We start from the raw sequence: 55,683 nt of genomic DNA on the forward strand, positions 1-55,683 counted from the left end.
GCCCGCCGTCATCACGTCGATGTAGGCGCGGTTGATCAGGTCCATCTCGGCCTGCAGCTCGCCGTACATGAAGGGCTGCGCCTCGCCGGCGATGACGGGCACCTGCTCGGCGAGGTCGGCCGGGCAGCTCCAGTCGAACGTCAGGTTGGTGAACGGCGTCTGCGTGCCCCAGCGCGACGGCACGTTGAGGTTGTAGATCAGCTCCTGCAGGCACTGGCGCACCTGCTCGTAGCTCAACGCGTCCTTGCGCACATACGGCGCCAGGTAGGTGTCGAAGCTGGAGAAGGCCTGCGCGCCGGCCCACTCGTTCTGCAGCGTGCCGAGGAAGTTGACGATCTGCCCGACCGCGCTGGACAAATGCTTCGGGGGCCCCGCCTCCACCTTGCCGGGCACGCCGTTCAAACCCTCATGCAGCAGCGTGCGCAAGCTCCAGCCCGCGCAGTAGCCGCTGAGCATGTCGAGATCGTGGATGTGGAGGTCCGCCTCGCGGTGGGCGCGGCCCACCTCGGGCGGGTAGACATGGTCCAGCCAGTAGTTGGCGACGACCTTGCCCGACACGTTGAGGATCAAGCCACCCAGGCTCCAGCCCTGGTTGGCATTGGCCTGGATGCGCCAGTCCCGCTGCTGCAGGTACTCGTCCATCGTGGCCTGCACGTCCACCAGCGTCTGGCGCGCATCGCGCAGGCGACGGTGCTGCTCGCGGTAGACGATGAAGGCGCGCAGCGTGCGCCGCCAGCCGGCGCCGAACAGCGTGGCCTCGACGGCGTCCTGGATCTGCTCGATGCCGGGCAGCGTGCGCGCCATCAGCTCCGGCATCACGCCGTTCTGGGTCAGCCAGCGCGCTTCGTCGTCGCCGAACTCGCCGCTGGCTCGCCCGGCGGCGGCCAGGGCCTGCGTGATCTTGCTCGCATCGAAGGCCTGCAGCCGGCCGTCGCGTTTCACCACCTGCTGGGGATAGAGGTTCATTGCGCTACCTATGGTGTTCGTAGCGCCTTTCAAGCACTACATCTAGTGGGAGCGCAGTGTGGCCAGCCCTCAGTGAGGCGTCCTTGAAGCAGATCAAACTGGGCAGCGAAACGCTGGGGCGTCGCCACGCGCCGTGGCTCGGACGGGTCAGACCAGCGCAGCGTGGTTCAGTGCGGCCTTCTGCGCGGCGGCGAGCAGCAGTCGCCGTTGCATCACGGACGGCCCGTGGCGACGTTCCACAGCGGTCCGATCGCGTCCAGCGTGTTCTTCAGGATGAGGCCGTACTCGGTGTCGCCCTCCATGACGAGGGCGCCGTCGAAGAACAGCCGGTCGGCGTCGTCCTGCCCACGCAGCAGCCGCCACAGCGCGTCGGCCCGTGCGCGCAGGCGCAGGTGGGGCACGCCGCCCTCGCCTGCGGCGCGGAAGCCGCGCTCGCCAAGGCGCAGGCGCACCCGGGCACCGAGTTCCTGCAGCTCGATCTCCACCGTCTGGCCTTGCAGGGACTGGCGCTGGCTTGCGTCCAGGCGCGGCAGCAGCAGGCGGTCCAGCGCCAGTGCCAGCACCGTGGACGGCGGCCGGCTGGGCAGGCGGGCCACGCGTTGACGCCAATGCGTTGGCAGGCTGGGCAGCATGCTCATGCGGCCTCCGCGAGGCCGGGCTGGCGGCGCGCGAAGCCGTCCACCAAGCGGCCCGGCAACGGCAGCGCCCGCAGCTCGGCCAGCGCGTCCTGCGCACAGCCGCCCTGCGCAAATACCGCGTCGAACAGCTCGACGACCCGCAGGAAATGCCCGCCGCACGGCGACAACCGCAGCAGGCTCACGCCGGCCTCCTGCAGCGCGGCGCCATGGCCGATCAGGCATTGCAGCGCGGCGCTCTGCGTCTGGATGCCATTGAGCGCGAGGAAGTCCTCCCCCTCCCCCGTCTTCAACAGCAGGCCATCGGCATCGTCGCGGCAACGGAACTGGCAGTCGTCCTTCTGCAGCCGGTGGTGGCGGGCGGTGAAGCAGCGCGCCGAGAAGGCCAGCGGCAGGCGGCCGAAACCCCAGACCTCGGTCGCTATCGACGACGGCTGCGGGTTGATGCGGCCCACCGCATCCAGCGACAGTTCCACCGGCGCCACCCAGCGGTCGGCACCGAGCGCGGCGTGCTCGCCCAGGGCGGCGAAGTTGTAGATGTTGAGGTGCGGCCCCAGCGTCAGCGGCCGGCGGCGCGCGCGGGACAAGACCTGCAGCGCCGCGGCGTCACCGGCCTCGACGGGGAACTCGTCCTGTTCGCACACGCGGCGCAGCGTGCGCAGCTCGGCCTCGCTCATGACCAGCGCCATGGTCGCCAGGCGCACTTCCTTGCCGGCGGCGCGCAGCTCGCGCGCGATGGCCAGCCAGTCGTCGAACTTGATCTCGTTGCGGCGTGAGCACACCAGCTCGCCCAGCACGATGCTGCGCACCGGCGCATCGGCCAGGTCGGCATAGAAGTTCAGCAGCGCCTCGCGCGGCCACCAGTACAGCAGCGGGCCAATGGAAAGCTCCACCATCGCGTTCATCTCCAGGGTCGGTCGTAGGCGCCGAGCGTGTGTTGCTGGCCCTCGGCCCAGCGGGCGAGCTGGCCGTCCCATGCAGGCTGCACGCTGTAGCGGCCGCGGCCCTCGTGAGCGGCCCAGGCCGTGTCGATGGCGGCGCGCCAGACCTTGGTGACCTCGGCCACGTAGGCGGGGCTGCGCTGCCGGCCTTCGATTTTGATGGCGGCCACGCCGGAAGCGATCAGCTGCGGCAGCAGGGCGAGCGTGTTGAGGCTGGTGGGCTCCTCCAGCGCATAGTCGTGCGCTGAACCGCCCACCTCGAAGCGGCCCTTGCACAGCGTCGGGTAGCCACGCGGCTCGCCGGGGCGGTAGTGGTCGATCAGCACACCACCCAGGCGCGCGCGCACGCCGTCCGCGGCCTCGTCCCACCGCACGGCCGACGGCGGCGAGCACACGCCGGCCGTGTTGGGCGACTGGCCGGTCGCATAGCTGGACAGCGCGCAGCGGCCCTCCACCATCACGCACAGGCTGCCAAAGCCAAAGACCTCGACAGGCACGCTGCAATGCTTCAGCAACTGCTGCACCTGCTGCAGCGTCAGCACGCGGGGCAGCACGGCACGCTCGATGCCATAGCGCTGGCGGTAGAACTCGATAGCCTCCCAGTTCGTCGCCGAAGCCTGCACCGACAGATGCAGGCGCAGCTGCGGATGACGGCGCCGCGCATCGGCGAGCACGGCGCTGTCGGCCACGATGAGGGCGTCGGCCCCCAGCTCGGCGGCGTGGTCGACGGCGTGCTGCCATGGACCGGTGTCGCGCGCGTCGGCAAAGGTGTTCAGTGCCATCAACACCTGGCGGCCCAAACGGTGCGCCAGCGCGACGCCCTCGCGCACCTGCGCGGCGTCGAAATTCAGCCCGGCGAAGTTGCGCGCGTTGGTCGCGTCCTTCAGGCCCAGGTAGACCGCGTCGGCACCGGCTTCAAAGGCCAGCTGCAGGGCCCGCAGGGAACCGGCGGGGCAGACGAGCTGGGGCTTGCGAGGTTGCGGGGAGAGTGCGACGGACATCGCCCGGCACTCAGCGCCGGCCACTGCAGCTGCAACTGCACGAACAGTCACCGGCATCGGCTGCGGCCACGGCAGCGCTGCTGACGAGGCGCCCGATGCGGATGCGCCAGAGGCCCGGTTCCGCCTGCACCACCTGCCAGCTGAAGGCCTGCGGATGATGGGCGCCGAACTGCATCAGCAGGCCGCGCGGCTCGTGGTCGTTGATCAGCTCGAAGGCTTCGCCCGGCGCCAGCGCGTCGAAGCATTGGAAGGCCAGCCCGTGGCGCTGCGCCGGAGCGAGTGGGCGAAGGTCATGAAGTGCGGTGGATGTCGCCATGGCTCGCAGACTACGGGCCCGCGCGGCGCGGCGCCTTGAACTGGGTCAAGCTGGCCCGGGTACCGAACAGGTCACCCACAAAGGAAAACGGGCCAGACGCTTGCGCATCTGGCCCGTGGTTTCTCTTCTTATTTTTGGTGCGGCTGGCAGGATTCGAACCCACGACCCCTTGGTTCGTAGCCAAGTACTCTATCCAACTGAGCTACAGCCGCTGAAGCCTCACAGTATAGCCAGTTTTTTTGGCCCTCGGCAAGACTCGCCCAACTTTTTGAAGAAATCTTCGCGAGCGGCTCCTTGGCGCTCACGGCAGCCGGGCCGCAGCCTCGAAGCAACGGCCGCGGCGGGCTTCATCACCCTCCTGCTCGGCCAGCGCTGCCAAGGCCAGCCAGCTGCGGCGCCGTGCCGGGGCAGGCATGCCGGCGTCCTCGGCCACGGCTTCGAGCATCAGCCGCGCCTTGCCCCAGAGCTTGCGTTCGGCCAAGGCATGGCCCAGCGCATAGGCCAGTGCGCGCTCGCGAGGGAAGCGCGCTTGTGCCGATTCGAGGCGCTGCAGCCAGTCATGCCCGCAACCTGCGAGCACCGGCACGAGGGCATGAGCCAACGCGGCGCGGTCGTCGGGCTGCAGGTCGCCCAGGTCGTCGAAGAAAGGTCGCAGCCAGCCGCGGCCATCATCCGGCGCGCCGAGTTGGCCGGCGCAATGCGCGGCGCGGGACGCGACAAGGGGATCTCGGCGGTCGGCGGGGTCCAGTTGCTGCCAGACGGTGCGCAGCTGGTCGACGTCGCGCGCGCCGTCCAGCGCCTCGAAGGCCAGCGAGCGCAGCAGGCTCTGCGCCGCGACCTTGGAGAAGGCCTGGTGCTTGGCGAGCAGGCGCGCGGTGCGCAGCGCGTCCAGTGGCTGCCGCGCAAGCCGCGAGGCCTGCAGGCGCAGGCGCAAGGCCTGGGTGCGGCGGGCGACACCGGGGGCGAGTTCGCCCAGTTGGCTCAGCGCACGCGCGGCATCGCGGTCGTCCAGCGCCCATTCGGCGGCCAGCAGGCGCGCACCGTCCTCCTGCGCGCGCGCGCCGCCGGCACGGTGCGCCAGTTCCAGCGCGCGGTTCAACTGCTCGTCGCGATGGCGGCGGTCCTGCAGGCGGTGTGCGCTGGCGGCAGCCAGCAGGTGGGCCAGCGCCATGAAGGACTGGTCGGCCGCCAGCTCCGGCGTGGCGGACTGAATGTTGAGCGCCTTCTGCGCCGCCTTCTGCGCGCGGCTGAAGCGGGCGCCGAAGAGTTCCACGAGGGCTTCGCGCAAGGCCAGCTGGGCGCTGCGTTCGCGCTGCGCCAGCCGCCACTCGCGGGCGCGCTTGGGCAGCGTCGTCAGCGCCTCGATGGCCTGGATAGCCGTGACGAGCGCGAAGCAGCTCGCGACCAGCAGCAGCAGGAAGAGGTTGAGCGAGATGTCGAGGCGCCAGCCGCGCCAGTAAAAGCTGGCGAGGCCGTCGTTGGAGCCGAGGGTCAGCGCCGCGACGACCGCGACGGCGAACAGCAGGACGAGCCAGATCACCAGCCGCATGGTCAGCGCCCCGCTGCGGCAGCGGTCAGCGCGGCCAGCGTGTCGTCCGGCCGCGGCACGCTGACCTGGCGGGCCTGGCCGGCCACCTGGCGCAGCAGCTCCGACACGCCCGCGACCTTGCGCGAGCGCATGTCGAAGTAGCGGGCCAGCATCTCCTGGCAGTCGCGCAGGTCGGATTGCGCCGTGTCGAACTGGCGGCTCAACAGCGCCAGGCGCGCGTTGAGCAGGCGCAGCTTGAGGTTCTCACGCAGGAAGAAGCTCTGGTCCGGCGAGACCAGCGCCGCCTCGGGATGATCGATCCGCGTCACGCGCAGCAGCGTGCGCGCCTCGCCCCAGACGATCCCGGTCCAGCTCGACAACTGTTCGCGCGCCTGCCACCACCACAGCGACAGCTTGCCGTCCGCGGCAGCCGCGGCTTGTTCGCGCTGCAGCTTGAGCGCGCGCTCACGGTCCCGGGCGGCATCGCCGCCGCGATCGTCACGCGGGCGCACCGCCGCCTCGCCGCCGGACATCAGCGGCAGTTCGTCGGCCATGCGCACGACCTCGTCGAGCTTGATGGTCAAGGTGGAGACGTCGACCACCGAGACGGCCTTGACGCGGTCCAGGTCGCGGGCGACGGCACGGCGAACGCCTTCCATGCGCGGCTGCTTGTAGCGCAGCAGGCGCTCGTCGGCCTGCTTGAGCGTCGCCACGAGGGGTTCGGCACTGCCGGTGATCTGGGTCTGCTGCAAGGCCACCCGGATGGCGGCCTCGATGTCGCCGACGACGTTCTCGTCGCGCGAGCGGGACATGGACTGGATCAGCTCCTCCAGCTGGCCGCGCTGCAGCGCGACCTCGGCCAGGCGGGCTTCCAGCAGCGAGACCTTGGCGGCGGTGTCGCGCACCAGCTCGCCGGACTGCTTGGCCGCCAACCGCGCCTCGGTGGCCTGCGCCTGGCTGGCTTCCTGCCGGCGCACCAGCTCCTGCTCCAGCGACTGCTGGCGCGACAGGCTCTGCCAGGCCAGCGCCACGCACAGCAGCACGGCGGCGCCCAGCACGGCCAGCAGCCACGGCAACCAGGCCGGCAAGGCGGCGCTGGATGGGGGTGGCACCACCGCAGGGGACGGCGCCGGCAGCATTTCGACAGGGGAAATCGGCTCACTCACGGTACGGGAGATTCTGTCAGAGGCATTTCAGGGCCCGAGTCACCGCTTCAGGGTCCGGTCGCGCCAAAACCACAGGCTCGAAACCCGCGGTTCGGGCGGCCTGGGCAATGCGTGGATGGGTGGTGATGGCGCGTTGGCCGGTCAGCGCCTGGCCGCTCAGGTGGCCGACGGCCTCGGCGCTGCTGAACAGCCACACGTAGGCCTGCGGGTCGGCCCGGACGGCGTTCAGCAAGGCCTGCTCGGCGGCGTCGAAGCGCGGCCTGGCACGGTGGTAGACGGTGACGGCCTCGACCTGTGCGCCGGCGTCCACGAGGCGTTCGGCCAGCCATTCGCGCCCGCCGTCCCCGCGCAGCAGCAACACGCGGGCGCCGGCCCAGTCGCGACATGGCGCCAGCTGCTGCCACAGGTGCTCGGAGTCCAGGCTGGCCGCATCGGCAGCGGGCTGGACGATGCGGCCCGGCGGCACGCCCCGGTCGGCCAGCGCCTGTGCGCTGCCGGGGCCGACGCAGGCGGCCAGCGCCTGCACGGGCCAGGCAGCGCCCTCGGCATGGGCGAAAAACTGTTCGACGGCGTTCGGGCTGACGAACACGGCCAGGTCCACCGCGGCGAGCGCCGCCCAGGCGGCGCGGACGGGGCCGGGGTCGCGGGCGGGCAGGATCTCGATCAGCGGCAGGGCCGCCGCCGGCGCACCCAGCTCCGCCAGGCGGGCCAGCCAGGCCGCGCATTGCGGCCGCGGGCGCGTGACCAGCAGCGTCGGGGAGGTCATCCGGGCAGGTAGGAGCCGGCGCCGAGATCGCGCAGCCGTGCGGCGGCCTGCTGGCCCAGGGCGCGCGCAGATTCGACATCGATCACCTCGGCCGCGACGCTGGAGCGCAGCAGCGGCGAGGTGTGCGCTTCCGCATGGCCGAGCGCGGCGTCCAGGCAGAGCGTGCTGCCCTGCCAGCGGGCATGGGCTGCCAACGGCAGGCTGCAGCTGCCGCCGAGGGCGCGCGACACGGCGCGCTCGGCCTCGCAGGCCAGCTGCGTCGGCGGATGGGCCAGCTTGGCGACCGCCTCGGCCAGCGCGCTGTCGTCGGCGCGGATCTCCAGCCCCAGCGCGCCCTGCCCTGCACAAGGCAGCATCTGGTCGATCTCGAACAGCGCCCGCACCCGTGCCGCGAGGCCGAGCCGCTTGAGCCCCGCAGCCGCCAGCACGATGGCGTGATAGCCGCCCTCGTCGAGCTTGCGCAGCCGGGTGTCGAGGTTGCCGCGCAGCGGCTCGACGCGCAGGTCCGGGCGAAGGCTGAGCAGTTGCGTGACACGTCGCAGGCTGGAGCTGCCGACGACGGCACCTTGAGGCAGCTCGGCCAGCGAGGCGAAGTCGTTGGAGACGAAGGCGTCGCGTGGGTCCTCGCGCTGCAGCACGGCGGCGAGCGTGAAACCCTCGGGCAGCTCCATCGGCACGTCCTTGAGCGAATGCACGGCCAGTTGTGCGCGGCCGTCGGCCAGGGCCGCTTCGAGCTCCTTCACGAACAGGCCTTTGCCGCCGACCTTGGACAGCGTGCGGTCGAGGATCTGGTCGCCGCGCGTCGTCATGCCGAGCAGCGTGGCGGTCAGGCCCAGTTCGGTGGCCAGGCGGGCTTGCACATGCTCGGCCTGCCACAGCGCCAGGCGGCTCTCGCGCGTGGCGATGGTGATGGGGTTGGGGGCGGTCATATGGCCTCGATTATCGAGGTCATGCATCCCGGGGCTCAGGGCAGCCGGCTCTTGAAGAAGGCGTTGATGGTCAAACGGCCCAGGCCGGCCTGGTAGCCCGCCTTGTGGGCCGCCCACTGGATGTCGCCGGAATGGAAGATGCCGCCGTCGTAGAAGATGGCGCGGTTCCACCTGGCCGGCACGCGGCCGATGACTTCGAAGTAGCGGTTGCTTTCGGTCATGTAGCCCGGCGGGATGCCGTACTTGTCGCCAAAGGCGCTGGCGTCCATCGTGTTGGCGTCGCGGCGGAACTGCTGTGTGTCGGCGTCGGACATCAGCGAGCGGAAGAAGACCGTGCCGCCCAGAGACGCGTCCTTGAACAGGTAGTGGACGGAGGCAGAGATCATCTCGCCCGGCTGCAGGGCCGAGTCGTCGCGGTGGCAGATGCGCTGGCGCGCGTCGAGCGTCGATGCGTCCTGCGCGACACGTGAGAAGCGGCCATACATGCCCAGCGGCGCGCCGAGCCGCAGCGGCTCGCGCAGGTGCTGACGGAAGAAGGCGTCCAACTCGGCAGAAACGCTGCCCGGCAGATCCAGCTGCGGCCCCGGGTAGGGGTGGCCGGCGATCGCACCGAACTGACCCGCCGCGGACTGAGCCAGCGCCACGAGGGCCTCCGGATCCTGCACGAAGTCGTCGACCACGTGGACCTTGGCACCACCGACCAGTTCCACGGCATGCAGTCGCGCATCGGGGTTGATGCGCAGCGTCGGGCCGGCCAGCACGCGCTTGGCTGCGCTCACCTCGACCTTCGGCGCCGGGCAGAAGCCCTGGATGAACTGCTGGTGCTTGGGCAGCTTCATCATCGTGCGCGCGACGTCCTTGCGGATGTCGTTCAGGAAGTCCGCCAGGTTGCGGTCGTCCATGTTGCGCGTGATCGGGTGATGGCTGGCCGGAACGATGCCCTGCCCCATCATGACCTGCACCCAGGAGTTCTCGGCGAACAGCTCGCCCTGGCGCAGCATGATGCGTGCGGTGTCGCGGAAATGCTGGATGCGGTGCTTGAGCAGCGGCGGCACGTCCATGTCGCGGCACTGGCGCCAGAAGGCGGAGTCCGTGCGGTGGGTGACGTGGTAGTGCAGGATGATGAAGTCGCGGATGACCTCGATCTGCTCGCGGGCCTGCTGGTTGTATTCGTCGATGTCCGACTGGCGGATGCCGTCGGTCGGGAACAGCTCGACGAGGCGGGTCATGCCCTTTTGGATGAGGTGGATGCTGGTCGATTCCAGCGGCTCCAGGAAACCGCTGGACAGGCCGATGGCGACGACGTTCTTCTTCCAGACGACTTCTCGCTGGCCCGGCGTGAACTTGATGACGCGCGGCGGGCGCAACACCTCGCCTTCGACATTGGCCAGCAGCACGGCCTTGGCCTCGTCATCGCTGATGTGCTGGCTGCTGAACACCAGGCCGTTGCCGACGCGATGCTGCAGCGGGATGCGCCACTGCCAGCCCCAGGGGTGGGCGATCGAGCGGGTGTAGGGCACGGGCTCGCCGACCAGCGTGGTCTGCACGGCGAGCGCGCTGTCGCAGGGCAGCCAGTGGGACCAGCTTTCGTAAGGCACGCCCAGCGTCTCACCGAGGAGCAGCGCGCGCATGCCGGTGCAGTCGATGAAGAAGTCGCCCTCGATGAGCGCGCCGCCATCGAGTTGCAGGCCGGTGACGTCGCCGCTGGCGGCATCGGTATGGACCTTGGCGATCTTGCCTTCGATGCGCTGCACGCCGATATCCTCAGCGAAGCGGCGCAGGTACTGGCCGTACAGCGTCGCATCGAAGTGGTAAGCGTAGTTGATGCCGTTGTCGGGCAGCAGGGCGAAGCGATTGTCCAGGCCGGCACGCAGCTCCAGGCAGTAGTCGCCGTAGTCGCTGGCCAGGCCGCGCTTGCGGCCTTCCAGCCAGAAATGGTGGAAGCCGGCCGTCCAGTGCCCCTTGCCGGTCTTGCCGAACGAGTGGAAGTAGTTCTCGCCGACGTTGCGCCAGTTCTCGAAGCTGATGCCCAGCTTGAAGGTGGCCTGCGTGGCCTGGATGAACTCGCGCTCGTCCAGGTCGAGGATCTCATGCATCAGGTGCAGCGTCGGGATGGTGGCCTCGCCGACACCGACGGTGCCGATCTCCTCGGACTCCACCAGGCGGATGTCGTAGTGCTTGCCCAGGCATTTGGACAAGCCTGCGGCGACCATCCAGCCGGCGGTGCCACCACCGGCGATCACGACGCGACGAACGGGTTTGGGTGCGGTGGTCATGGTCTTGGACGAGCCTATCGGTTCAATCGGTTCAGCAACACGCCGCGCAACATGCGGGCGCTGTTGTCGTTCATCGGCGCGAGGACGCCCCGTGCGGCGGGCGGGATGTGAGCCGCCGTCTGTTCGTCGGCGTCGAAGATGTAGTGGTCGAACAGCGCACGCCATGCGTCACGTTGCGCGGCGGGCAGGTCACGCAGCGACAACAGCGCCAGCATCAGCGTGTTGAGCGGCGTGTCCATGAACGCGGGCGACTGCCGCCACCAGAAGTTGACGAGCGCGCTGACGGCGTCGAGCGCTTGCACGCCGTGCCACCACTGGCTGGGGATGAAGAGCGCGTCGCCCGGATTCAGATCGAACACCAGGGCGCTCTCCAGCGCCTGCGCATACCGCGGGAAGCGCCCGAGATCAGGCCGCGCAATGTCGACCAGGCTGATCGGCTGGCCCGCAGGGGTCAGGTCCAACGGCCCGACGTAGAGGTTGGCGACTTGACCGGGTGGGAACAGCGTGAAACGACGCCGCCCTGCGACGACGCAGGCGATGTTGTCGGGCAGGTCGAAATGCGGCGCCACCTGGGTGCGATTGCCCAGCCAAAGACTGACCAGGGGGTCGTTGGGGACACGGAGGGGGAGATCGTTGCCCTGGCGCAGCCCAGGGAAGGCGGTGTCAATCTCGGTCGAACCGAGATAGAGCGCGTCGTGCGTGCCGGCAAGAAGCTCGTCGAGCAACGCGCCGAAGGTGCCGATCGCATGGCGGTAGTTGAAACCCGAGAAGTCGTCGTTGTAGAAGAAGCGGCCGCCGATTTCCGGCCCGCCGCGCCACAAGGCCAAACGCGTCTCGGCACCGAAGCCGCGCAGGTAGTTGCAGAAATCCGCGTCCGAACGCCGTGCCGCTTGCACCAGCGGCCAGTGCTGCACCAGCCCGCGCATCAGCACGGGCTGAGTGGACTGCAGCACCTCGGCGGGAATGGCCTCGGCGCTCACGTCGCTGCGCTCGAACATGGCGGCGTCAACCGCCTCGTGCGAGGTGTCGCTTGATGAGCGGCGGGAAGTTCGAGAGCGAGGCGATGGCCATGTAGATCGGCTGCAGGTAGTCGGCCTGGTGCAGCAGGCCGATGGTGCCGGCGTCCAGCCCGGCGAGGCGCTCCTCGTGGATCATGTAGAACCCGAGCAACTGGCCGCGCGAGCCGTCTGGCCGCTCCACGTCGAGCGTGAACGGCTCCAGCAGGTCGTGTGCCACGAGGGTCTGGATGAAATCGGGCGTGGCTTCGAAGCCTTCGTGCAGCGTGCGCAACACCGAATTCGCGTGCTCGGTCAGGTCGGTCGTACCACCGTGAGGCAGGAACACCGCCTCGCCCTCGGCGCCATGGCTGATGCGCTTGCTCGACATGTCCACCATCATGCGCAGTTCGTCTTCCGCCACACCGATGGAAAACGGGATGCGCTGCACCGACAGCGGCAGATAGTCGGCATCCCAGCCGTCCTCGCCATCCTCCCGCAGGAAAAGGTTCTCGCCTTCCCGCAGGCCGAACAGCACGACCGGCAGGAAGCTGCCGTTGCCGTCCGGCTGGAACACGATGGGATAGTGCGCCTGAAGCTTGCGGAACTCGACCGGCGTCGCGGGAGCGGACATGAAGTCGTCGCCCCACCTCGCGCCGCGCCGGGTGACGATGCGCAGGTCTTTGTGCTGGATGTTGTTGAGCAGTTGCAGCATGGATATCGGTCGGAAAGTCACGCGGCGGCGATGCCGTGTGCATGGATGTGTTGGATGAGATCACGATGGCGGGGCAACCCGCCCAGCAGGCGCCGCGTCATTGTCGCCACCTCCTTGATGCAGCCCTCGGCCTTGGCCAGTTGCTGCGCGCGCAAGGCGCGCAGCGCCGGCTTGAACTGCATGCCGTAGAGCACGTACTGGTAGCTCGCTGCAGGGAAGACTTCCTCCACGCGATAGAAGTCGTTGTGCGACGGCACGCGGTGCTGCCAGAGCTGCAACAGGTCGCGCAGCGACTCGGGCTGGGTGGCCGCCTTGCGGTGGTCATGCCAGTAGTCGGCATCGTCGCGGCGGCTCAGCACATAGTGCAGTTTCAGGAAGTCGATGATGCGCGACCAGCGGTAGGCGAAGGCGTCGTTGAAGCGCTTGGCGACGAGGTCCATGTCCGCACGGTGGGCGGGGATCTCATCGCGGATGAAGGCCGCCGAGAGCTCGACCAGGGCCAGCGCCGAGGCTTCCAGCGGCTCGATGAAGCCGGCGGCGAGCCCGACAGCGACGCAGTTGCGGTGCCAGAACTGCTCGCGGTAGCCCGGGCTGAAGCGCAAGCGGCGCAGTGACACGTCGGCGTGATCCAGGCCACTGCGCTTCAGATAACCCAGCAGAGCGCGCTCGGCGGCGGCTTCATCCGTGTGGCCGCTGGAGTACACGAGGCCGATGCCGCGCCGCGTCGGCAAGCCGATGTCCCAGGTCCAACCTTCGGCATGTGCCGTGGCAACGGTGGCGGAGGCCAGCGGCGCACGGGCATCGGCATGCGGCACCTGCACGGCCAGCGCGCTGTCGTTGAACAGCACGCCTTTTTCGGAACGGAAGGGAACGCCGAAATGCTTGCCGAGCAGCAAGCTGGCGAGTCCCGAGCAGTCGATGAACAGGTCGCCCTCGATGTCGCCGTGCTCGCGGGTCGCAAGGGCCGCGATGTCGCCGTTCTCGTGCGCGCGTACGGCGGTGAAATGGTCGACGACATGGCGCACCCCGAGCACGGTGGTCGCATGCCGCCGCAGCAGATGGCCGAGCTTGACCGCGTCGAAGTGATAGCCGTAGTTCACGACGCCGCCGAAGTCGGGTGTCGTGGTCTGCTTGGGTGCCAGGTGGGCGTTGCAGAGGTGCGGCTGCGGTCCCGTGCTTTCGGCAAAGGCCTGATCGCAACCGCCTTGCAGCCAAGCGCCGGCGAGTTCAGCATCACCGTAGCCATGGGGCAACGTGAATGGATGGTAGTAGCGGTCGCCCTGGCCGCCGTGCAGCCAGCCGTCGAAGCGCGAGCCCTGCTTGAAGGCGGCATCGCATTCGCGCACCAAGTCGACTTCGCTCAAGCCGATGCGGCGCAGCGTGGCACGCATGGTCGGCCAGGTGCCTTCGCCCACGCCGATGGAAGGCACGTCGGGCGATTCGATCAGCGTGACTTGCAACGCGTCGGGCGCGTCGCCGCCCAGCTCGGCCGCCAGCGTGGCGGCGGTCAGCCAGCCGGCCGAGCCGCCTCCCAACACCACGATTCGTCGAACAGCTGTCGTCAACTGGGCGTTCATTCCGGATAAGTATGGCCGTGCGGCCGATGGTCATGCCGCACGAGCCAGTGAATTCTGCAAAGAAACTGGCCGAGGCGGTCGCATATGCCCACCTCGGCCAATGAGCCACCCGGCGTCGCCCCGAGAGGGCGGTCACCGGGCAGCAGGGCTCACCCCTCAGAAGCGATAGCGAGCGCCGATCAGGTAGCGGCGACCGGTCTGGATGGCCGAGACCAGCATCTCGTCCGTGCGGCCATGCTGACGGATGTAGCCGTCGTTCAGGTTGAGCAGGTCGAGTTGCAGGGTCAGGTTCTTGCCGAGCTTGAAGCCGATGGACGCATCCACCTGGCCGTAGGGCTCGGTGTAGACCGGGTTGTTGCCGTTGCCGTCGCCGATCGCCGCCAGGAACTCGCCGCGCCAGTTGTAGGCCGCACGGACGGACCAGGTCTGGTTTTCAAAGAAGCCGACCAGGTTGGCCGAGTCGCTGACGCCGAGCAACGCCGCCTGTTGGTCCGTGCGGAGGTTGTCGAACTTCAGGCCCGTCTTCACCTTCGTGAAATTGCCTGACACGCCAAAGCCGCTGTTGCCGAACATGTGCTGGAAGTTCAACTCCAGGCCCTTGATGGTGTCTCCAGGTCCGTTCTTGAAGGTGTTGACCTTGAAGCCGATCGGCGTGGCGCCTGGGACGGCGCTGGTGATGACACCCTTGACCTCCGCGTCGGTCAACGGGCCGGACACCGTCACGCCAGGCTGGCCGCCGTAGTTCCGGAAGATGTAATTGCGAATGCACAGCGGCTGCGTGTTGCCACCACAAGCCGCCAACGCAGCGTTGTAGTAGGTACCGCTGGCCGGGTTGAGGATGCCAGGCAACGTCATGTCGACGGACGAGGTCGTGACGAAGTTGTTGACCTTCTTGTAGAACAGACCCAGGGCCGCGTAGCTCGACTTGGCGTAGTAGTACTCGGCCGACAGGTCCAGGTTCTTGGACTTCAGCGGCTTCAGCGCCGGGTCGCCGGTGGAGCCGGTGCCGCCGCCGTTCGGGTTGGCCGGGCTGTTCAGGCTCAGGCCGCCCTGCATCTGGTTCCAGCCAGGGCGGCCGATGTTCTCACCGTAGCTGGCGCGCACCTTCAAGTTGTCCGCCAGGTCGGCATCCCAGTCGATGCTGGGCAGCCAGTACGAGTACTTGCCGGACTTGGTGCCGAAAGTCGTGCCACCCGAGGTCAGGTCGATCTCGTTCTGCGACTTCCAGTTCGTCGTGCCGTTGCGGTCGACCACTTGCGACGACGCGTCCACCTTCGTGCTCTCGTAGCGCAGGCCCACCGAGATGTTCATCGGCATGGCCGTGTCGAAGGAGTGGTCCCACTGGCCATAGACGGAGGAGGACTTTTCCGTCGCGCGCCAGTCGTCGCCGCGGGTGTAGTCCGGTGCGGCAGCGAAGTAGGCCTCGGCCTGTGCCTGCGTCATCCCCGGCGTGTTGGCCATCTTGACCTTGATGGCGCGGTCACGAAGGCTTGCGAAGTCCGCCATGTAGAACGACGAGAACAAGCGCGAGTCGTCATGCCCCGGGATGCGGTTGAAGAAGCCGCCGAGGCTGTAGGTACCCGTACTGATACCAGCGAACTGACCCAGCGTGGGGGCGACACCGCTCCAGTCGTTGTTCTGGTTGTTGTAGCTGGCGGAGCGGTTCTTGGTCTTCGTGAAGCCGAGGCCGGCCAGCAGCTTGTTGTCGGCGTCGATGCGGTAGGTGCCGCGCGCCTGCGCCTGGTCGATGGTCTGATCGCTCAGGTTGTTGCGGAACTGCGTGCCCGTGACGTTCAACTTCGTGTCGTCGAAGGTCTGACCGGGCAAGCCCAGGATCGGGAAATCCCGGTCGTAATAGGCCGTGGCGTTGCCTTGGTTGAACATCGCCAGGTCCATGGCGTTGTACGTACCGAAGGGACTGTCGGGGCTGGTCTTGGCCTTGGAGTGGTGCGCGTCGATGTCGATGCGCAGCGCGTCGCTGACCTTCCAATCGACGTTGAAGCCGGTGGAGTTCAATTTCGACTTCTGGGCGTACTGGCCGGTGTTGATGGCCAGGTCGTGCGTGCCGTCCCAAATCGCCGTCTGGACGATGGGCGCAGCGATAGGACCGGTCGTGAACTTGGTGGGCGGGTTGGTCTTCAGATCGCCGGAGAACGAGTTGTTGAACCAGCTCGACATTTCGGCGTTCTTGGAACTGAGCGTGTTGACCGCCATCGTGTGGTCGACGGTGAACTTCAGCTCCTTGGTCGGGGCGAACTGCAACGTCACCTGGCCGTTCAGGCGTTCACGCTCCATGCCGGTGAGCGAGTAGCGCAATTCACGCGACGTCGCATACAGGCCAGTCGGCTGATTGATGATGTTGGTGGTCGGGCTGGCGGACTTGACCGCCGGGTCGTTGGTGCCCCAGCCGTTCTGGGTGTAAGCCTTGTTGGAGCCCGAATCGCGCTTGGAGTAGCTGCCGCTGATGGCAATGCCCAGCGTGCGGTTGCCGAAGGTGTCGCTGTAGATGCCGGAGATTTCGGGCGTCGCCTTGTCGCCTTGCAGCGGGCCGGGCAGCCGACCGACGGAAGCGTCGTAGTTCGCCTTCACGCCGATGCTGGCGATGCGCTCGCGCACGTCCAGCGGGCGGGCCGTCTTGACGTTGATGGTGGCGCCGATGCCACCGGTGGGCGACTCGGCACGTGCCGTCTTGTAGACCTCTAGCGCGGAGATGGAGTCGGAGGACAGGTTGGCGAAGTCGAATGCACGGGAGCCATTGGCCCCCGCGCCTTCCCAGCCGATCAGGGCAGTCGGCATCTGGCGGCCGTTCAGCAACACCAGGTTGAAGTCGGGGCCCACACCACGGACGGTGACTTTGGAACCTTCGCCGCTGGCCGAGCGGTCGATGGACACGCCGGCAATACGCTGCATCGACTCGGCGAGGTTGGTGTCGGGGAATTTGCCGATGTCCTCGGCCACGATGCCATCGACCAAGCCACGTGACTCGCGCTTGAGGGTGACAGCGCTGTCAAGCGACTGGCGAATGCCTGTAATCACCACGGTTTCAAGCGCGTTGGGCGCCGAAGCCGCGTTCGACGGCGGCACCGCCGCTGCCTGCTGCGCGTGGACCGCTGCTGCACCGCTCAGCAATGCGATCGAGGATGCCCAAGCGACGGGCTTGAGGCGGCTCGTCCGCAGATCTCGCCGCATTCTGGAAATTTGAGGGTGTTTCATGTGTCTCCTTGCCTTCTTTAATGGCCCTGTGGGCCCCAATTTGCTGACCACTTGCTATGGCTCTGGATCTCAATAATTGTTAGCGTTACCAGCGTTGTCAAAAAAGAGATGCCGCCCCAAGCGCCCTGCGTACTGTATTTTTTCGGCGCTGCGCACCTCCTGGGGTTTACGCGAGTTGATGGTTAGGAAGTTGCGAGATTCACCACACCCCAGGCCCGTGGAAGATAGGGGATGACAACGCTGCCATTTTGATGACATACTGCTCGCTTTGAGCTCATTGGTAGCGATCCCATTGTGACTGCGGCGCGGGCCTGCCTGTTCGGCACGTTGGCGCGTTGCGCTTCGGACAGACTCTCTTCTCACTCGTAGGCTGTACTTTCGCAACGCCCGCTTCGCGGCGGCCGAAGACCTGCTCGGGTTTGCCTGGCCGGCCCCCGTCGGCGCCCCCATAGCGCGGCGGCGATCAGCCCTCGTGCTTCCGCGCCCGCCGGACGGTTCGAACCGCATCTCAAGCGCCCCCCGGCGCCCCAGCGCAAGGCCCGTTTCCGGGAAGAAACTGCTAGAGTCATATTTCGGTAACTTCGTTACCTTGACCGCAGCATTTCATCCTCTCGGACGACCCGCCATGCCCTCACGAGCCGCCCCTGCCCGCCGCCCCGAAGTCGACAAGAACGAGCCGCTGGTGGCCGACATCCGGCTCCTCGGTCGCATCCTCGGTGACGTCATCCGCGAGCAGGAAGGTCGCGAAGCCTATGAGCTGGTCGAACGCATCCGCCAGTTGTCCGTGGCCTACCGCCACAAGCACGACAAGGAGGCGGGCAAGCGCTTCGACAAGCTGCTCAAGGGCCTGTCGGGCGAGCAGGCCGTGAGCGTCATCCGCGCGTTCAGCTACTTCTCGCACCTGGCCAACATCGCCGAGGACCGCCACCACATCCGCCGCCGCGACGTGCATGAGCGCGCCGGCAGCCTGCAGCCCGGCTCGCTGGCCTACTGCCTGGAGCACCTGCACGAGGCCGGCATCCGTCCGACGGAGATTGCCGAGGTGCTGCAACGCGGCTTCATCTCGCCGGTGCTGACCGCCCACCCCACCGAGGTCCAGCGCAAGAGCATCCTGGACGCCGAGCGCGCCGTCGCCGGCCTGCTGGAGGCCCGCGACCGCGCCGCGACCGAACGCGAGTTGCGCGACACCGAGGGCCTGCTGCGCGCCCGCATCACTCAGCTGTGGCAGACGCGCATGCTGCGCTACTCCAAGCTGACCGTGGCCGACGAGATCGAGAACGCCCTCTCCTATTACCAGTCCACGTTCCTGCGCCAGATTCCCAAGCTCTATGCCGAGCTGGAAGAGCATCTGCCCGGCGAGCAACTGCCGAGCTTCCTGCGCATGGGCCACTGGATCGGCGGGGACCGCGACGGCAACCCCAACGTCGGCGCAGCAACCCTCAAGCGCGCGATGCAGCGCCAGGGCGAGGTCGCGCTGCGTCACTACCTGACCGAGCTGCACGAACTGGGCGCCGAGCTGTCGATCTCGCTGCACCTGAGCGGCGTGTCGCCCGCCATGCAGGCGCTGGCCGAGCGCAGCCCCGACCAGAACGCGCACCGCCTGGACGAGCCCTACCGCCGTGCGCTGACGGGCATGTACGCCCGCCTGGCCGCCACGCTGCACGAGCTGACCGGCACCGAGGCCCTGCGCCATGCCGTCGCGCCGCAGGACCCCTACCGCACGCCCGACGAACTGCTCGCCGACCTGCGCACCATCGAGTCCTCGCTGAAGACCCATCACGCCGAGGCGTTGATCGCGCCGCGCCTGTCGCCGCTGATCCGCGCCGTGCAGGTGTTCGGCTTTCACCTCGCCACGCTGGACCTGCGCCAGAGCAGCGACCAGCACGAGCTGGTGCTGGCCGAGCTGCTGGCCGTCGCCCGCATCGAGCCCGACTACTCGGCGCTCGACGAAGCCGCCAAGCGCGAGCTGCTGCTCAGGCTGCTCAACGACGCCCGCCCACTGCGCGTCATCGGCGCCAACTACAGCGACAAGGCCAGGTTCGAACTCGCGACCTTCGAGGCCGGCCGCGAGGCGCTGGCCCGCTTCGGGCGCGAGGCGCTGCGCCACTACATCATCAGCCACACCGAATCGGTCAGCGACCTGCTGGAAGTGGCCCTGCTGCTGAAGGAAACCGGCCTGCTGCGCGGCGTGCTCGCCGAGCAGGCGGTCAGCGACCTCATCATCGTGCCGCTGTTCGAGACCATCGGCGACCTGCGCGTCGCGCCGGAGATCATGCGCGAGTTCTACGCGCTACCCGGCATGCGCGGCCTGATCGACCGCAGCGGCGGCGAGCAGGACATCATGCTGGGCTACTCCGACAGCAACAAGGACGGCGGCATGTTCACGTCGTCCTGGGAGCTGTACCGCGCCGAGATCGCGCTGGTCGAGCTGTTCGACGAACTCAAGGCGCAGGCGCCCATCACGCTGCGCCTCTTCCATGGCCGCGGCGGCACCGTCGGCCGTGGCGGCGGCCCGAGCTACCAGGCCATCCTCGCCCAGCCCCCGGGCACCGTGAACGGCCAGATCCGCCTGACCGAACAGGGCGAGGTCATCGCCTCCAAATACGCCCACCCCGAGATCGGCCGCCGCAACCTGGAGACGCTGGTCGCCGCGACGCTCGAAGCCACCCTGCTGCACCCCACGCAGAGCGCGCCCAAGAGCTTCCTGCAGGCCGCGCAGGCGCTGTCGGATGCCAGCTTTGCGGCCTATCGCGGGCTGGTCTACGACACGCCCGGCTTCGCCGACTACTTCTTCGCGTCCACGCCCATCCGCGAGATCGCCGAACTCAACATCGGCTCGCGCCCCGCCTCCCGCAAGGCCACGCGCGCCATCGAGGACCTGCGGGCCATCCCCTGGGGCTTCTCCTGGGGCCAGGCCCGCGTGGCCTTGCCGGGGTGGTGCGGCTTCGGCTCGGGCGTCGAGGCCTTCCTCGGCGAAGAGCCCGCGCAGCGTGCCAAGAACCTGGCCCTGCTCAAGCGCATGCTCAAGGGTTGGCCCTTCTTCCGCGCGCTGCTGTCCAACCTCGACATGGTGCTGGCCAAGTCCGACCTGACGCTCGCCGAGCGCTATGTCGAGCTGGTGGAAGACAAGAAGCTCGGCAAGCGCATCTTCGCGGCCATCCGCGCCGAGTTCGAGCGCACGCAAGCGGCGCTCAGCCTCATCACGGGCGAAGACAAGCGTCTGGCCGCCAACCCGTCGCTGGCGCGCTCGATCGAGCACCGCTTCCCCTACATCGACCCGCTCAATCACCTGCAGGTCGAGCTGATGCGCCGCTACCGGCGCATCGCGGCGGACGACCCGGCGATGGAACGCGTGCAGCGCGGCATCCACCTGTCGATCAACGGCATCGCCGCGGGCCTGCGCAACACGGGCTGAGGCGACTGCAACCGGGCGCCGACGGCGCCGTGCCAGCGCTGGCGGTCGGCTCGTCGGCGCCGCAAGAGGTGACCCCGCGAGCGCTGGCAGCTAGAGTCGCGCCCACATGGGTCACAAGTGGCGCGCCGAATACGGCCTTCTCCTCGCGGTGCTGATCAGCCTCGCAGCGGTGCAGTTCTCCGACATTTGGCTGCGTCAGGTGCGCGTCATCGTGCCGAACGAACAGCTGCACCCCAAGCTGCTGTCCGACCAGCACAACGGTGGCAATTCCGAAGTGGTGCGCGGCAGCGGCCCAGGGCTGGAACTGCTGTGCACGCTGCGTGACCGCTTCTCCTACCCGTACTGCGGCATGGCGCTGCAGTTCGACCCGCACCGCCTCAAGGGCCTGGACCTGAGCAAGGTCCAACGGCTGCGGCTGTGGCTGGAATACAAGGGCCCTGCCCGCACGCTGCGGCTGCAGTTGCGCAACGCCAGCCCCGCCTACGGCATTCCGCAGTCGCTGCCGGAAGCTGCAAAGTACAACCAGATCGAGCTCAACACCGATTTCGGCGGCGTGGTCGAGGCGGATCTGGCGAACTTCGTGGTGGTCAACTGGTGGATGACGCAGTTCCACATTCCACCGCATCTGAGCCGGCCGGAGTTCGACAACGTCGTCGCGCTGGAGATCAGCACCGGCACCGAGGCGCCGCTGGGCGACTACCGTTTCGTGCTGCACAAGATCGAGTACGAGACGGAGTGGATGTCCACCGAGCGCTGGTACCTGGCCATCATCAACGCCTGGCTGGTGCTGGCGTTGCTGTACCTGCTGCAGCGCCTCATGCGCGTGCAAAGGCGCAGCAAGCAACTGGCGCAGCTGGCCAGCACGGACGCGCTCACCGGCGCGTTCAACCGCAAGGGGCTGGAGGACGTGCTGGCGCAGGCCGTGGCCGACTGGCGCCAGCACGGGCACGCGCTCGGCTTCGTGCTGATCGACATCGACCATTTCAAGGCCGTCAACGACACCATCGGCCACCAGGCCGGCGACCGTGTGCTTGCCGGCCTGGCGGAACTCGTGCGCCGCCATGTGCGCGGCCAGGACTTGCTGGGCCGCTGGGGCGGGGAAGAGTTCCTGCTCGTCTGCCGCAACACCGGGCTGCAACAAGCGGTGGCAATCGCCGAGAAGCTGCGTGCCCGCGTGGCGGAGCACGACTTCGGCGACGGCGTGCACATCACGGCCAGCTTCGGCGTCGCAGCGATGCACGGCGAACGCCCGCTCGACCAACTCTTCGCTGCCGCCGACGCGGCGCTGTACCGCGCCAAGGCCGAGGGCCGCAACCGCGTGGCTGCGGAAGGCCCGTCAGACACCGGCGCGGACCATCAACGTGCGTAACGCTCCAGCGTGTCGCCCACCACACGCACCTGCTCGCCCACCCTGAACGCTGGCGGCTCCGCATAGACGACGCTGCGTTGCACGCCGTCGTTCATGCGCACGATGACCTCGTACTGCGTGCGCTGGTTGTGGCGCTTCTGGATCTCGCGGCCCAGCAGCGCGCCGCCCACGGCGCCGGCCACGCCCGCCGCGGTGCGGCCGTCACCCTTGCCGAACTGGCTGCCGACAACCGCCCCCAGCACGCCGCCGGCCACCGTGCCGAGCACGCGGCCCTCTCCGTCGACCACCACTTCGTTCACCGCCTGCACCGTGGCGCAGTCCTGGCAACTGGCAAAGTTGTCCGCGCGCCGCGCCCGGAAGTTCACGCCGGCATAGGCGTTGGGGACGCTGCTCTGCACCGTGCGGTTTCCCACGCGCAGCTGCGCCACCAGGGGTTGCTCGGTGTCGACCCAATCGCCTTGAGGCAGCACATAGGTGCCGACATATTCGCCCGCGCGCACCTCGTCCAGCACGACGTTGCGCGACTGGCTGCCGCGCAACTGCACCGACACCTGCGCGCCCGGCGTGCCGCGCACGGTGTAGCGCAGCGCATCCGCCCGGCCCCGGCCCGGCTCGCGGACCACGCCCACCGACTGGATCTCTGGCGCATGGGCGGCCGTGTCGCCCGGCACCGGCCAGCCGACCTGTAGCGCCTCACCCAGCATGGCCGTGGCCACGCGGTTGTTCTGGCGCAGGTTGGCATGCACGCGCGACTCCGGGCCGATGCGGTCGGAGCGGCCGATGATGTAGCTGCCCTGGTAGCGCCCCGGCGTGGCCTCATCCAGACGCACGGTGCGCCGGCCGCCATCGATCTGCAGCAACACGACCGCGCCGGCGGTGCCCCAGACCGTGAAGTTCAGCTCCGCGCCGGGCTCGATGCGGTCCACCTGTTCCACGTCGAAGCCGGTCACTCGCAACTGCGTCGTCTGGCTGCTGCGCTGGGCCTGTGCCGTACCGGCCACAAAGGGCGAGCCGGCCAGCAACGCGCACGCGAGGGCGGCCGCCGAGAAATGCATTGAAGGCTTCATGCACCGCTCCTGAGATTGAAGGAGCCCCAGCCTAGGCGCCACCACCCGCTGCGATGTATCGGCACGCCGGCTGCATTGCGGTAGGCCGCGACCTACATCGGTGCACGGGGCGCGGTGAATCTTCCCCGCGTTGCCCCCTCCACGGCCGGCCAAACGCCGGGATGATGCGGCCCGCGACGGCAGCGCCGCCACAGCGCAGCAAGCACCCGCCGCGTGCCGTCATCCGATTGAAATGCCAGCCTCCCACGGAGGCCGGCAAGCCGCCTCTGGAGAGATCCCTCATGCCCGACACCCGTCGCCCCGCTGTCGTCTGCCTGCATTCCAGCGCCGCCAGCAGCCAGCAATGGCGCCGCCTCGTTGCGGACGGCGGCAGCGCCTGGCAGTGGCACACGCCGGACCTGTTCGGCCACGGCACGCGGCCCGGCTGGCCCGAGCTGATGCCCAGCCAGCTCTGCGTCGAGGCCAACGGCGTGCTTGCCGGCCTGTTGCTGCCGCGCGAGCAAGGCTTCCATCTCGTCGGCCACAGCTACGGCGGCACCGTGGCCTTACAGATCGCACTGCAGCAGCCCCGCCGCGTGCTGTCGCTGACGCTGTACGAGCCGGTCGCCTTCGGCCTGCTGCCCGCCCTCGGCCCCAACGAGCCGGCGTGGAGCGAGATCCGCGAAGTCGCCGCCACGCTGGGCGCCGCCCTCGACCGCGGCGACGACCTCGGCGCCGCACGCGGCTTCTGCGGCTACTGGCAGGGGCGCGACATCTGGCCGGAGCTGGACGACACCCGGCGCCTGCGCCTGGCCGAAGCCATGCCGACGGTGCGCCGCCATTTCGAAGCGCTGTTCAACGCACGCTGGAGCGACAGCCTGCTGGGGCTGCTGCGCATGCCGGTGCACCTGATCTGCGGCACGGCGACACGCGCCAGCGCGCAGCGCGTCGCGCAGAGCCTGGCCGGCCGGCTGCCCAATGTGCGCTTCGACTGGCTGGAAGGCGCCGGGCACCTGGCGCCAATCACCGACGCGGCGCGGGTCAATGAATTGATCCTGGAGAGCCTGGGCGCGATGCAGCTGGGTTCGATGCAACGCGCGCTGGCAGCCTGATTCAGCGCGGCGCGGATGCGCGTGACGCCTCCAGCCAGACGCGCATCGCTGCCAGCTCGCCGCCACGCGCCAGGGCCACGACGTGCCGGCCCATGCTGCTGATGTTGGCGCAGCTGGGCTCCTCCACCCAGCTCATGCTCTCCTTCGCCGCAACCTCCATCGCCCGGCCCAATTCCTCGTGTGAGAACGCCTCTTTGCTATGCGGCAGGCCAAGGCGCTCCTCCAGGGAATACAACACTGCAGCATCGACCGCTTCCGCCACCATGCCCGGCATCCGACGCGCGATCTGCTCGCATTGCTGACGCCGATTCGCGTCGCGCAGCGCCGCGGGGCTACAAGACTTGCCGATGCTGAGCAGCGACCCATCCAGGCCCGAGGCCATATCCATTCCGACGGCGGTCATCAAGGCGAAAGCCTCGTTCGCGGTCGGCTCTGCGCCGACCACTTCGGCCACGGTGGCGCTGAGGGCTCGCGTACTCGGCGTCAAACGTCGCCGCTGGGCGATCTGATGCAGCGCCAGCGTCACGCCCTCGTCATCGCCTCGAGCGCTGCTGTCATTGAGCCGCGCCAGCCAAGGCCAGGCGTCATCCGGCTCCAGCAATTCCAGCCTTTCCAGGCTCAGCGCAGCACAGGCGCTGGGCAAAGGACCCGGCGCGGGCGGCTCCTGCATCTCGAAGCCGCTTGCTGCAGAGGCAATAGGTGGCGGCCGGCGCTTGTAGGCGGCGCGATAGGACGCGTCCTGTCGGCACACGCGCAACGCGAGGCGATATGCCGTGCCGTCCTGTGTCGATGCAGCCAACTGGGCAGCGCCCTCGGTATCCCCACGCATCACCGCGGCACCCACGCGCTGCCTGACCGAGCCGGCTTCCAAACGCTTCTGAATCGCCGCGAGTTCCTGCTGGCTCTGGCGCTCCAACGTCTGCAGCCAAGCTGGCTCAGGCCGCCCCTCGACTTGCTCCATGTCGCTGCGCCGCACGCGGCCGATGCCGCAAACCTCGACGAATTCCTTGTCCACCGCGGCCAGGGCGAGACTCGCCGCCGACGCCGGACCGGTTGCCGCGACGGCACCGTTCGCGAGGCTTCGACCTTGCACCATGGCTGCCGCCGCTGGCACGCCGGCCAACGGCATCGGGGCGGGCACTGAAGCCGGCTGCTCGACGGCACGGGTCGCTCGCCAAAACACCCCGCCCGCACCGGTCGCCACCAGCACCGCCGCCAACACCGCCCCGCGTCGCCATCTGCTCAAGCCGTCGCCCTCACCTGCCCTGCCCCGCCAGCGCCTCCCGCACCGCCGCCACCTGGCGGCGCGACACGGCCAGCCATTCGTCGACGTGCACGATGCGCACGGCCCAGCTGTCGGCGCCGTCGGCGTTGGGGTCGCCGCCGTCCAGCTCGCCGAAGCTCGTCGGCGCATGCCGCTCCAGCTCGCGCACGGCCCAGCGGGCGACGAGCGCGTTGCGGTGGATGCGCAGGAAGCGGTCGCCGAAGCGCTGCTCCAGCTCGGACAACGCGCCGTCCATGACGTGGCTTTCGCTGGCGGTGCGCAGCGTCACGTACTTCAGCTCGGCCTTGAAGTACAGGACCTCGGCCACCGGCACGCGCTTCAGGCGGCCACGGTCGGCGATGGCGATGAAGTCGGCGTCGGGTGGCGCCGGCTTGTCGCGTGGCTGGGCGGGCTGCTGGCCCTGCACGGCAGCGCGTTCGGCCAGGCGCTGCGCGGCGCGGGCCAGTGCCGCCTGCAGGCGCTCGCGGCGCACCGGCTTGGTCAGGTAGTCGATGGCATCAAGCTCGAAGGCGCGCAGCGCGTGCATGGCGTGGGCCGTGACGAAGACGACCATCGGCGCGGCCTGGCCTGCGGCGACGCGCTGGGCCAGCCCGTCGGCGACTTGCAGGCCGTCGGCGCCGGGCATCTGCACGTCCAGCAGCACCAGGTCGCAGCCATGGTCGCGCAGCCAGGCGGTGGCCTGGGAGCCGGTGGCGGCCTCGGCGACGACTTCGCAGCGGGGTTCGGCGATGGCGTCGACGAGGCCGCGCAGCCGCAGCCGAGCCAGGGGTTCGTCATCGACGACGAGGATGCGCAATGCAGTCATAGGGGCAACACGATACGCAAGGCGAAGCGGTCTTCGCCGGAGTCGATCTCGAAGCGCCCGGCCACGTCATGCATGAGCCGCAGGCGCTGGCGCACGTTGCGCAGCGCCAGGCCGTGGCCGGGGATGCGGGCCGGCGCGCCCACGGTGTTGACGATGCGGATCTCGACCTCGCCGCCGCGCCGCGTCGTCGTGACCTCCAGTTCGCCCCCCTCGTCGTTGGGCTCCACGCCATGGCGCACGGCGTTCTCGACCAGCGGCTGCAGCAGCAGCGGCGGCAACCTCGCGCTGCCGGCGGTGGGGTCCAGGTGCCAGACGACGCGCAGCCGCTTGCCGAAGCGGATCTGCTCGATGGCCAGGTAGCGTTTGGCGAGCTCGACCTCCTCGGCCAGCGTGACCGAGGTGCTGGAATCGGCCAACGCGACGCGGAAGAGTTCGGCCAGGTCTTCCAGCACGCCCTCGGCGCGCGCCGGGTCGATCTGCACGAGGGCGATGGCGCTGTTCAGCGTGTTGAACAGGAAGTGCGGGCGGATGCGCGACTGCAGCTCGACGAGCTGGGCCAGCGCATCGGCCGGGCGCTGGCTGTGCTCGCGCAGCTTCAGCCAGGCCAGCAGCAGGCCCGCGCCGCTGGCGCCCGCGGCGGCGATGCTGCCCCAGCGCCACGGCGAGGCGGGCTCGTCGCTGGTCAGGTTGAGCAGCGCAAAGCCCAGCAGCGCGCCGGCCGCGCCCAGCACCAGCAGCGCCGCCCACTGGGCCAACTCGGGCAGCCGTGGCCAAAGCCGCTTGGCGGCGCAGACGACCAGCAGCCACGACAACACCGCGAACATGGTCACGACGGTGCCGTTGGCCGTCAGCGCCAGCCACTGGGCGCCGTCGCGCGCAACGAGCGCCATGCCCAGCGCCAGCAGCAGCTGCACGCCCAGCACGGCGCGCAGCACCAGGCCCACGTGGCAGACGTCGAAGGCGCGGGTCGGGTCCAGCAGCGGCGCGGGGTTCAGCGCCGGCAGCTCCGGCAGTTCGGTCGGCGCGAACGCGAGCCACTGGCTCACCTGCAGGGACTCGTGCCAGACGCTGTGTCGCGCCGCCGGCCGGCGGCGCTTGAAGAAGGACAGGAGCATGGGCGGGAGGCGGCGTTCGATAATGCCGGGCTGCGCGCGATTGTGCGCGCCGAAATCCGACGCCCGCCGCACCTCCGTCATGTCAGACAACCAACTCGCCAACAAATCCCAAGCCTGGTCCGCGCTGTTTTCCGAACCGATGAGCGACCTCGTCAAGCGCTACACCGCCAGCGTCGGCTTCGACCAGCGCCTGTGGCGGGCCGACATCACGGGCAGCCTGGCGCATGCGGAGATGCTGGCGGCACAAGGCATCCTGAACGCCGAGGACCATGCCGCCATCCAGCGCGGCCTGAATGAGATCGCCGCCGAGATCGAGGCCGGCCAGTTCGAGTGGAAGCTGGACCTGGAGGACGTGCACCTGAACATCGAGGCGCGCCTGACCGAGCGCGTCGGCATCGCCGGCAAGCGCCTGCACACCGGACGCAGCCGCAACGACCAGGTCGCCACCGACGTGCGGCTGTGGCTGCGCGGCGAGATCGACGAGATCGCCGGGCTGCTCAAGGCGCTGCAGACCGTGATGGTCGAGAAGGCCAGCGAGCATGCCGACGTGATCCTGCCGGGCTTCACGCACCTGCAGGTCGCGCAGCCGGTGAGCTTCGGCCACCACCTGCTGGCCTATGTGGAGATGTTCGCGCGCGACGTGGAGCGGCTGCTGGATGCGCGCAAGCGCGTCAACCGCCTGCCGCTGGGCGCCGCCGCGCTGGCCGGCACCAGCTACCCGCTGGACCGCGAACGTGTCGCCAGGACGCTGGGCATGGAAGCCTGCGCGCAGAACAGCCTGGACGCGGTGAGCGACCGCGACTTCGCGATCGAGTTCTCGTCGGCCGCCACGCTGGTGATGCTGCACGTCTCGCGGCTGTCCGAGGAGCTGATCCTGTGGATGAGCCAGAACTTCGGCTTCATCGCGTTGCCCGACGCCTTCTGCACCGGCTCGTCGATCATGCCGCAGAAGAAGAACCCCGACGTGCCCGAGCTGGCGCGCGGCAAGACGGGCCGCGTCGTGGGCCACCTCGTGGGCCTGGTCACGCTGATGAAGGGCCAGCCGCTGGCCTACAACAAGGACAACCAGGAGGACAAGGAGCCCTTGTTCGACACGGTCGACACGTTGAAGGACACGCTGCGCATCTTTGCCGACATGCTGGCCGGCCTGACCGTCAAGCCCGAAGCCATGCGCGCCGCGGCGTTGAAGGGCCACGCGACCGCGACCGACCTGGCGGACTACCTCGTCAAGAAGGGCCTGCCCTTCCGCGACGCGCACGAGGTCGTGGCGCACGCCGTGAAGACCGCCACGGCCCAGGGCGTGGACCTGGCCGCGCTGACGCTGGACGAGCTGAAGGCCTTCGACGCACGCGTCGAGGCGGACGTGTTCGACGTGCTGTCTCTGGAAGGCTCTCTCAACGCCCGCAACGTGCTGGGCGGCACCGCGCCCGCGCAGGTCCGGGCGCAGGTGGAACGCCACCGCGCACGCCTGGCCTCATAAGCTGGTTTAAGCCAGATCAAGGCCGGCGCGATCCGGCCTCACTAGCATTTGTCCCATGAGCACTCTCGCCTGGACCGACGCCCTCGTCCTGAACCAGCCCAAGCTGGACCACACGCATCAGGAATTCGTCGAACTGCTGAACGCCTTCGGCGCCGCGCTGGACGGTGGCGGCGACGCCCTGCCCGCCTACCAGGCGCTGCTGGCGCACACCGAAGCCCACTTCGCGATGGAGGAGGACTGGATGGCGCGCTGCGGCTTTGAGCCGCAGAACTGCCATGCCAGCCAGCACGCGATGGTGCTGAACGTCATGCGCGAAGCGCTGCGCTACGCCAACGAGCTGAACGACCGCGCGCCGCTGAACATCCTGCGCACCGAGCTGGCGGGCTGGTTCCCGCAGCACGCCGAGATGATGGACGCGGCGCTGGTGTGGACGATGGAGCAGCGCGGTTTCGACCCGGTGACGGGGCAGTGCCGCGAGCCCGTCGCGGAGGCTGCTGCGCACAGCTGCGGATCAGGCAGCTGCGGCGGCTGACTACTTCTTCAAATACTCGAAGAAGGCCTGCGAGTTCGACTCGCGGCCGAGGAAGTCCTTGACCAGCTCGGGCGCGGGCTTCTGCGCGCCCTGGCCCAGCACGTCATCGCGGTAGCGCTTGCCGACGTCGGCGTTGAGCTTGTCGGCTGCAAAGGCCGTGCGCAGGTCCATCGCGACGACCAGGCTCCACAGGTAGCCGTAATAGCCCGAGCCATAACCGCCCGCGATGTGGGCGAAGCCGGCCGGGAACATCGTGCCCTGCACATGGCCCAGCGGTGTGGCGCCTTCCATCTTGGCCCACAGCGGCAGCGGCTCCGGCTTGGCCTGGCGGTGCAGCGTGATGTCGTAGCTGGCGTACAGGTGCTGGCGGCCGAACAGCCCGCCCTTGCCGTAGTGCTTGGCCGCCTGCGCCTGCGCCACCATCGCATCCGGCACCGGCTTGCAGGTGGGGCAGACCTCCTGCATCAGCTTGAGCACCTGCTTGTCGTAGACCCAGTCCTCCAGCATCTGCGACGGCGCCTCGACGAAGTCGTGCATGACCGTCGTGCCGGCCGTGGCGGCATAGCGCGTGTTCGACAAATTGACGTGCACCGCATGGCCCAGCTCGTGCAGCAGCGTTTCCACCTCGTCCAGCGTCAGGCCGTTGCGGTCGAAGTTGACGACCAGCGACGCCGCCGGCGTGCGGCCGATGCGCGTGGCACTGCCGCGCAGCGGCCAGACGGCCGCGTGGTTGTACTTGCCGTCGCGCGGGTAGAGGTCCACATACATCTGCGCGATGGGCTTGCCGGTCGCGGCGTCGCTGACGACATAGGTCTGCGCCTCGTCGTGCCACAGCTTGTTGTCAACGCGCTGGTACTTCACGCCCATCAACTTCTCGATGATGCGCATCGAGAACTCCAGGCTGGCCTGCGGCGGGAAATAGGGGCGGAAGGCGTTCTGATCGACGCTGAATTTCTGCAGCTTGACGCGTTCGCTGTAGAAGGTGGCATCCCAGCGTTCGACCTGGGTCTGCTCGGGCGCCGTGCCCAGGTGCTCGGCCTTGGCGGCGCGCAGCTCCTGCAGCTCGGTCTTCTCGCGCGCGTTGACGGCGCCGGTCACCGAGTCGAGGAAGCGGGTCGCGGTGGCGCCGTCCTTGGCCATGCGGCGGCGCAGGTTGAAGTCGACATAGTTGTCGAAGCCGAACAGCTTGGCGTACTCGCCGCGCAGCGTGACGATCCGGGCCAGCAGGTCGAGGTTGGGGGTGCCGCCCTCGTTGGTCTTGGCCAGCCACATGCGCCGGCGCGCCTCACCGCTTTCGGCGCTGCGCATGACCGGCACATAGCTCGGGTAGTCCACGCCCAGCAGGATGCGGCCCTGGTCGTCGCGCTTGGCCTTCTCCCACACGCTGGCGGGCACGCCCTTGAGCTCGGCCCCGGTGAAGGCCACGCGCGTGCCGGCGTCGCGGATGTTCTTGTTGAACTGCTGATCCAGCTCGGTCAGCTTGTCCAGAATCTGCTTGGCGCGCTCACGCTTGGCCTTGGGCAGCGCCACGCCGCTGTCCTCGAACTGCCCTGAGGCCAGGCGGGCGAACTCGGCGTCGATGCCATCGGCCTTGGGCGCCTTCTGCAGCGCGCGGTAGAGCTTCTCGTTCTGGCCCAGGCTGGAACCGAAGTCGGCCCAGCGCAGCGAGCAGGCCTGCGCCGCGTCGCGGATGGCCTTATCCGGGTGGACGTTGAGGATGAAGTCGTTGGGACCCTGGTGGTCCTCGAGGTAGACGACCAGGTCGTCGTAGGCGGCCAGCCAGCCGCTGTCGACCTTGCGCTTCTCAAGCTGCGCCACCCGCTGCCTGGCGCTCTTGAGGCCGCTGTCGCAACGGGTCTGCACATCGGCCACGCTGCCGAAGGTGGGGAAGTTGGGCGCCGGCAGCTGCGGTTGCGCATGCGCGGTAGCGACAGTCAGCGCCAGCAGGGCCAGGGTGGTCCGGACGGGTTTCATCGCGTCTCCTTGTGGGAAGGCCGCGATTCTCTCGGCCTGGCATGACCCCAGTCGTTCGGCATGCCCCTATTTCTGCAGCAGGGTTTTCACCTGCATCAAGGCGCCCGGGTCATCCAGCGTCGTCAGGTCGCCCGCATCGCGGCCCTCGGCCACCGCCTGCAGCGCGCGGCGCAGCAGCTTGCCCGAGCGCGTCTTGGGCAGCAGGCTCACGAACAGCACGCGCGACGGCCGCGCGACGGCGCCCAACTGCTCGTCGACGCGCTTCATGATCTGCCCCTCCAGCGCCCGCGCTGCCTCGGGCGTGGCGGGCATCTCGCGCGGCACCGCGAAGGCGAGCGCGACCTGACCCTTCAGTGGATCGGCCACGCCGACGACGGCCACCTCCGCCACCACCGGGTGGCCGGAGATGCATTCCTCGATCTCGCGCGTGCCCAGGCGGTGGCCGGCCACGTTGATGACGTCGTCGGTGCGGCCCAGGATGAAGGTGTAGCCGTCGGCGTCACGAGCGGCCCAGTCGAAGGTGGAGTAGACCTGGCGCCCCGGCACGCTCTGCCAGTAGGTGCTGACGAAGCGCGCGTCGTCGCCCCAGACGGTCTGCAGCGCACCGGGCGGCAGCGGGTGCTCGATGACGAGCACGCCCTTCTGGTCGGGCTGGGCCAGCACTTCGCCGGTGGCTTCATCCAGCAGCTTCACGTCATAGCCGTACATGGGCACGCCTGGCGATCCCAGGCGTGTCGGCACCGCCTCGACACCGGGGATGTGATGCGCCACCGTCAGCAGCGGCCAGCCGGTCTCGGTCTGCCAGTAGTTGTCGATGATGGGAACACCCAGCCCCTCTGAGATCCAGCTGGCGGTCGGCTCGTCCAGGGGTTCGCCGGCCAGGAACAGCGCACGCAGGCTCGACAGGTCGTGGCGCTTCAGCAGCGCCGGGTCGTGCTTCTTCAGCACCCGCACCGCCGTCGGCGCGCTGAACATCACCGTGACCCGGTACTTCTCCACGAGGCTCCACAGCACGGCCGCGTCCGGCTGCACCGGCGTGCCTTCGTACATCAGCGTCGCCATGCCGTGGATGAGCGGCCCGTAGACGATGTAGCTGTGGCCGACGACCCAGCCGATGTCGCTGGTCGAGAAATAGGTCTCGCCGGGCTTGCCGCCGAAGATCCAGTCCATGCTCGTGGCCAGCGCGACCGCATAGCCGCCGACGTCGCGTTGCACGCCCTTCGGCCGCCCCGTCGTGCCGCTGGTGTACAGCGTGTAGCTGGGCGTGTTCGATTCCAGCCACGCGCAGGGCACGCGCGCGCCCCAGTGCTGGCGGCGCAGTTCAGCATGGTCGAGGTCGCGTCCCGCAACCGGCTCGAAGGGCACGAGGCCCCGGTCCACCATCAGCACGGCGGCCGGCTTGTGCGCGGACAGCGCGATGGCCTCGTCCAGCAGCGGCTTGTAGGCGATGCGCTTGCCGCCGCGGCTGCCGGCGTCGGCGCTGACGATGAGCTTGGGCGTCGCGTCCTCGATGCGGCTGGCCAGGCTCACCGACGCGAAGCCGCCGAACACGACCGAATGGATGGCGCCGATGCGCGCGCAGGCCAGCATCGCGAAGGCGGCCTCCGGGATCATGGGCATGTAGATCAGCACGCGGTCGCCAACGCCCACGCCCTGCCCGGCCAGCGTCGCGGCCATCGCCTCGACCTCGGCCTGCAGTTCGGCAAAGCTGTAGACGCGCTCCTCGCCCACTTCGGTCGACACCCAGATCAGCGCCCGCTCTTCGGGCCGCACGGCGGCGTGCCGGTCCACCGCGTTGTGGCACAGGTTGGTCGTGCCCCCGACGAACCAGCGCGCGAACGGCGGCCGGCTGGCGTCGCAGATCCGCTGCGGGGGCGTCCGCCAGTCGATGCGCCGGGCCTGCTCGGCCCAGAAGGCATCGCGGTCCGTCAGCGAGCGGGCGTGGAAATCGGCATACGGCGTCGAGGTCATGGCCGCGAGTGTGGGCCGGTGGCACTGACGGCAATCTGACCGAAGTCAAACGCCACGGCGGCGTCCACCCGGGCAGAGGCACCGGTCCCCGTGTCCGTTTCGCGTGAAATGTTTCAGGGTTTTTACCCAGTCGAACCGTCGGCACGCCGGGGTTTGCCCTCAAAATCGCCCGCTTTCCGCCAGCTTTGATTGACGGTGCGGAGGTCGCCTCCTAACCTCCGCGCCGCTGTCCCCCTCCGCTATCGCGACCGCCCTGCGGCCCGCCCCGGTTTCTGTTCTTCGAATGTCCCTGGTTTCAACCGCTGCCCTGCTGAACCGCATCGCTGCCGCCGGCCTCCTGGCCCTCGGCTGCGCCGCGCATGCGCAGGGCGTGGCGCAGGCCGCGACGACGACATCGGCGACGCCCCCGCCGGGCACGATGACAGGCGCCTACGGCCAGAGCCTGCAGCAGCAGGCCACGGTGGACAAAGCCAAGCCGGCCGGGGCAGGCGCGACGGCGGGCGACGCCGTCAGCCGCTTCCTCAGCGAGCGCGGCCTGACGATGCAGGTCGGCGAAGCCAGCGGGTCATCTCGCCTGCTTGCCAGCGTGCGCGACACCGCTTCCGACCTCGTGCTGTCGGCCATGAACTTCCTCGGCGTGCGCTACACGCGGGGCGGCAATTCGGTCGAGAACGGCTTCGACTGCAGCGGCTTCACCCGTCACATCTTCGAGATGAGCGTGGGCCTGGTGCTGCCGCGGCGCGCCGACGAGCAGGCCAAGGACAGCAGCCTCGCTGCCATCCGCCGCGAGGAGCTCAAGCCCGGCGACCTGGTGTTCTTCAACACCATGAAGCGCACCTTCAGCCACGTGGGCATCTACGTCGGCGAGGGCAAGTTCATCCATGCCCCACGCACCGGCAGCGCCGTGCGCGTGGAGGACATGCGTGACTCCTACTGGGCCAAGCGCTTCACTGGCGCCCGGCGTGCCGACCTGAAGGCCGCGGCCGAATCCGGCACGACGGTGCGCTGAGGCGCTGCCGCCGCCGCAGGCGGCGGGCAGCGTCACCTCCGGTCAGAAACTGAAATCCAGCAACGCGTCGCCGGTCAGCGTCAGGTCCTGGGTTTTCGGCGTGGCGCCGACGGCACGCGCTTCGAAGCGGTACTTGGCAGCGTCCGCCGGCACGCCGGTCCACGCAAAGGCGGTGGCGTTGGCCACGTAGGGCGTTGCCACCGGGGCAGCCAACGGCAAGCGCACCGAGTAGGCGCCACTCACACTGTCTGCGTTCGCGTAGCCGACTTCCACCGTCGGGCCGCCCGTCAACGTCTGCAAGGCGCGCACACTGCCCTCGGTGTTGGCCGTGCTGCCAGCCAGCTTCACCGTGCCGCTGACCAGGGCCGACGCCGGCGAGGCGGGCGGCACAAGGCGAACGGCGTCGCTGCCGATGTTGGTGTAAGCCGTCGTCGTGACGGGCACGCTGGTCACGACGGCGTTGGCGCGGCCGTTGGCCGTGACGACGAGGTCGTACGTCCCGGCGGGCACGGGATAGAGAACGAACTTGCCCGTGGCGTCGGTCGGCGTCGCGCGCACCGGCACGCCGGCGGCCTGCACGGACACGGTCGCGCCACCGTTGGCGAGCGCCGGGTCCACATAGCCGGTGACGCGCTGGCCGGCGTCGCTGATCAGCGGGATCAGCGCGAGGACCGGCTTGAGCAGCACCTTGCCGGAGTTGCCCGCCCGCACGAAGGACTTGCAGGCGTCGAAGTCGATCGCGAAGTCGGCCACCTTGCTGGATTCGACCGTCATGCCGGCGTTGAGCTTGAGGCCGCTTTGCATCGCGCTGGGCGTGTCCACCGCCTGCTCGCCGCCACCGGTGACGACAACCGAATTGGCCAGCGGATTGGCCGCCGTGTTGGCCGACAGCACGAGGCGCAGCTGCTGGTAGGTGCCGGCGGGCAGTTGGGCCTGGCCCAGCGTCGTCATCGCGCCGTTGGAGAGCGCCAGCAGGTCGATGCGCTGCGGCGTGGCCAGCGTCATGTCGGTCCAGCCCGCGTCGTTCGACTCTGCAGAGGCGTTGCTGTGCACACGCACCTTCTCGACGGTGACGTAGACATGGTCGAAGCCGCAGGCCGGGGCGTCGGTCAGCGACACGCGCAGCGTCCCCATCGTGTTGATGGGCACGCCCGGGTCCCCGCCGCCGCCACCACAGGCGGTCAATGCGGCGGCCACGAGCGTCGGAAGGCCGCAGCGCAGGGCGGCCCGAAGGGATGTATGGGACATGACGGTCTCCTCTCGATGGTTCTGAGGAGCGTCAGCCTAAGAGGCGGGAGGCCGGAACGATGTCAGCGGTTGGCAAAAGCCGTTGCCGGCTTCATCTGGCACGCCGACATGAAGCTGTCCGGCAGCCCTTCCTCTTGTCACCCCGCAACACGCTTGGCCACGAGCGTCAGGATCTCGTAGCTTGCGCACAGCTCGCCGCGCTGGTTGGTGACGGCCACGTCCCAGCCGATGACGCCCTGCGCGGGCTGGTCGTCGCGCGGCGGGCGGTCGATCTTGCGCTTGGCGGTCAGCCGCGCCTGGATGGTGTCGCCGATGGCCACCGGCGTGACGAAGCGCAGGTTCTCCAGGCCGTAGTTGGCCAGCACCGGGCCGGGGGCCGGGCTGACGAACAGGCCGGCGGCGGCCGACAGCACGAAGTAGCCGTGCGCGATGCGCTGGCCGAAGGGAGACGCCTTCGCCGCCACCTCGTCGAAGTGCATGTAGAAGTAGTCGCCCGACAACCCGCCGAACGCCACGATGTCTGCCTCCCCCACGGTGCGGCGGTGCGTCAGCAGGCTCATGCCGACCTCGACATCCTCGAAATAGCGGCGGAACGGATGGATGTCGCTCTCGGTGACGGCGCCCCCGCGCTGGTATTCGCCGGTGATGGCCGAAATCATCGTCGGCGAACCCTGCACGGCGCAGCGCTGCAGGTAGTGCTTGACGGCGCGCAGGCCGCCCAGTTCCTCGCCGCCGCCCGCGCGGCCGGGGCCGCCGTGCTTGAGCTTGGGCAGCGGCGAACCGTGGCCGGTGTTCTCCAGCGCAGCCTCGCGGTCCAGCACCAGCATGCGGCCGTGCCAGGCGGCAAACGTCGGCACGGCTTGCGCGGCCAGCGCCGGCGTCTTGGTGCAGAGGGTGCCGACCAGGCTGCCGCGGCCGAGTGTGGCCAGGTGCAGCGCTTCCTCGAAGTCGCCATAGGGCAGCAGCGTCGTCACCGGGCCGAAGGCTTCCAGGTGATGGGCGTCGCTGGCGGCTGAATTGCGGGCCAGCAGCAGCGTCGGCGCGAAGAAGGCGCCGTCGCTGACGCCCTCGCCCTTGGGCGCGAAGCCGTCGCGCTCGGACAGCAGCAGCTCGCAGTTCTTCGCCAGCTGCGCGACGCGCTCGGCCACGTCGGCCTGTTGCGCCTTGCTGGCCAGCGCGCCCATGCGGACACCTTCGACGGCCGGGTCGCCCACCACCGTCTTGCCCAACCGCGCCTTCAGCGCCGTGGCGACCGCATCGGTCAGGTGGCGCGGCACCAGCGTGCGGCGGATGGCCGTGCACTTCTGCCCCGCCTTGGCCGTCATCTCGCGCGCGACCTCCTTGATGAAGAGGTCGAACTCCGGGTCGTCCGGCGTCACGTCGGGCGCGAGGATGGCGCAGTTCAGGCTGTCCGCCTCGGCGTTGAAGGGGATGCTCTTCTTCAGCAGGTTGGGGTGGGCCTTCAGCATCAGCGCGGTGTCGGCGCTGCCGGTGAAGGTGACGACGTCCGCCTCGTCCAGGCGCTCGAACAGGTCGCCCGTGCCGCCGATGATGAGCTGCAGTGCACCCGCCGGCAGCAGGCCCGAGTCGACGATCAGGCGCACGCAGGCCTCGGCCACATAACTCGTCGACGTGGCGGGCTTGACCAGGCAGGGCATGCCGGCCAGGAAGCTGGGCGCGAACTTCTCCAACATGCCCCACATCGGGAAGTTGAAGGCGTTGATGTGCAACGCCACGCCGCGCTTGGGCACCAGCACATGGCTGCCGATGAAGTGGTTGTTGGCGCCCAGCCGCATGGCCGGGCCCTCGTGCAGCACGTTGCTGCTGGGCAGGTCCTTGCCGCCGATGGAGGCATACGCGAACAGCGTGCCGATGCCGCCCTCGATGTCGATCCACGAGTCGCTGCGCGTCGCGCCGGTGTGGGCGCTGATCGCATAGAGCTGCTCCTTGCGCTCCAGCAGGTAGGCCGCCAGCGCCTTCAGCACGCGGGCGCGATCCTGGAAGTGCGTGCGCAACAGGCCGGGCAAGGCCGTGCCGCGCGCGAAGCTCATGGCCTCGGCGAAGTCCAGGGCCTCCTCGTGCGTGTGCGCGACGACGTGCCCGTTGATGGCGCTGGCCAGCGGCTTGGCCGCCTGCGCACCGACCCAGCGGCCGGCGATGTAACTCTGAAGTGTGGAAACTGCCATCTCGAATCCTCAAGGCCGCGCACCGCGCGGGCCGTCAGCAAGCCGCCGCCATGGCGGCCTGGGTCTTTGCTCCGGCCCGCGGGACCGGAGCAAAGGGTTCACTTGATCAACTTCCAGGCGCCGTTCTCGATGCGCACCATCACGCGGGCGCGCTGGTCCAGGCCCAGGTGGTCGGCGCTGGACATGTTGAACACGCCGTGCGCGCCGGCCACGTTCTTGACGTTCTCCAGCGCATCGCGCAGCGCGGCACGGAAGGCCGGCGTGCCGGGCTGGGCCTTCTTCAGCGCCTCGGGCGCGGCGGCGGCCAGCAGCAGGCCCGCGTCCCAGGCATGGCCGCCGAAGGTCGACACGCTGCCCTTGCCGTGGGCGCCTTCGTACTTGGCGATGTAGTCCAGGGCGCTCTTCTTCACCGGGTGGTCGGCCGGCAGCTGGGCCGCCACCAGCACCGGGCCGGCCGGCAGCAGCGTGCCCTCCACGTCCTTGCCGCCCACGCGCAGGAAGTCGTTGTTGGCGATGCCGTGCGTCTGGTAGATCTTGCCCGCGTAGCCGCGCTCCTTCAGCGCCTTCTGCGGCAACGCAGCAGGCGTGCCCGAGCCGGCGATCAGGATGGCTTCCGGCCTGGCGGCCACCAGCTTGAGCACCTGGCCGGTGACGGAGGTGTCCGTGCGGTTGTAGCGTTCGCTCGCGACGATGTTGAGCTTCTTGGTAGCGGCGATCTTGTTGAACTCGCCCCACCAGCCCTCGCCGTAGGCGTCGGCAAAGCCGATGAAGGCGGCCGTCTTGATGCCGTTGTCGACCATGTGCGTCACGATGGCCAGCGCCATCATGATGTCGTTCTGCGGCGTCTTGAAGACCCACTTCTTCTTGGCGTCGACCGGTTCGACGATGCGGGCCGAGGCCGCCATCGAGATCATCGGCGTGCCGGACTCCGACACCGCGTCGATCATGGCCAGCGAGTTCGGCGTCACGGTGGAGCCGATGACGATGTCGACCTTGTTCTCGGTGATGAGCTTGCGCGTGTTGGCGACTGCGGTGGTCGTGTCGGAGGCGTCGTCCAGCACGATGTAGTTGACCTTCTGGCCGCCGAGGGTCGTCGGCATCAGCGCGAAGGTGTTCTTCTCCGGGATGCCGAGCGAGGCAGCCGGGCCGGTCGCCGACAGCGTGACGCCGACGTTGATGTCGGCCTGCGCGGCGAAGGTGAGCGTTGCGGCGAACGCGACGGCCAATTGCTTGAACAGTTTCATCCGGGTCTCCTCAGGGTTGTCGTCATTGAATCCGGGCGGGCTGGCGCACCTGGACCGCGCCCAGGCCGCCAAAAAACAGGTCGCTGACCAGGGCTGCGAGCGCGTCGTGCGACAGCTCGCCGTCGGGCCGAAGCCAGGTGAAGGTCCAGTTGATCATGCCGAACAGCAGCATGGTCAACGGCTTTTGCAGGTTGGCATCGCGCAGCTCGGGCCGCACGCGGCACAGCGCCGCGGCGAACTCGCCAACGACGCGGCGCTCCACGTCCAGCAGGCGCTCGCGCTCGGCATCGGCGAGGAACTTGATCTCGCTGGTCAGCACGCGGTGCTCGGCCTGCGCGTCGGCATAGGCGCGCGTGAAGCGCTCGATCAGCGCGCGCAACTGCGCATCGGGTTCCAGCTGACGCGACTTGACCTCGTCGACGAGGGCGAGCAGCGCATGGACATGGCTGTCGCAGATCTGCGCCAGCAGCTCCTGCTTGTCCTGGAAGTAGTGGTACAGCGTCGGCTTGGCCACGCCACAGGCCTCTGCGACCTGGTTCATCGACGTGGCGGAAAAGCCCTGCTCGGCGAACAGCCGGGCAGCGGCCGCGAGGATGTCCTCGCGTTGGGCTTCGAAGCCGGGAGCGCGTTTGCGTGCCATCAGCGTTCGTCGAAGCTGATCACCACGCGCTCGGTGAGCGGGTGCGCCTGGCAGCTGAGGATGAAGCCGGCGGCGACCTCGGCCTTGTCCAGCGCGAAGTTCTTGTCCATGCGCACCTGGCCCTCGATGAGCTTGCAGCGGCAGGTGGAGCACACGCCGCTCTTGCAGGAGAACGGCACGTCCATGCCTTCCCGCGCGGCGGCGTCGAGCAGGCTGGGGTCGGTGGAGAAGAACTCAATGTCACGTGACAAGCCGTCGCGGATGACGGTGACACGCGCCTCGGGCGCATCGCCCGGCTTGACCTCGTGCGGCACCGGCTTGCCCGCCAGCGTCTCGGGCGTGCCGAAGCGCTCGATGTGGACGCGCTCGGCCGCGATGCCCGCGCCGCGCAGTGCCGCCTCGGCCTGGTCGTTCATCTCGAACGGGCCGCAGACGAAGGCCTCGTCCACGCTCGCCGCCGGCACCGGGCCGGCCAGGAAGGCGCTGAGCTTGCCGGCGTCCAGGCGCCCGCCGTACAGCGGCGCATCCACCACCTCGCGGCTGAAGATCAGGTGCAGCGACAGCCGCGTCATGAAGCGGTTCTTCAGGTCTTCAAGTTCTTCCTTGAACATCGTCGACGCGGTGCGGCGGTTGGCGTAGATCAGCGTCGCCCGCGCGGTCGGCTCGCGCTCCAGCAACGCGGTCAGGAGGGCAATGATGGGCGTGATGCCCGAGCCGCCGGCGATGAACAGCACATGGCGGCCCTCGGCTTGCGCGGCCGGCAGCACGAAGCGGCCCTGCGGCGGATACGACTCGATGACGTCGCCTGCCTTGAGCTGTTCATGCACCCAGCTGGAGAACGCACCGCCGTCGACACGGCGGATGCCGACCTGCAGGCGGCGGTCGGAGCAGATGGAATAGCTGCGACGCAGCTCCTGGCCGGCGACGTTGGCGCGCAGCGTCAGGTACTGCCCGGGCTCGAACGTGAAGCCTTCGGGCGGCGCATCGAAGCCGACGACCATGGCGTCGTCGGTGTCGCGTTCGACGCTGCTCACGCGCAGGGGGTGAAAGTGGAGTGCCATCTCAGATGGGTTTGAAGTATTCGAAGGGTTCCAGGCACTCGATGCAACGCCACGTGGACTTGCATGCAGTGGAGCCGAAACGGGACAACTGTTCGGTGCGGCCGCTGTCGCAGCGCGGGCAGCGCAGGCGCGGCACGATGCGGATGCCCTGCTCGCCGCTGCACTGCGGCGGCACGATGCCGTACTGCTGCAGCTTCTCGCGGCCCTCGGGCGTGATCCAGTCGGTGCTCCACGCGGGCGCACGCTGCATCGTCACGGTCACGTCGCCGAACTCGGCGAGCGCCGCGCGCACGTCGTCGGCGATCAGCTCGGTGGCGGGGCAGCCGGAGTAGGTCGGCGTCAGCACCACCTCCACGCCCGACGCGGTCTCGCGCAGGTCGCGCACGATGCCCAGCTCCACCAGGCTCACCGCCGGGATCTCGGGGTCGGGCACGACAGCAAGCTTGGCGCGGGCGGCAGCGAGATTCATCACCACGTCCCGCCCGGGTAGGTGCGCTGCAGGAACTGCATCGTGCCCAGCATGTGGCCCATGTGCTCGCTGTGGATGCCATCGATGCCGCGCGTCTGCATCGCGCTGTCACGTGGCAGCGTGAGCGTCGCCTCCTGCATCAGCGTCGCCCAGCGGGCGCGCCATTCAGGTTCCAGCTCGTTCCACGCGGGGCCCACGCCATCGACACCATCGGCCGCGAACAACTCGTTGAAATAAGGCCACAGCACGTTCAACGCCGCCTGCATGCGGGCCCTGGACTCGTCCGTGCCGTCGCCCAGGCGCACGACCCAGTCGCTGCTGTGCTGGCGGTGGTAGCGCACTTCCTTCAACGACTTGGCAGCGATGCCGGCCAGCTCGGTATCCAGGCTGGTCTGCAGGCGGTCGAACAGCAGCTCCAGCCAGATCGCCATCGCCGCGTTGCGCAGCGTGGTCAGCGCGAAGTCGCGGCCACCGCCGTCGCTCGGGCTGGCGACCGCGTTGGGCAGCTCGACGAACACCACGTTGCGGTAGTCGCGCTCCTCGCGCAGGAAGGCGAGCTGGTCTTCATCGCGGCCGGCGCCTTCGAGGGCGCCCGCATGCGTCAGCAGCGCGCGCGCCTGGCCCAGCAGGTCCAGGGCGATGTTGGAGAGCGCCAGGTCTTCCTCCAGCACCGGCGCGTGGCCGGCCCATTCGGACAGTCGCTGGCTGTGGATGAGGCAGGTGTCCGCGAGGCGCAGGACGTAGGTGGTCTTGGCGTCCATCACATGTGGTTCAGTTCGTCCGGCAGTTCATAGAACGTCGGATGACGGTAGACCTTGTCGTCGGCCGGGTCGAACAGGCTGCCCTTCTCGGCCGGGTCGCTGGCGACGATCTGCTCGGAACGCACGACCCAGATGCTCGTGCCTTCCTGCCGGCGCGTGTAGACGTCGCGCGCCATCTGGATGGCCATCGCCGAGTCGGCCGCATGCAGGCTGCCGCAATGCTTGTGGTCCAGGCCCGCCTTGCTGCGGACGAACACTTCCCACAGCGGCCATTCCCTTGCCCCCGGACCGGCGGGTACGCCGGCCACACCCCCCGAGGGGGTGCCAACCGGCTCGGGGCGGCCCAGCGCCGGGTTTTTCTTCGTATTGCTCATCTCTTATTTCCTCAAGCCGCTTGAGCCTTGGTCGCCTGTTTGCGGGCATGGGCCAGCGCCGCGTCGCGCACCCAGGCGCCGTCGTCCCAGGCCTTGTTGCGGGCAGCCAGGCGCTCGCGGTTGCAGGGGCCTTCGCCGCCCACCACGCGCCAGAACTCGGCCCAGTCGATCTCGCCGAAGTCGTACGAATCACGCTCGGCATTCCACTTCAGCGCCGGGTCGGGCACCGTCACGCCCAGGATCTCGGCCTGCGGGATGGTCGCGTCGACGAACTTCTGGCGCAGCTGGTCGTTGGTCACGCGCTTGATGCCCCAGCGCATGCTCTGCTCGGAGTTGGGCGAGTCCTTGTCCGCCGGGCCGAACATCATCAGCGACGGCCACCACCAGCGGTTCACGGCGTCCTGCACCATGGCCTTCTGCTGCGCGGTGCCGTGGGTCATCATCGTCAGCAGGCTCTCGTAGCCCTGGCGCTGATGGAAGCTTTCCTCGCGGCAGACGCGGATCATCGCCCGCGCATAAGGCGCATACGAACACCTGCACAGCGGCACCTGGTTCATGATCGCCGCACCATCCACCAGCCAGCCGATGACGCCGATGTCGGCCCAGGTCAGCGTGGGGTAGTTGAAGATGGAGCTGTACTTGGCCTTGCCCGACAGCAGCGCCTCGGTCATCTCGTCGCGGCTGGTGCCCAGCGTCTCGGCCGCGGCGTAGAGGTACAGGCCGTGGCCGCCCTCGTCCTGCACCTTGGCGAGCAGGATGGCCTTGCGCTTGAGCGTGGGCGCGCGCGTGATCCAGTTGCCCTCGGGCAGCATGCCGACGATCTCGCTGTGCGCGTGCTGGCTGATCTGCCGCACCAGCGTCTTGCGGTAGTGCTCGGGCATCCAGTCCTTGGCCTCGATGAAGTCGCCGGCGGCGATGCGAGCCTCGAAGGCCTCCTCGCGGGCCAGGTCTTCGGCCGACTTCACGACCTTGGGCTTGGCCTCGCGGGCCATCAGGTCCATGGCTTGGGTGTACATCTCAAGCTCCTTGCTTCTTGCGTTGGTCCACCACGCGCCGGGCCTTGCCGACCAGCGTGCGCTCGATGGCGTTGTTCGGCTCGACCTGCACGGTGGCGGTCACGCCGATCAGGTTCTTGATGCGCTCGGCCAGACGCCTGGCGATGCCGTCATCCACCGCGCCCAACGCCAGCTCGCAGCGGATCAACAGCTCGTCCAGCGGCCCGTTGCGGCTGACCACGAGCTGGTACTGCCCGCCCAGGCCCTTCTCCTGCAGCACCAGCTCCTCCACCTGCGTGGGGAACAGGTTGACGCCGCGGATGATGAGCATGTCGTCGCTGCGGCCGACGATCTTGCCCATGCGGCGCATGGCCCGTGAGGTGGGCGGCAGCAGCCTTGTGAGGTCGCGCGTGCGGTAGCGGACGACGGGCATCGCCTCCTTCGTCAGCGACGTGAAGACCAGTTCGCCTTCCGATCCGTCCGGCAGCACCTCGCCGGTCTCGGGGTCGATGATCTCGGGGTAGAAATGGTCTTCCCAGATGACCGGGCCGTCCTTGCTCTCGACGCATTCGCTGGCGACACCCGGGCCCATCACTTCGGACAGGCCGTAGATGTCGACCGCGTCGATGCCGGCGCCGGCCTCGATCTCGCGGCGCATCGCCTCCGTCCACGGCTCGGCGCCGAAGATGCCGACCTTCAGCGACGATTCGCGCGCATCCAGCCCCTGGCGGGTGAACTCCTCCACCAGCACCTGCATGTAGCTGGGCGTGACCATGATGATGTCGGGCTTGAAGTCGGTGATCAGCTGCACCTGCTTCTCGGTCTGGCCGCCGCTCATCGGGATGACCGTGCAGCCCAGCCGCTCGGCGCCGTAGTGCGCACCCAGGCCGCCGGTGAACAGGCCGTAGCCGTAGGCCACATGCACCAGGTCGCCTGCCCGGCCACCCGCGGCGCGGATGGAGCGTGCGACGAGGTTGGCCCAGTGGTCGATGTCCTTCAGCGTGTAGCCCACCACCGTGGGCTTGCCCGTGGTGCCCGACGACGCGTGGATGCGGGCGAGCTGCTGGCGCGGCAGCGCGAACATGCCGAACGGGTAGTTGGCGCGCAGGTCGTGCTTGGTCGTGAACGGGAACTTCGCCAGGTCCGCCAGCGTCTTCAGATCGGACGGATGCACGCCCTGCTCGTCGAACTTGGCCTTGTAGTGCGGCACGTTGTCGTAGGCGTGCTGCAGGCTCCAGCGCAGGCGCGCCAGCTGCAGCGCCTGCAGTTCGTCGCGGCTCGCCGTTTCGATGGGCTCGAGGTCGCCGGGGGCAGGCTTCTTGACGGTCATGCTTCGAATACCTTTCGTTCGCCCAGACGGTAGGAGCGCCCGCGGAACATCGCGATCAGGTCGCCGTCCTGGTTCTTCACCGTGACGTCGTACAGGCCGGTCCGGCCCGCCAGCGAGGTCTCCTCGGCCATCGCCGTCAACACGTCGCCCAGCTTGGCCGACTTCAGGAGGTCGATGCCGAAGCCCGAAGCCACCGTCAGCGCATTGCGGCTGTTGCAGGCGAAGGCGAAGGCCGAATCCGCCAGCGTCGCGATCAGCCCGCCGTGGCAGATGGCGAAGCCGTTCAGCATGTCGGCGCGCACTGCCATCGTGACGACGGCACGGCCCGGCGCGACTTCAGTGATCTGCATGCCCAGCATCTTGCTCGCGGCATCGTCCGCCAGCATGGCGTCGCGGACCTTCCCGGCGGTGGCTTGCGCGTCCATCAACGGTCCTTGAACTCGGGCTTGCGCTTGTCCAGGAACGCTGCGGCGCCTTCGAGGTAATCGTGCGCAAAGCCGAGCTGGCTTTGCAGCACCGCCTCCTGCTTCAACGCCGGCTCGAAATCCAGCCGCAGCGCCTCGTCCATCGCGCGCCGCGTTTCAACCAGCGCCCGGGTCGGCATGCCGGCCAGTTTCTGCGCGACGGCCATCGCCGCGTCGGCCAGCTCCGCATCGGGCACCACCCGGCTGATCAGGCCCAGCGCCGCCGCATCCGCCGCCTTGAGCTTGTCGCCCAGCAGCGCCAACTCCAGCGCCTTGGCCCGGCCCACGAGGCGCGGCAGCAGCCAGGTGCCACCACAGTCGGGCAGCAGCCCGATCCGGGAGAACGCCTGGATGAAGCTGGCCGTCTCGGCCGCCAGCACGAGGTCGCAGCCCAGCGCCATGTTGGCACCCGCGCCCGCCGCCACGCCGTTGACGGCCGCCACCACCGGCACCGGCATGCTGCGCAGCCGCAGGGCGAGCGGGATGTAGTAATGGTCCAGCATGTGCCCGATGTCCTTGGGCGCCGCCGCGGGGTCGCTGCTGGGCGCCACATGCGGGTCGGCCAGGTCCTGGCCGGCACTGAAGGCCCGGCCGGCACCGGTGATCAGCACGCAGCGCGTCGGGCCGTCATCGGCAGCGGCTTCCAGCGCATGACGCAATTGCCCGAGCATCACGGCCGTGAAGGCGTTCAAGGCCTCGGGGCGGTTCAGGCGCAGCACGCGCACGCCGCCGTGCTGTTCAATCTGGATCAGGTGTTCGGACATGGAATTTCTCTACCGACCGGTCGGTTAATAGTAGAAGCGGACTTGACCTGGATCAAGTGAGACGCGGGAAAACCCTAGTCCCGGACGATCTCGACCGCTTCGGCCAGTGCCGCCACCAGCGCGGGCTTGGGCGGGGCAAAGCCCGGCGCCGTGCAGGCCGCCGCCCCAGCCGCCAGTGCCCAGCGCAGATGCGTCTCCACAGGCGCGCCGGCGTTGCGCATCAGGCTGTCCAGCAAGCCCGCCGTGGCGACGTCGCTGGCGCCCACCGTGTCGGCGACCTCCACGCCCGGCGACCGCCCGCTGCACTCCTGCACGCCGTGGTACACGGTCGCCCCGACTGGAACGCCCGCTTCGACGCGCGTCAGCAGCAGCCAGGCGCCAGGGTTCCAGGCGGCGATCTGGGCCAGGCCCGAGCGGTGGTCGGGCACGCGGAACAAGCCCCGCAAGTCCTCCTCCGACACCTTGATGACGTCGGCCAGCCGGCACATCCGCTCCAGCGTGTCGTCGTAGCTGGCATCCATCGGCGCGCGGAAGTGGGGGTCGTAGCTGATCAGCCGGCCCTCGGCCTTCAGCCCCTCCGCGAGCGCGAGCAGCCGCCCGGCGAGCGGCTCACGCACCAGCCCCAGGCTGCCGAAGTGGGCGCAGCGCACCGCGCGCCCCCAGCCCATCGGCAGGCCTTCGGGATGGAAGTGCAGGTCAGCGCTGTCCTGTCCGATCAAAAGATGGCGTGGCGGGTTCAGGTCATGCACCACGGCCAGCAGCGGCGGCCGCGGCAGCTGCTGGATGAAGCGCATGTCCAGGTGTGCCTCCTGGCTGCACTGCCAGATCTCCGCGCCGAAAGGGTCCTGGCTGATCGCGCCGCCGAAGGCGCTGAGCTGCCCCAGCGACGACATCGCCACCGACACGTTCCACGGCGAGCCGCCACAGGCGCTGCGCCAGCGGTCGTGCCCGATGCGGATCAAGTCGGTCAAGGCCTCGCCGAAAGCGACGAAATGCGGCAGGTCGGGGTGCAGGATCTGGGTCATTCGTGCCGATTCAAGCGCGCCCGGCCCGACCCCGCAAGTCCCCGGCCTTCGGTCCGCTGACACAATCACGCCCATGTCTACCCGCGTGATTCCATTGCACGACGCCGACCGGCCGCAGTTCCCGCCGCCTGGGCTGCCCGTCCGCGCGGGGGCGCGGCTGGTCGACACGCTGGGCCGGCCGCTGCGCGACCTGCGCATTTCGGTGACCGACCGCTGCAACTTCCGCTGCAGCTACTGCATGCCCAAGCAGGTCTTCGACAAGCACCATCAGTTCCTGCCGCACGACGAGCTGCTCAACTTCGAGGAGATCACGCGGCTGGCCCGGGTCTTCGTCGGCCTGGGCGTCGAGAAGCTGCGCATCACCGGCGGCGAGCCGCTGTTGCGCCGGCACATCGAGAGCCTCATCGACATGCTGGCCCAGTTGCGCACGCCCGACGGCCGCGAGCTGGACCTGACGCTGACGACCAACGGCTCGGTGCTGGCCAAGAAGGCCGCGGCGCTGAAGGCCGCCGGCTTGAAGCGCCTGACGGTCAGCCTGGACGGACTGGACGACGCCGTCTTCCAGCGCATGAACGACGTCGGCTTCCCGGTGGCCACCGTGCTCGACGGCATCCGCGCCGCGCTGGCGGCGGGGCTGGGGCCGGTCAAGGTCAACATGGTGGTGCAGCGCGGGGTCAACGACGATCAGATCCTGCCGATGGCGCGTCACTTCAGGGAGCACTTCGGCCAGGGCGCGGTGCTGCGCTTCATCGAATACATGGACGTCGGCACCACCAACGGCTGGCGCATGGACCAGGTGCTGCCCAGCGCCGAGGTGCAGCGCCGCATCGCTGCCGAATGGCCGCTGGTGCCGCTGTCCGCCAGCGCGCCCGGCGAGACGGCCGAGCGCTGGGCCTACGCCGACGGCGGCGGCGAGGTGGGCTTCATCTCGTCGGTCACGCAGGCCTTCTGCGGCGACTGCAACCGCGCCCGGGTCTCGACGGAGGGGCGGCTCTATACCTGCCTGTTCGCCCACCGCGGGCACGACCTGCGCGGGCTGCTTCGCGGCGCCGAGCCGGTCAGCGATGCCCAACTCGCCAGTGCCGTCGCCGGCGTCTGGTCGGGCCGGGCGGACCGCTATTCACAACTGCGGGGCACGGCCGCCGCTGCGACGCTGCCACGCGTCGAGATGCACTACATCGGTGGCTGAACTCCACGCGCTTGTCCTGGCCGGCGGCCGCGGCAGCCGCATGGGTGGCGTGGACAAGGGCCTGCAACTGCTCGACGGGCGCCCGCTCGTCGCCCATGTGATTCAACGCCTCGCGCCGCAGGCTGGCCACATGCTCGTCAGCGCCAACCGCAACCTCGACGCCTACGCCGCGCTCGGCCACCCCGTGCTGCCCGATCCGCCGGGCCTTGAATTCGCCGGCCCGCTCGCAGGCATGCTGGCGGGCTTGAACGCCCTCCCCGACGACGCCTGGCTGCTGACCGCGCCCTGCGACTGCCCCGGCGTGCCGCTGGACCTCGCGGAGCGCCTGCTCGCCGCTGCAGAGCCCCACGGCCTGGCCTTTGCCCAGGCCGCGCGCGAGCACCCCACGCACGCGCTGCTGCACACTCGCCTGCGCGCCCCGCTGGCCGCCCACCTGCAAGGCGGTGGCCGTGCGGTGCTGCGCTGGATGTGCGCCCAGCCGCATGGCGTCGCCCATTTCGACGACGAAGCCGCCTTTGCCAACCTCAACCACCTCGTCGACCTGCATGGCCAGTGACCACGTCGCCATCCGTCCGATGCGCGAGCCCGACCTGCTCGCCTACAAGGCGCTGCGCGACGCGATGCTGGCGGGGCACCCCGAAGCCTTCACGTCCGACGCCGAAACCGAAAGCCAGCGCGACCTCGCCAGCTACCGCAGCCGCCTGACCGGCGGGGGCACCCTGTTCACGCTGCTGGCACTGGACGGCGGCCGCGTCATCGGTGCGCTGACCTGCGAGCGCGAGGCCCGTCGCAAGGTGCAGCACATCGCCCACCTCGTCGGCATGATGGTGGCCGACACGCACCGCGGGCGCGGCATCGGCCGCGCGCTGCTGGCCGACGCGGTCGCCCGCATGCAGGCGCTGCCCGATCTGGCGCAGGTCACGCTCACCGTGACGGCCGGCAACCGCGCCGCCGTGGGCTTGTACGAAAGCGTGGGTTTCGAGCGCTACGGCCGCCTGCCAGACGCGATACGGCTGCCCGACGGCCGGCGCCTGGACAAGGACCTGATGCACCTAAGGCTGCGTTAGCCCGAACTGCACGACCAGCGCATCCTGCACGGCCAGCAGCCCGCCCAGCACCGTGAAGGGCTGGATGCCGAAGTCGCTCTGCCGGACCACGACCTCGCCGCGCGCCCGCGTGCCCTCCACGTCGACGGCCAACCACTGGCGGCGCGTCACGCCATGCAGCGTGATCTCGACCTCGACGGCGCGCTGGCCGCCCTCGCCCGACTGCTGCAGCGTGCGCACGACGACCTCGGGATGCGCAGCCGCGTCCAACGCCTTCAGCAGGTTGGCCCGCGTGCCGGCACGCGCCTCGTCGTCCATGGCACTGGCGAAGGCCGGGCCGAGGTGGGCGCGCAAGGCCGGCGGGTCCACGTCCAGCGCGTCCAGGCGAAAGCGCAGCACGGGACCGGCGGCAGGCCAGTCGACGCGCAGGTCGCCCGCGCGCAGCACATGGTTGTGGCCCAGGCGCGCCGCCGTGCCGCCACGAAAGACGAGGACGCGCAGTTCGTCGGTGTTGCCTGCAATCGAGGCGGGAGGCGGCGCCGAAAGCGGCGCCGCAGTGCAGCCGGCCAGGGCGGCGAAGGCAATCAGCAGCCCGCGGCGGGAAGTGTTCAACGTGCTCAATGGGGGATTTCGCGGAGGTCTTGTGCGCCCATGCGCGCGCGTTCCCGCACCAGGCTGCACTAGCATAGCCACCATCTCCTCAACGGAGCCCGACCATGGCCAGCCTGTTCCGCCCCGCCCTTGACCTGATGGCGCAATACGCCGCCTACCACCGTGACCGTCGCAACATCGCGACCCATTTCGTCGGCATCCCGCTCATCGTCTTCGCGATCAGCACACTGCTGGCGCGCGCCGAGTTCTCCGTCGGCGACACGCCCATGAACGCCGCCATCGTCGCCTGGGCGCTGTCGGCGCTGTGGTACCTGACGCGCGGCAACCTCGCGCTGGGCGTGGCCACCACCGTCGTCAACGGCGTGCTCACGGCGCTGGCGATGACCGCCGCCCAGGGCTCCATGACGAGCTGGCTGGTCATCGGCATCGGCAGCTTCGTCGTCGGCTGGATCTTCCAGTTTGTCGGCCACTACTACGAAGGCAAGAAGCCCGCCTTCGTCGACGACCTCGTGGGCCTGCTGGTCGGCCCGATGTTCGTCGTCGGCGAGGCCATGTTCATGCTCGGCTGGGGCCGCGGCCTGCTGGCCGAGATCGAGCGCCGCGTCGGCCCCACCCATCTGCGCGACCTGGCCCATCCTTGACGCCCCTCGTCCAAGGCATACCTTGGCCGGTCTTGCAGACCGCGCTGCGGCGTGGGCCGCAGCCCTTCAGCAGGCACATGCCGCCCACTGGGCGCCATGTGTCCGGCCTCAGCCCCCGCGGGGACGGCGATGCTCGCGGCATTGAGCCGCTCGCACATCGCCAATGCGGGCCGGCTTGGGAGCGGCCCGGCGCTCGGCCCGCAATGCCCACGCGCGGCGCACAGTGAAGCGGCAGCAATGACCGGCGTTCTCGTGATGGGCGCCGGCGCCGTCGGCTGCTTCGTCGGTGGCCTGACGCAGTTGGCCGGGGTGCCCGTCCATTTCGTCGGCCGCCCGCGCGTGCTTGCCGGCCTGCGCAGGCAGGGCCTGCATCTCACTGATCAAGACGGCCTGGACCGCCGCATTCCCCCGCTAGAACTGCGCCTGCATGAGGAGCCGCCCGCCGGCCTCAAGCCCGACCTGGTGCTGCTGTGCGTGAAATCCGGTGCCACCGCCGAAGCCGCCACCTTGCTGGGCCTGACGCTGCCCGTGGGCACGCCGGTCATCAGCCTGCAGAACGGCATCGGCAACGCGGCTGCGGCGCGCGCCATTGCCCCGCAGTTGCGCTGGCATGCCGGCATGGTGCCTTTCAACATCGCCGAGTTGGCGCCCGGCCACTACCACCGCGGCACCGGCGGCGCGCTGGCGGCAGAGGGCGGCGCCAGCGACACGGCCCTGACCGCCTGGCAGACCGCACTCGCCCGCGTCGACATGAAGCTCAAGCTGCATGCCGACCTCGCCCCGGTGCAGTGGGGCAAGCTCCTGCTGAACCTCAACAACCCGGTCAATGCCTTGTCCGGCCGGCCGCTGCGTGACGAGTTGCTGCAGCGCGGCTACCGGCGCGTGCTGGCGGCACTGCAGCAGGAAGCGCTCGACCTGCTGGACGCCGCCCAGCGCCCGGTCGCCCAGCTGACGCCGTTGCCACCGCGCCGGCTGCTGTTGCTGCTGCGCATGCCCACCTTTGTCTTCCGCCTGGCCGCGGCGCGCATGCTGCGCATCGATGCGCATGCCCGCTCCAGCATGGCCGACGACCTTGCCGCGGGCCGCACGACGGAGATCGATGCGCTGTGCGGCGAGGTCGTCCGCCTGGCCCAGGCCCTGCAGCGCACGGCGCCGTTGAATGCGCGCATGCAGCTGCTCGTCGAGGCCCAGCCCAAGCGGCGCCGGCCCTATTCGCCAGCCGAGCTGCTGCAGACGCTGGGCCTGTCCTGAACTGATCGATCTCCGTCCGGCAATGCGTGGCGCTGATCGCATGGCGGCGGAACACTGCAGGCCTTCAACACCCGCCCAAGAGGCCCGCCATGACCACCGCCCTCATCGTCATCGACGCCCAGCAATCCTTCGCCCACCGACCTTCATTCGAGCCCGCGGAAGTGCCCGCCTACCTGGCCGCGCAGAACCGCCTCATCGCGGGGTTCGAGGCGGCCGGCCTGCCCATCGTGCGCGTCTTCCATGTGCAGCCCGACGCCAGCGGCGCCGACCCCTTCAGCCTGGAGAGCGGCCTGGTGCGCCCGCTGGACGGCCTGCGCGACTTCGACGCCGCGCTCACCGTGCACAAGACCCGGCACAGCGCGCTTGTCGCCAGCGGGCTGGATGTCTGGCTCACGCAACGGGGCATCCGCCAGCTGGTCATCAGCGGCATCCGCACCGAGCAATGCTGCGAGACGACGACCCGCCATGCCAGCGACCTGGGCTGGGACGTGATCTACGTGCCCGAGGCGACACTCACGTTCACGATGCAGCACCCCGACGGCTCTCCCCTCACGCCCGCGCAGATCCGCGCGCGCACGGCCGCCGTGCTGGACGGCCGCTTCGCCCGCGTGCTGGGCGCGGAGGCGGCGCTGCAGGCCGTCGCCGCGCAGGAAGCCGCCCTTGCCTGAGTCCGTACAGGTCGCCTTCGTGCTGCAGGACGACAGCCTGGTGCTGGACTGGGCCGGTCCGGCCGAGGCGCTGCGCATCGCCAACCAGCAGATCGCCGCGCTGCGGCTGGCGGCGCCGCCCTTCGAGCTGCACTTCGTCGCCGCGCAGGCGGTATCGACAGGCTCCGTCGGCGTGCGGCTGCAAGGTCTGGAGCCGCTGCCGGCGCAGTTGCCCGCCGGCAGCTGGGTTGTTCTCGTCGGCCGCACCTCCGCCGCTGAAACCGGCACCGAGCCCGGCGCACCGGCCGGGCAGCGTGAGCTGATCGCCTGGCTGGCCCGCCTGGCACCAGGGCGTGCGGGGCTGCGCCTCGTCACCGTCTGCTCGGGTGCCCTGCTCGCGGCACGCGCCGGCCTGCTGGACGGCCGTCGCGCCACCACCCACCACCACCACCTGGACGACCTCGCCCGTCTGGCGCCGCGCGCGACGGTGCTGCAGGACCGCGTCTTCGTGGAAGACGGCGAGGTGTTCACCAGCGCCGGCGTCACCGCGGGCATCGACCTCGCGTTGCACCTCATCGCCGGCCATGCCGGCGAGCTCGTCGCCGCCCGCGTCGCCGAGCAGATGGCGGTGCCGCTCCGCCGCGGCGCGGCCGATCCCGAGCTGTCGCCATTGCTGGCCCACCGGCAGCACCTGAACGCCCGCCTGCACCGTGTGCAGGACGCGCTGAGCCTGGCGCCGCGCGAGGACTGGCCGCTGGAGCGCATGGCGGCGCTGGCGGCCACGACGCCGCGCACGCTGAGCCGCCTGTTCGCCCAGCATGCCGGCACCAGCCCACAGGCCTATCTGCGTGGCGTGCGCCTGGCGGTCGCGCGCAATGCGCTGCAGGCGGGCGCCAGCGTCGCCGCGGCGAGCGAGGCGGCCGGCTTCAGTGCCGAGCTGCAGCTGCGCCGTGCCTGGGCGGCGGCAGGTTGGGCCGGCTCGCCCTCCCAGGCGCGCCGCCGCACCGGCTGAACCGGCTCACACCCACAGTAAAAGCGAAGCGTCGTTCAGCCTCAGGCTGTGCGTCGGCTTGCGACAATGCGCGACTTTCCACGGCGCCGTCCCACCATGCTTGAACTGCTGACCAATCCGCAGACCTGGATCGCCCTCGCGACGCTGACCGCGCTGGAGCTGGTGCTGGGCATCGACAACATCATCTTCATCAGCATCCTGGTGGACAAGTTGCCCAAGGCCAAGCAGGAGCTGGCGCGGCGCCTGGGCCTGTTCATGGCCATGTTCATGCGCATCGGCCTGTTGATGATGCTGGCCTGGATCGTCGGCATGGTCGAGCCGCTGTTCACGCTGCCGGTGTTCGACCAGCCGGTCTCCGGCCGTGACCTCATCCTGATCGGCGGCGGCCTGTTCCTGATCTGGAAGAGCACGGGCGAGATCCATGGCTCGCTGGAAGGCGAGGACGAGAACCACGACGGTGTCGGCGCCAAGGCCAAGGCGGCCTTCGCGGCCATCATCCTGCAGATCATGGTGATCGACCTGGTGTTCTCGCTGGACTCCATCATCACCGCCGTGGGCATGGTGGACGACGTACGCATCATGATCGGCGCCGTGGTCTGCTCGGTCGCGCTGATGATGCTGTTCGCCGGCCCCATCGGCCGCTTCGTGTCCAACCACCCGACGATCAAGATGCTGGCGCTGAGCTTCCTCGTCGTCGTCGGCGTGGTGCTCGTCGCCGAGGGCTTCGGCCACCACGTGCCCAAGGGCTACATCTACTTCGCGATGGCCTTCTCGCTGGGCGTCGAGATGATGAACATCAAGATGCGCAAGAAGTCCGCGACCAAGGTCAAGCTGCGCCAGCAGATCCCGGGCGGCGACGACGAGTGAAGCCCTGCGGCCTCGCGCGGGAGCGCGGGGCCGCACGTTTTCAGGTCGCCCAGATGCGCGGCTCGGCCGTCCGTAGCGACCACAGCCGCTCGCGCCACAGCGCCCGCACACGCCGCAGCGCCAGTGTGACGGCCTCGACCTCGTCGCCGATGACGCGGGTCAGCAGCACGGCGCCGCGCGGGCCGGCCAGGTGCGTGATGCCTGACCTGGGCACGCCGTCCAGCAGCGCGCGGCTCGCCGTCAACAACCCTTCCACGTCGGCCAGCGCGCCGGCCTGCGCATAGGCCAGCGTGCCCAGCACCCGGTGGCCCGCCAGGCCACACGGGCCGTCGAGCAAGGCCTTGTCCGCCGCGTCCAGCCAGCCCCGGTCCAGCCATTGGCATTGGCCGCTGATCTCCAGGTGCTGCAGCAGCCGGCCGGTGTCGAAAGGCTGGCTGGCGGCGGGCAGCCCCAGGCCCAGCACCTCGGTCGCGAACAGGCTGGCGCCGGGCGCGAGGTTGAGCCTCACCTCGTTGCGCGCGATGCAGGCGGGGTAGGCCAGCGTCTCCTGCGGCAGCCACTCAAGGCGCGCGCCCTCGCCCACGTTGGCGTGCACGAGCTGCGTCGCCTCCCCCGCGTTGGAGCGGTAGAAGCGCGTGGCGGCCGGCGTGGTGACGAGCAGGTGTGCGCCGGCCTGCAGCTCGAGCTGGATGTCGAGCCGGTCGCCGCCGACCAGGCCACCGGGCGGGTGCACGAGCACCGCATGCGCAATGCCGGCGCCCTCCGGGTGGAGCGTCTTCAGGAGCCGCAGCGGGCCGTCGTGGCGGGCATGCACGCGCGTCGCGCCACCGCCGTCGCGCGCGGCGGTCAGCACCAGCCGCGCGGGCCAGCGGATCTCAGACAAGCAGGCCCTTCTTCTCGATGAAGGCGACGACCTCGGCCAGGCCCTCGCGGGTCTTGAGGTTGGTCATGACCCAGGGCTTCACCGGCCGCATGCGCGCGGTGTCGCTGCGCATCACGTCCAGGTCGGCGCCCACGTGCGGCGCCAGGTCGGTCTTGTTGATGACGAAGAGGTCGCTCTTCGTGATGCCGGGGCCGCCCTTGCGCGGGATCTTCTCGCCGGCCGCCACGTCGATGACGTAGATGGTCAGGTCGCTCAGCTCGGGGCTGAAGGTGGCGGCGAGGTTGTCGCCGCCGCTCTCGACGAAGACGATGTCCGCGTCGGGGAACTTGTCCAGCATGCGGTCCACGGCTTCGAGGTTGATGGAGCAGTCCTCGCGGATGGCGGTGTGCGGGCAGCCGCCGGTCTCCACGCCCATGATGCGCTCCGGCGCCAGCGCGCCGGCGACCGTCAGCAGGCGCTGGTCTTCCTTCGTGTAGATGTCGTTGGTGACGACGACGAGGTCCCAGTTGTCGCGCATCGTCTTGCAGAGCATTTCGACGAGGGTGGTCTTGCCCGAGCCGACGGGGCCGCCGACGCCCACGCGCAGCGGCGGCAGCTTTTTGGTGCGGTTCGGAATGGCGTGCATCATGTCTGCCCCTCGTTCGTCGAGTACGCCGAACGATCCCCCGAGGGGATGGCGGGCCGGCTTGGGGCGGCCCGGCGCTCGGCCCTTCTGGAAGTGGTGGTCATCAAGATATTCATGAGCGGAACAGTCTCGAATATTGCGTTTCGTGGCGGGCGCCGTGGATGCCGAGCAGCGGCGCGAACGCCATCGGCTCGGGTGCAGCCAGGGCGGTC

Annotated in this window: 52 protein-coding genes and 1 tRNA gene (2 of these 53 running past the window's edge); 15 read left to right on the plus strand and 38 right to left on the minus strand. The window is 69.2% G+C overall.

What is annotated here, in order from left to right; genetic code table 11:
- The 15 genes from ASD35_RS03840 to ASD35_RS03910 all read right to left on the minus strand — a co-directional run.
- On the minus strand, window positions 1–966 hold the beginning of the coding sequence (locus ASD35_RS03840) for a ribonucleoside triphosphate reductase (protein ID WP_056873587.1). 1,044 nt of this gene lie to the left of the window's left edge; the window shows 966 of its 2,010 coding nt (coding positions 1–966); its start codon is at window positions 964–966; its stop codon lies beyond the left edge, outside the window.
- Window positions 967–1,178: 212 nt separating this feature from the next.
- Window positions 1,179–1,604 carry an SCP2 domain-containing protein gene (locus ASD35_RS03845; protein WP_056873588.1) on the minus strand — a complete coding sequence of 142 codons (426 nt, stop codon included), beginning with the start codon at window positions 1,602–1,604 and terminating at the stop codon, window positions 1,179–1,181.
- The gene (locus ASD35_RS03850) at window positions 1,601–2,497 is read right to left on the minus strand and encodes a U32 family peptidase (RefSeq protein ID WP_235538232.1); all 897 of its coding nucleotides are present in this window, start codon (window positions 2,495–2,497) and stop codon (window positions 1,601–1,603) included. The genes ASD35_RS03845 and ASD35_RS03850 overlap by 4 nt, the downstream gene beginning before the upstream one ends.
- A gap of 5 nt (window positions 2,498–2,502) precedes the next feature.
- The gene (locus ASD35_RS03855; protein WP_056873590.1) at window positions 2,503–3,543 is read right to left on the minus strand and encodes a peptidase U32 family protein; all 1,041 of its coding nucleotides are present in this window, start codon (window positions 3,541–3,543) and stop codon (window positions 2,503–2,505) included.
- Window positions 3,544–3,553: 10 nt separating this feature from the next.
- On the minus strand, window positions 3,554–3,859 hold the full coding sequence (locus ASD35_RS03860) for a DUF2249 domain-containing protein (protein ID WP_082579893.1): 306 nt from the start codon (window positions 3,857–3,859) through the stop codon (window positions 3,554–3,556).
- A gap of 135 nt (window positions 3,860–3,994) precedes the next feature.
- A tRNA-Arg gene (locus ASD35_RS03865) sits at window positions 3,995–4,071 on the minus strand.
- A gap of 89 nt (window positions 4,072–4,160) precedes the next feature.
- The gene (locus ASD35_RS03870; RefSeq protein WP_056873591.1) at window positions 4,161–5,408 is read right to left on the minus strand and encodes a heme biosynthesis HemY N-terminal domain-containing protein; all 1,248 of its coding nucleotides are present in this window, start codon (window positions 5,406–5,408) and stop codon (window positions 4,161–4,163) included.
- Window positions 5,409–5,410: 2 nt separating this feature from the next.
- Entirely contained in the window at window positions 5,411–6,553 is a 1,143-nt protein-coding gene (locus ASD35_RS03875) for a uroporphyrinogen-III C-methyltransferase (protein ID WP_235538233.1), read from the minus strand.
- A 16-nt stretch (window positions 6,554–6,569) separates the two neighbouring features.
- Window positions 6,570–7,319, minus strand: a complete 750-nt coding sequence (locus tag ASD35_RS03880; protein WP_056873592.1) for a uroporphyrinogen-III synthase — start codon at window positions 7,317–7,319, stop codon at window positions 6,570–6,572.
- The gene (gene hemC, locus ASD35_RS03885; RefSeq protein WP_157275360.1) at window positions 7,316–8,248 is read right to left on the minus strand and encodes a hydroxymethylbilane synthase; all 933 of its coding nucleotides are present in this window, start codon (window positions 8,246–8,248) and stop codon (window positions 7,316–7,318) included. The genes ASD35_RS03880 and hemC overlap by 4 nt, the downstream gene beginning before the upstream one ends.
- A gap of 35 nt (window positions 8,249–8,283) precedes the next feature.
- On the minus strand, window positions 8,284–10,524 hold the full coding sequence (locus tag ASD35_RS03890) for a DUF6445 family protein (RefSeq protein ID WP_082579895.1): 2,241 nt from the start codon (window positions 10,522–10,524) through the stop codon (window positions 8,284–8,286).
- Between the two features lie 14 nt (window positions 10,525–10,538).
- Window positions 10,539–11,522: a cupin-like domain-containing protein gene (locus tag ASD35_RS03895; protein WP_056873594.1), complete on the minus strand. Its 984-nt coding sequence runs from the start codon at window positions 11,520–11,522 to the stop codon at window positions 10,539–10,541.
- A 7-nt stretch (window positions 11,523–11,529) separates the two neighbouring features.
- Window positions 11,530–12,234 (minus strand): SapC family protein, encoded by a 705-nt coding sequence (locus ASD35_RS03900; protein ID WP_056873595.1) that lies wholly within the window; start codon window positions 12,232–12,234, stop codon window positions 11,530–11,532.
- 17 nt (window positions 12,235–12,251) lie between these two features.
- A complete protein-coding gene (locus ASD35_RS03905; protein WP_056873596.1) occupies window positions 12,252–13,811 on the minus strand; it encodes a tryptophan halogenase family protein in 1,560 nt (519 codons plus the stop codon).
- Between the two features lie 156 nt (window positions 13,812–13,967).
- Window positions 13,968–16,895: a TonB-dependent receptor gene (locus ASD35_RS03910; protein ID WP_235538234.1), complete on the minus strand. Its 2,928-nt coding sequence runs from the start codon at window positions 16,893–16,895 to the stop codon at window positions 13,968–13,970.
- On the opposite strand from ASD35_RS03910, the gene ASD35_RS27910 reads away from it, so the two are divergent.
- The 3 genes from ASD35_RS27910 to ASD35_RS03920 all read left to right on the plus strand — a co-directional run bounded on the left by ASD35_RS27910 (window position 16,834) and on the right by ASD35_RS03920 (window position 21,808).
- Window positions 16,834–17,013, plus strand: coding sequence for a hypothetical protein (locus tag ASD35_RS27910; protein WP_235538296.1), 180 nt, complete (start codon window positions 16,834–16,836; stop codon window positions 17,011–17,013). The two genes, ASD35_RS03910 and ASD35_RS27910, sit on opposite strands and share 62 nt — an antisense overlap.
- 636 nt (window positions 17,014–17,649) lie before the next feature.
- Complete coding sequence (gene ppc / locus ASD35_RS03915) at window positions 17,650–20,439, plus strand: phosphoenolpyruvate carboxylase (protein WP_056873598.1); 2,790 nt, start codon at window positions 17,650–17,652, stop codon at window positions 20,437–20,439.
- Window positions 20,440–20,545: 106 nt separating this feature from the next.
- Window positions 20,546–21,808 carry a GGDEF domain-containing protein gene (locus tag ASD35_RS03920; RefSeq protein WP_056873599.1) on the plus strand — a complete coding sequence of 421 codons (1,263 nt, stop codon included), beginning with the start codon at window positions 20,546–20,548 and terminating at the stop codon, window positions 21,806–21,808.
- Here the strand turns inward: ASD35_RS03920 and ASD35_RS03925 are convergent.
- On the minus strand, window positions 21,796–22,875 hold the full coding sequence (locus ASD35_RS03925; RefSeq protein WP_157275361.1) for a glycine zipper 2TM domain-containing protein: 1,080 nt from the start codon (window positions 22,873–22,875) through the stop codon (window positions 21,796–21,798). The two genes, ASD35_RS03920 and ASD35_RS03925, sit on opposite strands and share 13 nt — an antisense overlap.
- A gap of 281 nt (window positions 22,876–23,156) precedes the next feature.
- On the opposite strand from ASD35_RS03925, the gene ASD35_RS03930 reads away from it, so the two are divergent.
- Window positions 23,157–23,966 (plus strand): alpha/beta fold hydrolase, encoded by an 810-nt coding sequence (locus ASD35_RS03930; RefSeq protein ID WP_056873601.1) that lies wholly within the window; start codon window positions 23,157–23,159, stop codon window positions 23,964–23,966.
- 1 nt (window position 23,967) lies between these two features.
- Here ASD35_RS03930 and ASD35_RS03935 read toward each other — a convergent pair whose 3' ends face one another.
- The 3 genes from ASD35_RS03935 to ASD35_RS03945 are packed head-to-tail and all read right to left on the minus strand — an operon-like array spanning window position 23,968 to window position 27,171.
- Entirely contained in the window at window positions 23,968–25,185 is a 1,218-nt protein-coding gene (locus tag ASD35_RS03935) for a hypothetical protein (RefSeq protein WP_056873602.1), read from the minus strand.
- A 37-nt stretch (window positions 25,186–25,222) separates the two neighbouring features.
- Entirely contained in the window at window positions 25,223–26,056 is an 834-nt protein-coding gene (locus tag ASD35_RS03940; RefSeq protein WP_056873603.1) for a LytTR family DNA-binding domain-containing protein, read from the minus strand.
- Entirely contained in the window at window positions 26,053–27,171 is a 1,119-nt protein-coding gene (locus ASD35_RS03945; protein ID WP_157275362.1) for a sensor histidine kinase, read from the minus strand. The genes ASD35_RS03940 and ASD35_RS03945 overlap by 4 nt, the downstream gene beginning before the upstream one ends.
- A 79-nt stretch (window positions 27,172–27,250) precedes the next feature.
- Here ASD35_RS03945 and argH point away from each other — a divergent pair, with 79 nt between their 5' ends.
- Window positions 27,251–28,651: an argininosuccinate lyase gene (gene argH / locus ASD35_RS03950; protein WP_056873604.1), complete on the plus strand. Its 1,401-nt coding sequence runs from the start codon at window positions 27,251–27,253 to the stop codon at window positions 28,649–28,651.
- A 55-nt stretch (window positions 28,652–28,706) separates the two neighbouring features.
- The gene (locus ASD35_RS03955; protein WP_056873605.1) at window positions 28,707–29,183 is read left to right on the plus strand and encodes a hemerythrin domain-containing protein; all 477 of its coding nucleotides are present in this window, start codon (window positions 28,707–28,709) and stop codon (window positions 29,181–29,183) included.
- Here the strand turns inward: ASD35_RS03955 and ASD35_RS03960 are convergent, their stop codons facing one another.
- The gene (locus ASD35_RS03960; protein WP_056873606.1) at window positions 29,184–31,157 is read right to left on the minus strand and encodes a M3 family metallopeptidase; all 1,974 of its coding nucleotides are present in this window, start codon (window positions 31,155–31,157) and stop codon (window positions 29,184–29,186) included. It abuts the gene before it with no gap.
- 66 nt (window positions 31,158–31,223) lie between these two features.
- On the minus strand, window positions 31,224–33,128 hold the full coding sequence (locus ASD35_RS03965) for a propionate--CoA ligase (protein WP_056873607.1): 1,905 nt from the start codon (window positions 33,126–33,128) through the stop codon (window positions 31,224–31,226).
- A 283-nt stretch (window positions 33,129–33,411) separates the two neighbouring features.
- Between ASD35_RS03965 and ASD35_RS28365 the strand changes: the two genes are divergently transcribed.
- Window positions 33,412–34,137 carry a C40 family peptidase gene (locus tag ASD35_RS28365; protein WP_157275363.1) on the plus strand — a complete coding sequence of 242 codons (726 nt, stop codon included), beginning with the start codon at window positions 33,412–33,414 and terminating at the stop codon, window positions 34,135–34,137.
- Between the two features lie 42 nt (window positions 34,138–34,179).
- On the opposite strand, the gene ASD35_RS03975 is transcribed toward ASD35_RS28365, so the two are convergent.
- The 13 genes from ASD35_RS03975 to ASD35_RS04035 form a co-directional block, all read right to left on the minus strand.
- Complete coding sequence (locus ASD35_RS03975) at window positions 34,180–35,385, minus strand: DUF4382 domain-containing protein (RefSeq protein WP_082579898.1); 1,206 nt, start codon at window positions 35,383–35,385, stop codon at window positions 34,180–34,182.
- A gap of 137 nt (window positions 35,386–35,522) precedes the next feature.
- Window positions 35,523–37,571 (minus strand): phenylacetic acid degradation bifunctional protein PaaZ, encoded by a 2,049-nt coding sequence (gene paaZ / locus ASD35_RS03980; RefSeq protein ID WP_056873609.1) that lies wholly within the window; start codon window positions 37,569–37,571, stop codon window positions 35,523–35,525.
- A 98-nt stretch (window positions 37,572–37,669) separates the two neighbouring features.
- Window positions 37,670–38,815, minus strand: coding sequence for an ABC transporter substrate-binding protein (locus tag ASD35_RS03985; RefSeq protein WP_056873610.1), 1,146 nt, complete (start codon window positions 38,813–38,815; stop codon window positions 37,670–37,672).
- 22 nt (window positions 38,816–38,837) lie between these two features.
- On the minus strand, window positions 38,838–39,455 hold the full coding sequence (locus ASD35_RS03990; RefSeq protein ID WP_056873611.1) for a TetR/AcrR family transcriptional regulator: 618 nt from the start codon (window positions 39,453–39,455) through the stop codon (window positions 38,838–38,840).
- Window positions 39,455–40,516 carry a 1,2-phenylacetyl-CoA epoxidase subunit PaaE gene (gene paaE / locus ASD35_RS03995; RefSeq protein WP_056873612.1) on the minus strand — a complete coding sequence of 354 codons (1,062 nt, stop codon included), beginning with the start codon at window positions 40,514–40,516 and terminating at the stop codon, window positions 39,455–39,457. Before paaE ends, ASD35_RS03990 begins: the two co-directional genes overlap by 1 nt.
- A 1-nt stretch (window position 40,517) precedes the next feature.
- The gene (gene paaD / locus ASD35_RS04000; protein ID WP_056874583.1) at window positions 40,518–40,985 is read right to left on the minus strand and encodes a 1,2-phenylacetyl-CoA epoxidase subunit PaaD; all 468 of its coding nucleotides are present in this window, start codon (window positions 40,983–40,985) and stop codon (window positions 40,518–40,520) included.
- Window positions 40,985–41,746 (minus strand): 1,2-phenylacetyl-CoA epoxidase subunit PaaC, encoded by a 762-nt coding sequence (gene paaC / locus ASD35_RS04005; protein ID WP_056873613.1) that lies wholly within the window; start codon window positions 41,744–41,746, stop codon window positions 40,985–40,987. The genes paaD and paaC overlap by 1 nt, the downstream gene beginning before the upstream one ends.
- Complete coding sequence (paaB, locus tag ASD35_RS04010) at window positions 41,746–42,054, minus strand: 1,2-phenylacetyl-CoA epoxidase subunit PaaB (protein ID WP_056874584.1); 309 nt, start codon at window positions 42,052–42,054, stop codon at window positions 41,746–41,748. Before paaB ends, paaC begins: the two co-directional genes overlap by 1 nt.
- Window positions 42,055–42,131: 77 nt before the next feature.
- On the minus strand, window positions 42,132–43,136 hold the full coding sequence (gene paaA, locus ASD35_RS04015) for a 1,2-phenylacetyl-CoA epoxidase subunit PaaA (protein ID WP_056873614.1): 1,005 nt from the start codon (window positions 43,134–43,136) through the stop codon (window positions 42,132–42,134).
- Window position 43,137: 1 nt separating this feature from the next.
- Window positions 43,138–44,445, minus strand: a complete 1,308-nt coding sequence (gene paaK, locus ASD35_RS04020) for a phenylacetate--CoA ligase PaaK (RefSeq protein WP_056873615.1) — start codon at window positions 44,443–44,445, stop codon at window positions 43,138–43,140.
- Window positions 44,442–44,870: a hydroxyphenylacetyl-CoA thioesterase PaaI gene (gene paaI, locus ASD35_RS04025; RefSeq protein ID WP_056873616.1), complete on the minus strand. Its 429-nt coding sequence runs from the start codon at window positions 44,868–44,870 to the stop codon at window positions 44,442–44,444. The genes paaK and paaI overlap by 4 nt, the downstream gene beginning before the upstream one ends.
- On the minus strand, window positions 44,870–45,673 hold the full coding sequence (locus ASD35_RS04030) for an enoyl-CoA hydratase-related protein (RefSeq protein WP_056873617.1): 804 nt from the start codon (window positions 45,671–45,673) through the stop codon (window positions 44,870–44,872). The genes paaI and ASD35_RS04030 overlap by 1 nt, the downstream gene beginning before the upstream one ends.
- Window positions 45,674–45,747: 74 nt before the next feature.
- Complete coding sequence (locus ASD35_RS04035) at window positions 45,748–46,698, minus strand: PfkB family carbohydrate kinase (RefSeq protein ID WP_056873618.1); 951 nt, start codon at window positions 46,696–46,698, stop codon at window positions 45,748–45,750.
- Window positions 46,699–46,771: 73 nt separating this feature from the next.
- Here ASD35_RS04035 and moaA point away from each other — a divergent pair, with 73 nt between their 5' ends.
- Genes moaA through ASD35_RS04050 form a run of 3 tightly spaced genes read left to right on the plus strand, consistent with a single transcriptional unit; the run spans window position 46,772 to window position 48,954 of the window.
- A complete protein-coding gene (gene moaA, locus ASD35_RS04040; protein WP_056873619.1) occupies window positions 46,772–47,887 on the plus strand; it encodes a GTP 3',8-cyclase MoaA in 1,116 nt (371 codons plus the stop codon).
- Window positions 47,880–48,443 (plus strand): molybdenum cofactor guanylyltransferase MobA, encoded by a 564-nt coding sequence (gene mobA, locus ASD35_RS04045; RefSeq protein ID WP_235538235.1) that lies wholly within the window; start codon window positions 47,880–47,882, stop codon window positions 48,441–48,443. The genes moaA and mobA overlap by 8 nt, the downstream gene beginning before the upstream one ends.
- The gene (locus tag ASD35_RS04050; protein ID WP_056873620.1) at window positions 48,433–48,954 is read left to right on the plus strand and encodes a GNAT family N-acetyltransferase; all 522 of its coding nucleotides are present in this window, start codon (window positions 48,433–48,435) and stop codon (window positions 48,952–48,954) included. Before mobA ends, ASD35_RS04050 begins: the two co-directional genes overlap by 11 nt.
- On the opposite strand, the gene ASD35_RS04055 is transcribed toward ASD35_RS04050, so the two are convergent.
- Window positions 48,940–49,545, minus strand: a complete 606-nt coding sequence (locus tag ASD35_RS04055) for a YceI family protein (RefSeq protein WP_162254420.1) — start codon at window positions 49,543–49,545, stop codon at window positions 48,940–48,942. The genes ASD35_RS04050 and ASD35_RS04055 overlap by 15 nt on opposite strands.
- 104 nt (window positions 49,546–49,649) lie before the next feature.
- Between ASD35_RS04055 and ASD35_RS04060 the strand changes: the two genes are divergently transcribed.
- The 5 genes from ASD35_RS04060 to ASD35_RS04080 all read left to right on the plus strand — a co-directional run bounded on the left by ASD35_RS04060 (window position 49,650) and on the right by ASD35_RS04080 (window position 53,963).
- Entirely contained in the window at window positions 49,650–50,186 is a 537-nt protein-coding gene (locus ASD35_RS04060; protein WP_056873622.1) for a DUF962 domain-containing protein, read from the plus strand.
- Window positions 50,187–50,423: 237 nt separating this feature from the next.
- Window positions 50,424–51,437 (plus strand): 2-dehydropantoate 2-reductase, encoded by a 1,014-nt coding sequence (locus ASD35_RS04065; protein WP_056873623.1) that lies wholly within the window; start codon window positions 50,424–50,426, stop codon window positions 51,435–51,437.
- Between the two features lie 89 nt (window positions 51,438–51,526).
- Complete coding sequence (locus ASD35_RS04070) at window positions 51,527–52,105, plus strand: cysteine hydrolase family protein (RefSeq protein WP_056873624.1); 579 nt, start codon at window positions 51,527–51,529, stop codon at window positions 52,103–52,105.
- Complete coding sequence (locus tag ASD35_RS04075; protein WP_056873625.1) at window positions 52,098–53,096, plus strand: GlxA family transcriptional regulator; 999 nt, start codon at window positions 52,098–52,100, stop codon at window positions 53,094–53,096. The genes ASD35_RS04070 and ASD35_RS04075 overlap by 8 nt, the downstream gene beginning before the upstream one ends.
- A gap of 96 nt (window positions 53,097–53,192) precedes the next feature.
- Window positions 53,193–53,963 carry a TerC family protein gene (locus ASD35_RS04080; protein WP_056873626.1) on the plus strand — a complete coding sequence of 257 codons (771 nt, stop codon included), beginning with the start codon at window positions 53,193–53,195 and terminating at the stop codon, window positions 53,961–53,963.
- A gap of 40 nt (window positions 53,964–54,003) precedes the next feature.
- Here the strand turns inward: ASD35_RS04080 and ASD35_RS04085 are convergent, their stop codons facing one another.
- From ASD35_RS04085 to ASD35_RS04095, 3 genes are all read right to left on the minus strand, one after another.
- Window positions 54,004–54,846 carry an urease accessory protein UreD gene (locus tag ASD35_RS04085; protein WP_235538236.1) on the minus strand — a complete coding sequence of 281 codons (843 nt, stop codon included), beginning with the start codon at window positions 54,844–54,846 and terminating at the stop codon, window positions 54,004–54,006.
- Window positions 54,839–55,474 (minus strand): urease accessory protein UreG, encoded by a 636-nt coding sequence (gene ureG, locus ASD35_RS04090; protein WP_056873627.1) that lies wholly within the window; start codon window positions 55,472–55,474, stop codon window positions 54,839–54,841. The genes ASD35_RS04085 and ureG overlap by 8 nt, the downstream gene beginning before the upstream one ends.
- Window positions 55,475–55,583: 109 nt before the next feature.
- Window positions 55,584–55,683: the 3' end of an urease accessory protein UreF gene (locus tag ASD35_RS04095; RefSeq protein ID WP_056873628.1), read on the minus strand. The gene runs 587 nt beyond the window's last position; 100 of the gene's 687 nt are visible here — the last part of the coding sequence; its start codon lies beyond the right edge, outside the window; its stop codon occupies window positions 55,584–55,586.

The sequence above is a fragment of the Pelomonas sp. Root1444 genome (genome assembly GCF_001426885.1).
Lineage (GTDB): Bacteria > Pseudomonadota > Gammaproteobacteria > Burkholderiales > Burkholderiaceae_C > Pelomonas.

What these genes read in the sequence shown, in the direction of transcription:
- paaC (WP_056873613.1), bottom strand. Translation starts at nt 41,746, where the DNA reads ATGGACGCCAAGACCACCTACGTCCTGCGCCTCGCGGACACCTGCCTC.
- paaZ (WP_056873609.1), bottom strand. Translation starts at nt 37,571, where the DNA reads ATGGCAGTTTCCACACTTCAGAGTTACATCGCCGGCCGCTGGGTCGGT.
- ASD35_RS04035 (WP_056873618.1), bottom strand. Translation starts at nt 46,698, where the DNA reads ATGACCCAGATCCTGCACCCCGACCTGCCGCATTTCGTCGCTTTCGGC.
- ASD35_RS03940 (WP_056873603.1), bottom strand. Translation starts at nt 26,056, where the DNA reads ATGACTGCATTGCGCATCCTCGTCGTCGATGACGAACCCCTGGCTCGG.
- ASD35_RS04070 (WP_056873624.1), top strand. Translation starts at nt 51,527, where the DNA reads ATGACCACCGCCCTCATCGTCATCGACGCCCAGCAATCCTTCGCCCAC.
- ASD35_RS03945 (WP_157275362.1), bottom strand. Translation starts at nt 27,171, where the DNA reads ATGCTCCTGTCCTTCTTCAAGCGCCGCCGGCCGGCGGCGCGACACAGC.
- ASD35_RS03895 (WP_056873594.1), bottom strand. Translation starts at nt 11,522, where the DNA reads ATGTTCGAGCGCAGCGACGTGAGCGCCGAGGCCATTCCCGCCGAGGTG.
- ASD35_RS03985 (WP_056873610.1), bottom strand. Translation starts at nt 38,815, where the DNA reads ATGAAACTGTTCAAGCAATTGGCCGTCGCGTTCGCCGCAACGCTCACC.
- argH (WP_056873604.1), top strand. Translation starts at nt 27,251, where the DNA reads ATGTCAGACAACCAACTCGCCAACAAATCCCAAGCCTGGTCCGCGCTG.
- ASD35_RS03890 (WP_082579895.1), bottom strand. Translation starts at nt 10,524, where the DNA reads ATGACCACCGCACCCAAACCCGTTCGTCGCGTCGTGATCGCCGGTGGT.
- ASD35_RS03920 (WP_056873599.1), top strand. Translation starts at nt 20,546, where the DNA reads ATGGGTCACAAGTGGCGCGCCGAATACGGCCTTCTCCTCGCGGTGCTG.
- moaA (WP_056873619.1), top strand. Translation starts at nt 46,772, where the DNA reads ATGTCTACCCGCGTGATTCCATTGCACGACGCCGACCGGCCGCAGTTC.
- ASD35_RS03955 (WP_056873605.1), top strand. Translation starts at nt 28,707, where the DNA reads ATGAGCACTCTCGCCTGGACCGACGCCCTCGTCCTGAACCAGCCCAAG.
- paaD (WP_056874583.1), bottom strand. Translation starts at nt 40,985, where the DNA reads ATGAATCTCGCTGCCGCCCGCGCCAAGCTTGCTGTCGTGCCCGACCCC.
- ASD35_RS03845 (WP_056873588.1), bottom strand. Translation starts at nt 1,604, where the DNA reads ATGAGCATGCTGCCCAGCCTGCCAACGCATTGGCGTCAACGCGTGGCC.
- ASD35_RS04050 (WP_056873620.1), top strand. Translation starts at nt 48,433, where the DNA reads ATGGCCAGTGACCACGTCGCCATCCGTCCGATGCGCGAGCCCGACCTG.
- ASD35_RS27910 (WP_235538296.1), top strand. Translation starts at nt 16,834, where the DNA reads ATGCCTGTAATCACCACGGTTTCAAGCGCGTTGGGCGCCGAAGCCGCG.
- ASD35_RS03990 (WP_056873611.1), bottom strand. Translation starts at nt 39,455, where the DNA reads ATGGCACGCAAACGCGCTCCCGGCTTCGAAGCCCAACGCGAGGACATC.
- ASD35_RS03855 (WP_056873590.1), bottom strand. Translation starts at nt 3,543, where the DNA reads ATGTCCGTCGCACTCTCCCCGCAACCTCGCAAGCCCCAGCTCGTCTGC.
- paaA (WP_056873614.1), bottom strand. Translation starts at nt 43,136, where the DNA reads ATGTACACCCAAGCCATGGACCTGATGGCCCGCGAGGCCAAGCCCAAG.
- ASD35_RS03930 (WP_056873601.1), top strand. Translation starts at nt 23,157, where the DNA reads ATGCCCGACACCCGTCGCCCCGCTGTCGTCTGCCTGCATTCCAGCGCC.
- ASD35_RS03880 (WP_056873592.1), bottom strand. Translation starts at nt 7,319, where the DNA reads ATGACCTCCCCGACGCTGCTGGTCACGCGCCCGCGGCCGCAATGCGCG.
- ASD35_RS03975 (WP_082579898.1), bottom strand. Translation starts at nt 35,385, where the DNA reads ATGTCCCATACATCCCTTCGGGCCGCCCTGCGCTGCGGCCTTCCGACG.
- paaE (WP_056873612.1), bottom strand. Translation starts at nt 40,516, where the DNA reads ATGGCACTCCACTTTCACCCCCTGCGCGTGAGCAGCGTCGAACGCGAC.
- hemC (WP_157275360.1), bottom strand. Translation starts at nt 8,248, where the DNA reads ATGACCGCCCCCAACCCCATCACCATCGCCACGCGCGAGAGCCGCCTG.
- ASD35_RS03960 (WP_056873606.1), bottom strand. Translation starts at nt 31,157, where the DNA reads ATGAAACCCGTCCGGACCACCCTGGCCCTGCTGGCGCTGACTGTCGCT.
- ASD35_RS04030 (WP_056873617.1), bottom strand. Translation starts at nt 45,673, where the DNA reads ATGTCCGAACACCTGATCCAGATTGAACAGCACGGCGGCGTGCGCGTG.
- ASD35_RS04060 (WP_056873622.1), top strand. Translation starts at nt 49,650, where the DNA reads ATGGCCAGCCTGTTCCGCCCCGCCCTTGACCTGATGGCGCAATACGCC.
- ASD35_RS03850 (WP_235538232.1), bottom strand. Translation starts at nt 2,497, where the DNA reads ATGGTGGAGCTTTCCATTGGCCCGCTGCTGTACTGGTGGCCGCGCGAG.
- ASD35_RS03905 (WP_056873596.1), bottom strand. Translation starts at nt 13,811, where the DNA reads ATGAACGCCCAGTTGACGACAGCTGTTCGACGAATCGTGGTGTTGGGA.
- ASD35_RS03965 (WP_056873607.1), bottom strand. Translation starts at nt 33,128, where the DNA reads ATGACCTCGACGCCGTATGCCGATTTCCACGCCCGCTCGCTGACGGAC.
- ASD35_RS03870 (WP_056873591.1), bottom strand. Translation starts at nt 5,408, where the DNA reads ATGCGGCTGGTGATCTGGCTCGTCCTGCTGTTCGCCGTCGCGGTCGTC.
- ureG (WP_056873627.1), bottom strand. Translation starts at nt 55,474, where the DNA reads ATGATGCACGCCATTCCGAACCGCACCAAAAAGCTGCCGCCGCTGCGC.
- ASD35_RS04065 (WP_056873623.1), top strand. Translation starts at nt 50,424, where the DNA reads ATGACCGGCGTTCTCGTGATGGGCGCCGGCGCCGTCGGCTGCTTCGTC.
- paaK (WP_056873615.1), bottom strand. Translation starts at nt 44,445, where the DNA reads ATGACCGTCAAGAAGCCTGCCCCCGGCGACCTCGAGCCCATCGAAACG.
- ppc (WP_056873598.1), top strand. Translation starts at nt 17,650, where the DNA reads ATGCCCTCACGAGCCGCCCCTGCCCGCCGCCCCGAAGTCGACAAGAAC.
- ASD35_RS04080 (WP_056873626.1), top strand. Translation starts at nt 53,193, where the DNA reads ATGCTTGAACTGCTGACCAATCCGCAGACCTGGATCGCCCTCGCGACG.
- ASD35_RS03860 (WP_082579893.1), bottom strand. Translation starts at nt 3,859, where the DNA reads ATGGCGACATCCACCGCACTTCATGACCTTCGCCCACTCGCTCCGGCG.
- ASD35_RS03900 (WP_056873595.1), bottom strand. Translation starts at nt 12,234, where the DNA reads ATGCTGCAACTGCTCAACAACATCCAGCACAAAGACCTGCGCATCGTC.
- ASD35_RS03925 (WP_157275361.1), bottom strand. Translation starts at nt 22,875, where the DNA reads ATGAAGCCTTCAATGCATTTCTCGGCGGCCGCCCTCGCGTGCGCGTTG.
- paaI (WP_056873616.1), bottom strand. Translation starts at nt 44,870, where the DNA reads ATGGACGCGCAAGCCACCGCCGGGAAGGTCCGCGACGCCATGCTGGCG.
- ASD35_RS28365 (WP_157275363.1), top strand. Translation starts at nt 33,412, where the DNA reads ATGTCCCTGGTTTCAACCGCTGCCCTGCTGAACCGCATCGCTGCCGCC.